This window comes from Draconibacterium sp. (assembly GCF_041583095.1).
In the GTDB taxonomy this organism is placed as follows: Bacteria; Bacteroidota; Bacteroidia; order Bacteroidales; family Prolixibacteraceae; genus Draconibacterium.
In genome coordinates, this window is record NZ_JBFHGM010000004.1 from 1 (window position 1) to 48,798 (window position 48,798).

General features: G+C 41.9%; 41 protein-coding genes. 17 read left to right on the forward strand and 24 right to left on the reverse strand.

Annotation, left to right across the window (positions count from 1 at the left end; genetic code table 11):
• Positions 1-929 (reverse strand): HD domain-containing protein (locus tag ABZB17_RS00535; RefSeq protein ID WP_372647353.1); only part of this gene is annotated, 929 nt, incomplete at its 3' end.
• A 222-nt stretch (positions 930-1,151) separates the two neighbouring features.
• Here ABZB17_RS00535 and ABZB17_RS00540 point away from each other — a divergent pair.
• From ABZB17_RS00540 to ABZB17_RS00550, 3 genes are read left to right on the forward strand one after another with little or no spacing between them, the layout of a single operon-like run.
• Positions 1,152-4,760 (forward strand): BamA/TamA family outer membrane protein, encoded by a 3,609-nt coding sequence (locus ABZB17_RS00540; protein WP_372647354.1) that lies wholly within the window; start codon positions 1,152-1,154, stop codon positions 4,758-4,760.
• Positions 4,757-5,383: a phosphoglycerate mutase family protein gene (locus tag ABZB17_RS00545; RefSeq protein ID WP_372647355.1), complete on the forward strand. Its 627-nt coding sequence runs from the start codon at positions 4,757-4,759 to the stop codon at positions 5,381-5,383. The genes ABZB17_RS00540 and ABZB17_RS00545 overlap by 4 nt, the downstream gene beginning before the upstream one ends.
• A gap of 60 nt (positions 5,384-5,443) precedes the next feature.
• Positions 5,444-6,454 carry a hypothetical protein gene (locus tag ABZB17_RS00550; RefSeq protein ID WP_372647356.1) on the forward strand — a complete coding sequence of 337 codons (1,011 nt, stop codon included), beginning with the start codon at positions 5,444-5,446 and terminating at the stop codon, positions 6,452-6,454.
• Between the two features lie 18 nt (positions 6,455-6,472).
• Here the strand turns inward: ABZB17_RS00550 and ABZB17_RS00555 are convergent, their stop codons facing one another.
• From ABZB17_RS00555 to rlmH, 4 genes are read right to left on the reverse strand one after another with little or no spacing between them, the layout of a single operon-like run.
• Positions 6,473-6,943 (reverse strand): DUF6565 domain-containing protein, encoded by a 471-nt coding sequence (locus ABZB17_RS00555; protein WP_372647357.1) that lies wholly within the window; start codon positions 6,941-6,943, stop codon positions 6,473-6,475.
• A gap of 23 nt (positions 6,944-6,966) precedes the next feature.
• Entirely contained in the window at positions 6,967-7,365 is a 399-nt protein-coding gene (locus tag ABZB17_RS00560) for a phosphoribosyltransferase (RefSeq protein WP_303920965.1), read from the reverse strand.
• Positions 7,366-7,378: 13 nt separating this feature from the next.
• Positions 7,379-11,062 carry an ATP-binding protein gene (locus tag ABZB17_RS00565; protein ID WP_372647358.1) on the reverse strand — a complete coding sequence of 1,228 codons (3,684 nt, stop codon included), beginning with the start codon at positions 11,060-11,062 and terminating at the stop codon, positions 7,379-7,381.
• 3 nt (positions 11,063-11,065) lie between these two features.
• Positions 11,066-11,539, reverse strand: coding sequence for a 23S rRNA (pseudouridine(1915)-N(3))-methyltransferase RlmH (rlmH, locus tag ABZB17_RS00570; RefSeq protein ID WP_372647359.1), 474 nt, complete (start codon positions 11,537-11,539; stop codon positions 11,066-11,068).
• A 247-nt stretch (positions 11,540-11,786) separates the two neighbouring features.
• On the opposite strand from rlmH, the gene ABZB17_RS00575 reads away from it, so the two are divergent.
• Together ABZB17_RS00575 and ABZB17_RS00580 are read left to right on the forward strand one after the other, a co-directional pair.
• A complete protein-coding gene (locus ABZB17_RS00575) occupies positions 11,787-12,200 on the forward strand; it encodes a DUF4783 domain-containing protein (protein WP_372647360.1) in 414 nt (137 codons plus the stop codon).
• An 8-nt stretch (positions 12,201-12,208) separates the two neighbouring features.
• Positions 12,209-13,132 (forward strand): YihY/virulence factor BrkB family protein, encoded by a 924-nt coding sequence (locus tag ABZB17_RS00580; protein ID WP_045031765.1) that lies wholly within the window; start codon positions 12,209-12,211, stop codon positions 13,130-13,132.
• Between the two features lie 116 nt (positions 13,133-13,248).
• Here ABZB17_RS00580 and ABZB17_RS00585 read toward each other — a convergent pair whose 3' ends face one another.
• The 6 genes from ABZB17_RS00585 to ABZB17_RS00610 all read right to left on the reverse strand — a co-directional run bounded on the left by ABZB17_RS00585 (position 13,249) and on the right by ABZB17_RS00610 (position 18,800).
• Positions 13,249-14,130, reverse strand: a complete 882-nt coding sequence (locus ABZB17_RS00585) for a rhomboid family intramembrane serine protease (protein ID WP_372647361.1) — start codon at positions 14,128-14,130, stop codon at positions 13,249-13,251.
• A gap of 17 nt (positions 14,131-14,147) precedes the next feature.
• Positions 14,148-14,888, reverse strand: coding sequence for a rhomboid family intramembrane serine protease (locus tag ABZB17_RS00590; RefSeq protein ID WP_372647362.1), 741 nt, complete (start codon positions 14,886-14,888; stop codon positions 14,148-14,150).
• A 133-nt stretch (positions 14,889-15,021) separates the two neighbouring features.
• Positions 15,022-16,917, reverse strand: coding sequence for a DNA mismatch repair endonuclease MutL (mutL, locus tag ABZB17_RS00595; RefSeq protein WP_372647363.1), 1,896 nt, complete (start codon positions 16,915-16,917; stop codon positions 15,022-15,024).
• Positions 16,918-16,956: 39 nt separating this feature from the next.
• Positions 16,957-17,265: a hypothetical protein gene (locus tag ABZB17_RS00600; RefSeq protein ID WP_052671023.1), complete on the reverse strand. Its 309-nt coding sequence runs from the start codon at positions 17,263-17,265 to the stop codon at positions 16,957-16,959.
• Between the two features lie 67 nt (positions 17,266-17,332).
• A complete protein-coding gene (locus ABZB17_RS00605; protein ID WP_372647364.1) occupies positions 17,333-18,481 on the reverse strand; it encodes an iron-containing alcohol dehydrogenase in 1,149 nt (382 codons plus the stop codon).
• A 10-nt stretch (positions 18,482-18,491) separates the two neighbouring features.
• A complete protein-coding gene (locus ABZB17_RS00610) occupies positions 18,492-18,800 on the reverse strand; it encodes a putative quinol monooxygenase (RefSeq protein ID WP_163325718.1) in 309 nt (102 codons plus the stop codon).
• A 143-nt stretch (positions 18,801-18,943) separates the two neighbouring features.
• Here ABZB17_RS00610 and ABZB17_RS00615 point away from each other — a divergent pair, with 143 nt between their 5' ends.
• The 3 genes from ABZB17_RS00615 to ABZB17_RS00625 are packed head-to-tail and all read left to right on the forward strand — an operon-like array spanning position 18,944 to position 21,276.
• Positions 18,944-19,525, forward strand: coding sequence for an RNA polymerase sigma factor (locus ABZB17_RS00615; protein ID WP_372647365.1), 582 nt, complete (start codon positions 18,944-18,946; stop codon positions 19,523-19,525).
• Entirely contained in the window at positions 19,476-20,009 is a 534-nt protein-coding gene (locus ABZB17_RS00620; protein ID WP_372647366.1) for a hypothetical protein, read from the forward strand. The genes ABZB17_RS00615 and ABZB17_RS00620 overlap by 50 nt, the downstream gene beginning before the upstream one ends.
• Positions 19,987-21,276, forward strand: a complete 1,290-nt coding sequence (locus ABZB17_RS00625; RefSeq protein WP_372647367.1) for a hypothetical protein — start codon at positions 19,987-19,989, stop codon at positions 21,274-21,276. The genes ABZB17_RS00620 and ABZB17_RS00625 overlap by 23 nt, the downstream gene beginning before the upstream one ends.
• Positions 21,277-21,347: 71 nt before the next feature.
• Here the strand turns inward: ABZB17_RS00625 and ABZB17_RS00630 are convergent, their stop codons facing one another.
• The 4 genes from ABZB17_RS00630 to era all read right to left on the reverse strand — a co-directional run bounded on the left by ABZB17_RS00630 (position 21,348) and on the right by era (position 26,604).
• A complete protein-coding gene (locus tag ABZB17_RS00630) occupies positions 21,348-22,871 on the reverse strand; it encodes a GNAT family N-acetyltransferase (RefSeq protein WP_372647368.1) in 1,524 nt (507 codons plus the stop codon).
• A gap of 119 nt (positions 22,872-22,990) precedes the next feature.
• The gene (gene corA / locus ABZB17_RS00635; protein ID WP_372647369.1) at positions 22,991-24,055 is read right to left on the reverse strand and encodes a magnesium/cobalt transporter CorA; all 1,065 of its coding nucleotides are present in this window, start codon (positions 24,053-24,055) and stop codon (positions 22,991-22,993) included.
• 222 nt (positions 24,056-24,277) lie between these two features.
• Entirely contained in the window at positions 24,278-25,588 is a 1,311-nt protein-coding gene (der, locus tag ABZB17_RS00640; RefSeq protein WP_372647370.1) for a ribosome biogenesis GTPase Der, read from the reverse strand.
• 131 nt (positions 25,589-25,719) lie between these two features.
• Positions 25,720-26,604, reverse strand: coding sequence for a GTPase Era (era, locus tag ABZB17_RS00645; protein WP_045031746.1), 885 nt, complete (start codon positions 26,602-26,604; stop codon positions 25,720-25,722).
• 230 nt (positions 26,605-26,834) lie between these two features.
• Here era and ABZB17_RS00650 point away from each other — a divergent pair, with 230 nt between their 5' ends.
• Positions 26,835-29,018 (forward strand): KamA family radical SAM protein, encoded by a 2,184-nt coding sequence (locus ABZB17_RS00650; protein WP_372647371.1) that lies wholly within the window; start codon positions 26,835-26,837, stop codon positions 29,016-29,018.
• On the opposite strand, the gene ABZB17_RS00655 is transcribed toward ABZB17_RS00650, so the two are convergent.
• Both ABZB17_RS00655 and dapF read right to left on the reverse strand, forming a co-directional pair.
• Complete coding sequence (locus ABZB17_RS00655; protein ID WP_372647372.1) at positions 29,019-29,789, reverse strand: polysaccharide deacetylase family protein; 771 nt, start codon at positions 29,787-29,789, stop codon at positions 29,019-29,021.
• Complete coding sequence (gene dapF / locus ABZB17_RS00660) at positions 29,786-30,649, reverse strand: diaminopimelate epimerase (RefSeq protein ID WP_372647373.1); 864 nt, start codon at positions 30,647-30,649, stop codon at positions 29,786-29,788. The genes ABZB17_RS00655 and dapF overlap by 4 nt, the downstream gene beginning before the upstream one ends.
• Positions 30,650-30,815: 166 nt before the next feature.
• Here dapF and ABZB17_RS00665 point away from each other — a divergent pair, with 166 nt between their 5' ends.
• Positions 30,816-32,045 carry an LL-diaminopimelate aminotransferase gene (locus ABZB17_RS00665; protein ID WP_372647374.1) on the forward strand — a complete coding sequence of 410 codons (1,230 nt, stop codon included), beginning with the start codon at positions 30,816-30,818 and terminating at the stop codon, positions 32,043-32,045.
• A gap of 76 nt (positions 32,046-32,121) precedes the next feature.
• On the opposite strand, the gene ABZB17_RS00670 is transcribed toward ABZB17_RS00665, so the two are convergent.
• Positions 32,122-33,324, reverse strand: coding sequence for a pyridoxal phosphate-dependent aminotransferase (locus tag ABZB17_RS00670; RefSeq protein WP_372647375.1), 1,203 nt, complete (start codon positions 33,322-33,324; stop codon positions 32,122-32,124).
• 235 nt (positions 33,325-33,559) lie between these two features.
• Here ABZB17_RS00670 and ald point away from each other — a divergent pair, with 235 nt between their 5' ends.
• From ald to ABZB17_RS00695, 5 genes are all read left to right on the forward strand, one after another.
• The gene (ald, locus tag ABZB17_RS00675) at positions 33,560-34,672 is read left to right on the forward strand and encodes an alanine dehydrogenase (RefSeq protein ID WP_372647376.1); all 1,113 of its coding nucleotides are present in this window, start codon (positions 33,560-33,562) and stop codon (positions 34,670-34,672) included.
• 300 nt (positions 34,673-34,972) lie between these two features.
• Positions 34,973-35,776, forward strand: a complete 804-nt coding sequence (locus tag ABZB17_RS00680; protein ID WP_372647377.1) for an ion transporter — start codon at positions 34,973-34,975, stop codon at positions 35,774-35,776.
• A gap of 148 nt (positions 35,777-35,924) precedes the next feature.
• Entirely contained in the window at positions 35,925-36,719 is a 795-nt protein-coding gene (locus ABZB17_RS00685; protein WP_372647378.1) for a thymidylate synthase, read from the forward strand.
• A gap of 12 nt (positions 36,720-36,731) precedes the next feature.
• The gene (locus ABZB17_RS00690; RefSeq protein ID WP_372647379.1) at positions 36,732-37,235 is read left to right on the forward strand and encodes a dihydrofolate reductase; all 504 of its coding nucleotides are present in this window, start codon (positions 36,732-36,734) and stop codon (positions 37,233-37,235) included.
• Between the two features lie 38 nt (positions 37,236-37,273).
• Positions 37,274-39,013 (forward strand): M14 family zinc carboxypeptidase, encoded by a 1,740-nt coding sequence (locus tag ABZB17_RS00695; RefSeq protein WP_372647380.1) that lies wholly within the window; start codon positions 37,274-37,276, stop codon positions 39,011-39,013.
• A 623-nt stretch (positions 39,014-39,636) separates the two neighbouring features.
• On the opposite strand, the gene ABZB17_RS00700 is transcribed toward ABZB17_RS00695, so the two are convergent.
• The 3 genes from ABZB17_RS00700 to ABZB17_RS00710 all read right to left on the reverse strand — a co-directional run bounded on the left by ABZB17_RS00700 (position 39,637) and on the right by ABZB17_RS00710 (position 43,853).
• Entirely contained in the window at positions 39,637-40,302 is a 666-nt protein-coding gene (locus ABZB17_RS00700) for an inorganic pyrophosphatase (protein ID WP_372647381.1), read from the reverse strand.
• A 355-nt stretch (positions 40,303-40,657) separates the two neighbouring features.
• Positions 40,658-42,127 (reverse strand): aldo/keto reductase, encoded by a 1,470-nt coding sequence (locus ABZB17_RS00705; protein WP_372647382.1) that lies wholly within the window; start codon positions 42,125-42,127, stop codon positions 40,658-40,660.
• A gap of 94 nt (positions 42,128-42,221) precedes the next feature.
• A complete protein-coding gene (locus tag ABZB17_RS00710) occupies positions 42,222-43,853 on the reverse strand; it encodes a glycoside hydrolase family 9 protein (protein WP_372647383.1) in 1,632 nt (543 codons plus the stop codon).
• A gap of 452 nt (positions 43,854-44,305) precedes the next feature.
• On the opposite strand from ABZB17_RS00710, the gene ABZB17_RS00715 reads away from it, so the two are divergent.
• Entirely contained in the window at positions 44,306-44,953 is a 648-nt protein-coding gene (locus tag ABZB17_RS00715; protein WP_372647384.1) for a hypothetical protein, read from the forward strand.
• 664 nt (positions 44,954-45,617) lie between these two features.
• Entirely contained in the window at positions 45,618-46,289 is a 672-nt protein-coding gene (locus tag ABZB17_RS00720; RefSeq protein WP_372647385.1) for a hypothetical protein, read from the forward strand.
• Between the two features lie 500 nt (positions 46,290-46,789).
• On the opposite strand, the gene ABZB17_RS00725 is transcribed toward ABZB17_RS00720, so the two are convergent.
• The 3 genes from ABZB17_RS00725 to ABZB17_RS00735 all read right to left on the reverse strand — a co-directional run.
• Entirely contained in the window at positions 46,790-47,971 is a 1,182-nt protein-coding gene (locus ABZB17_RS00725) for a YifB family Mg chelatase-like AAA ATPase (protein WP_372647386.1), read from the reverse strand.
• Positions 47,972-47,983: 12 nt separating this feature from the next.
• Positions 47,984-48,328 carry a magnesium chelatase domain-containing protein gene (locus ABZB17_RS00730; protein WP_372647387.1) on the reverse strand — a complete coding sequence of 115 codons (345 nt, stop codon included), beginning with the start codon at positions 48,326-48,328 and terminating at the stop codon, positions 47,984-47,986.
• A 65-nt stretch (positions 48,329-48,393) separates the two neighbouring features.
• Positions 48,394-48,798 (reverse strand): hypothetical protein (locus ABZB17_RS00735; RefSeq protein ID WP_372647388.1); only part of this gene is annotated, 405 nt, incomplete at its 5' end.

A 48,798-nucleotide genomic window follows, 5' to 3' on the forward strand; every position in this document is an offset into this window, starting at 1 on the left:
AGGTTCAGTTTCCGCTTTTTCAGGTCTTCATCGCTGTATTGTCCCGACCCGTACTTTGGTATTACCGAAAGAATGGCAAATACCAAGGATATTAAACAGCCCACAATGAGAATAATTCCCGGAATAAGGAAATTATGTTCGCTGGTACGTAAAGTCAGTGCGCTTGTACTCATCAGCACCGATACCAAAACCGCATTAATCGTAAGCATTATATTGGCTTTATTATCGGCAATCGAACTCAAATTAATTTGATTGCGAGCCGTAAGCCGGAACATGGTTTCGATACCGCGTGCCGTACTTTTTTGGGTGTGTTGTGGCAAATCGGGAGTTTTGTCGACTGCCAACTTTTGGATGCGTTTTTCCACTTTCCTGATATTTTTTAACCTAACCGGCTCGAAGGTATTTTTGGCGTAGTCGGTATGAAATTTTATACCCAGAATAAAATCCAGCGTTTGTTTCCAGTATTCCAGTTTCGAGCATTTTCGTTCAACAAAATTGCACATCTCTTTCCGCAGCAAATTCGAGATTTCCATGAAATTATCCATTCCTGCGTGTGCATGATCAGCGTCGCCAATTATTTCTTCGAGTAATGAATTTTTAGGTGCTCCCATTTTTGTTGCCCTAATGCACTTTTCCACTTCATCAATAAAAGCTTCATCCATGCCTTTTTCGGCAAGAAATTGTCGGGCAATTTTACAGCTTTCTTCCTCGTGGTCTTTTAATGAAACCGCATGACCAATATCGTGAAACCAGGCGGCAACCACCACAATATCCTTTTCTCTTTCGCTCAAGCCCTCAGCCCCGGCAATAGTTTCCGACACTTTAGCAACCAGACGGGTATGTTCAATAGAATGGTAGTTCAACAAAGCCGAAACTTTGTCTTCGTAATATCGGGTAGCAAATTCCTTAACCTCTTCAACAATTTTCATCAGCTATCAATTTTAGTAATTTCTGAATATCCGGAAACGGCCACTTCACAAAGTATAGCTCCTATCTAATTTTACTGAAGTTAAAAATAACTACTTTTGAATCAACGTAAACAATATACACGGAACTTTTATTTTTTAAACTTTTTCTTAGCCGGGATTTTTGTCGGATTTTGCAACTATCCTCTGAGCTGCTTACTGCAAAGCATTAACAACTTTGTTCTGATGAAAAAAGACCTGATTAAAATTAGCATCGTTTTTTTTGCATTTATTGCAGGCTGTTATTCTCCTGCATTTGCACAAAACAATATAAGTTACAGCGTACTTCTGGCAGGAAATACGTCTCCCGGCGAAGCTGCCAATCCTGATGATTTCATTGATGAATTAACTAACGTTCCACAGCCACATGCTTTTGTATACCTCGGAAATTACTCCGATTACAGTATCCAAGACGATGAAATGGAATTCAGCTTTTACCCGCAAATAAAAAATAAAAACACACCCTTACTTTTTGCGAACGGAATTAAGGAATGGTACAGCGGAAAAAAGCAGACTCAAAGGGTTAGCAAAGCCATACACAATCATTTTCCGGATAACGAAGTATACACCAACGACTGGGGCTGCCCCGGCCCAACCGAAGTGGAGCTAACTGATCAGCTAACCGTTATTCTTATCGATACCTACTGGTGGCTTACGGCACTCGACACGCGCTATGGGAAATGCGGGATTGAAGAGGATGAAGATGTTTTTATCTGGTTACAGGATGCGCTGCGCAGAAATAAAAATAAAACGGTTATTGTTGCCGGATTTCACCCGATAGAATCAGTTGGCCCACACGGAGGCAATTTTTCAACCGCCGCAAGCATTTTGGGATTTCCATATGCTATTTACAAAAATACGCTGGGTGGCAGAAACGACCTGGTTCACCCTGATTACAGAAACCTGCGCCAGCAAATGCAAGCTGTTTTTCACGAATTCCCGAATGTAATTTATGCATCGGCGCTCGAAAACAGTCTGCAGTATATTAAAACCGACAACATCCACCAGGTAATCAGCGGTTCGATTGTTAAACAATCGTACGTTAACAGTAACAAAGCAGATTTTGCAAGCAGCAGCGCCGGCATCTCACGCATCGATATTCAAGAAAACGGCGATGTTACACTTAACTTTTTTACGCTTGAAAATGGTACACAAACACCGGTTTTTAGCCGCTTATTGTACACTCTGACAACAGAAAAAGAGGAAGATCTCACGGCAAAACGACAGGAACTTTTTAAAGACTCCACACACACTACTTACGCCAGCCTGCAATATCAGGCTACAAAAATTTACGAGAAATGGATGGGTACCAACTACCGCCAGGTATGGGAAACCCCCGTTGAAGCCCGTGTTTTTGATATCAGCAAAGAAAAAGGCGGACTTACCGTGTTAAAACGTGGAGGTGGTCAGCAAACCAAATCGCTTCGTATGGAAACGGATGAAGGCCATCAATATGTACTGCGTTCGCTGGAAAAATTTGCAGAAGGTGCACTCCCTTACGAAATGAAAACAACTTTTGCCAAAGATATTGTTCAGGATCAAATCTCTGCATCAAATCCCTACTCGGCAATGCCGGCAGCGGTTTTAGCTGAACATGCAGGCGTTTTCCACACCAATCCCGAGGTGGTTTATGTGCCGCAGGATCCGCTACTTAAACAATACAAAGAAGACATGAAAAGCGGCTTGTTTTTGTTTGAAGAACGACCGGCAAACGACAGAAGCGACCTTAAAAGTTTTGGCTACTCGGAAGACATCGTTGGTACCGACAATGTGCTTGAAAAAATTATAGAAAGTGAAGATCACCAGGTGGATCAACAGGCCGTTTTGCGCGCCCGGCTGCTCGATATTTTTATTAACGACTGGGACCGCCACGACGACCAGTGGCGCTGGGCTTCGTTTGAAGAAGGCAGTAAAACCATCTATCAACCCATTCCGCGCGATCGTGATCAAACGTTTTTTGTAAACCAGGGAATTTTACCCGGATTTGCATCGCTACCCTTTATTTTGCCAAAGCTGCAGAACTTTCAGCCACGCACAAAAAATGTGATCGGACTGGGATTTAACGCCCGTTATTTCGACCGGACTTTTCTGAACCAGATGGAATGGGAAGACTGGCAAAAAGCCAACACCGAACTGATGAACAGAATGACGCCAGAAGCAATTAATGAAGCGATGGCTACTTTCCCAAAAGAAGTACAGCCAATGGTAGCCGATTCTACGGCAAAAATTCTGCTCGAACGAAAAAAATACATGGAAGAGATGGCCCGCGAGTTGTATCTCTACCTGGCCAAACGAATAAATATTCCCGGAACGGATCGTAAAGATCTTTTTGAGATCAAACGAAAAAACGACGACGAAACCGAAATAAGTGTTTACCACATAAAAAAAGACGACAGCAAAGGGAAACTCATTTATCAGCGTACCATTAAAACTGACGAAACACACGAGGTGGTTTGTTACGGGCTCGATGACGAGGATCATTTTGAAATCAGTGGAGAAGTAAATAAAGGTCCTGTCATAAGGATTGTTGGAGGGCAGGATAAAGATGTGGTGGTTAACGATTCGAAAGTAAGCGGCATTAAAACGAAAACGCTGGTTTACGACCTGCTAAAAAGTACCGAAATTGAAGGAAACGGCAGAACGAATGCCAAACTCACCAACAACAAAATTATACACGAATACGATAGAAAATATTTTAAACGTGATGTAGGAATGCCGCTGGCGAGTGGAGGTTACAATGCCGACGATGGTGTTTATATTGGCTATGGGCGGTCGTGGTATAAGCAGCGATTCAGGCGCGATACCAAAACTTCGTTACTGGGCGAGTATTCCATTGCAAATACATCTTTGAATTTGAATGCACAATACGAGTCATTGTCGACAAACAATGGTTTGGATGCTATTTTTGGAGTGGATGCAAGTACCGAAAATTACACCACTAATTTTTTCGGCTTCGGAAACAACTCTACATACACAAACAGCGGCTACGACGAGGATTATTATAAAGTAAAACAGCGCAGAATGGTTGCTCAGTTCGCTGTTCAGAAACGATTTGGCGAGTCGGTTTGGGCGCGTTACAACGAAGATGAAGAACATAAAGACCACCCGATAAACGAGCACAAATTAGGACTAACGGCACAGTGGCAACTAAACGACACCAAAGAAGAGGAATATAAATTTATTACCGACTTTGATGCAAATGGTCTTTCTCCTGAAAATCTGGCCCAGATACATTATGCTGTTTTGGGCGGTTATTATGGTTATCAAAACCTGAACAAAGATTTCAGACCAACACGTGGTTTTGTTGTAGATGCATCGGTCAATCACTATCTGAATTTAAGGGGAGAAGAGCCCGATTTCACCAAGATTAGCGGGTCGGCTGCTACCTTACTGAGTTTTACTAAATATCCGCGCACTGTTTTTGCGTTCCGGGTTGGTGGCGAAAAAATATTTGGTGATTACTTTTTTCACGACGCCGCAATTTTAGATGGTAAAACAAATCTTCGCGGATACCGAAAAACCCGGTTTTACGGCGATGCAAGCGCCTATTTTAACTCTGAGCTGCGTTTTAAAGTCATCGATTTTAAAAACTACCTGCTTACCGGCGAACTGGGTGTACTTTTATTCGACGATGTTGGCCGCGTTTGGTTTGATGGCGAAGAATCATCAAAATGGCACAACGGTTATGGCGGAGGAATCTGGTTGTCGCCATTTAAAATGGCCATTGTAACGGCCACCCTAAACAAAAGCCATGAAGAAACGTTGGTTCAATTTAACTTTAGCTTTTTATTTTGAAGACACTTACTCAATTCATAATCGTTCTGGTAATCCTTTTATGTGTGCAACAATCGTTGGCACAAGAAGTGATTTTGATTCGGCATGCTTCAGTAAAACTGGAACGATATGGCTGGATGGGTGCAAAAAAAGCTTCGAAAATGCGCGATGCTTACGACACGGCCCCGATCAGTCAGTTCGATCCGGATACCGTATTAAACAAAGTTCCGCAACGAGTTACCGACACTGTTTATGTTAGTGGCCTGCCACGTTCAGTCGCCACCGGGCTAAAATTGTTTGGCGATTCGGCAACAATTGTCTCCTTGCAGGAACTTAACGAATTTGAAATGCACATGGTTTGGCTGCCCTTATATTTGCCTTTTAAAGCATGGACTTCCATATCGAGAACAATGTGGTTAATGGGGCTTGAAAAACCGGGAACAGAATCGTTTCAGGAAGCCCGTGAACGTGTTGACGATGTTTGTTCATTTATTGAACGAAAGGCAGAACAAAACAAACAGGTAATACTAGTAACACATGGATTTATAAACCGAAACATCGCGAAAGAGTTGGAAAAGCGCGGTTGGCAGGTGGTACAGAACAATGGTAAAAAAAACCTGGGAGCCACCGTTTTAAGAAAATAATTGTATCAATTTTACGTTAATAGGCTTGTGAAATATTTTTTAGCATTCATACTCAGTTTTATGTCGGTGGCAGGATTTGCGCAGGATACACTTTCGCGCGAAGACTGGACACCCTATTTTGAAAGCAATTTGCCTACCCGTTTTCTGTACCTAAAAATGGAAGGCCCTTTTCAGTACAATATTTCATCTACATCAGAAATACCCGAAATTGGAAACGGATCGGCCGAAATTACCGGAAACAGAACGGTAACGGCACGGTTTAAATTTCCTATTCTGAATAAACAACGTGTAAAGCTAACCGGCGGATTTCGCTATGTAAACGAGCAGTTTTACTTTGAAGACATTAAACCTGGCGACTACCCTATGTATGTTGGTTTAAACGACCGCAACTTAAGGCGTTTAGGTCTTGATATGAAAGGACTGTTTCATTTGCGCGACAACCATTCGATAGTGATGCAAACCAGCTGGAGTTTGGCGGGCGATTTTCATATACACGACCATAAGTATTTTTCATTTGGCGACTTGCTAAAATCATCGCTCGCAATTGGTTATGCAACCCGGAAAGACAAAAATACCTACTATGCTTTTGGCGCCTATTTCGGTTATACTTTTGGCGACCCGGCAATTTACCCGGTTATTAACTACTGCAAACGATTTCCCAATGGAATTGGGCTAGACTTGATTCTACCGCAGGGCTTTAAAGCATGGAAACAGCTTAACAAAAGCTTTTATTTGGTTTGCGATGCCGAGATTTCGGGAACCAGTTACACCGTACGTGTAGATAATACGGTACTAAACGAACTGGAAAGTATTCAGTTGCGGCAATCTACCATCGACGCAACGGTAGGCATTATCGCACGAATAAACAAATGGGTAGGTATTGAGACAAAGTTTGGCTACTCGAACAATATCAATTTTAATGTTACCGAATCGAACTTTAAAATTGGAAGTACCTTGCTAAAACCCGACACTGATTACCTTATAAAATCAAAAGTATCAGGTGCACCTTACGCCAGCATTTCGCTGTTTTTATCGGTTCCAAAAAATTTAATAGACCGCTACGTAGAATAAAACAGCAACTTCCGATTGCTAAAATGACTCATCTAGTTGTTTAACTACATCCTCCAAAACTTTAACGGCCGAATCGCCAATTTCAGTGGCACCATCAATTATCTTGTCAAGATCTTCATCGAAATCCTCATCAATGTATTTCTCAATCTTATCGCCAATTTTATTCACATCGTCTTTAAACAGGTCGCGAAGCATATCGCCAATACTCTCTTTGTTTTTTAGCGCGTGGTATTTAATAATCAGCCCTTTAATTTTTATCTGATCTTCAACCGTAAAGTCATCGCGATATTCGAGGTACCATTCAGAGTTGTACTTTTCGAATTTCTCATCGGCCCACTCCCAGTCTTTCTTACCATATTTATTATGATTATTATCCACCCGCTCAACAAAACGTTCAAACTGGTCGAGGTAATCTTCTTTTGATGATGGGGTTGTACACGCAACCAACCACACCATACAACACAATATCAAATATTTTGAGTACTTCATTTCCAATTCTTATTTCAAATAAATTAGGGTTTCCAGGGCCACTTTACACAATCTTTAATTTCGGGGAACAGCACATAATTGGCTCTCCCTTTCATGGCACAGGTCTTTACATTTAAACCTTTAAGCTGCTCCAATGCCGCCTCCATGGTTTTTCCCGACACCGATACATCATCGACCAATAAAATGCGCTTCCCCTCCAAATCCCAGTTTGCTTTTTCAAGTAATTTGGGCTTGTTGTAACGCGGATTATTTTCTTCATCGCGGTAATTCAGTGTCATCACCAGCAACTCGGCATCAAGATGATAAGCTACCATTGTTGCAGCGGGAACGCCGCCTGTACCTATGCCAATTACCACATCTATATTGGGAAATTCTATTATTCTGAGTCGTTCAGTTATTTCTTTAAATGATAATGAAACCATGTTTTTCGTGTTTTTAGTTTTTGGTAGTTTCTGAGTACACAGGAATTTCAAGATAGAAGGTTGTGCCTTTCCCCATTTCGGTTTCGAACCAGATCTTGCCGGCGAAATTTTCAACAATATTCTTTACAATCGAAAGCCCCAATCCCATTCCACTGGTTTTGGTGGTAAAACTCGGACTAAACAACTTATCGCGCAACTCGGCATCAATACCGGAACCATTGTCTTGTAAAGAAATCACCGCCATGTGCTGACGTCGGTCGAGCCTCATTTTAATTTCGCCCTTCCTGCCCTCAGGAATAGCCTGGATAGCATTACGAATCAGGTTAATAATGGCCCGCGACAATTGTTCCCTGTCGGCATTTACTTCAATGTTTTCGTAGCCGTTCGAGTCAAATTTAATGTCTATCTCACTGTGCGTTTCATACAGGTCGATCGACTTTTTCAACTGCTCGGCCAAACAAAATACCTGGTTGCGGGCTGTTGGAATTTTCGCAAAGTTCGAGAACTCGGTAGCAATATTCGAGAGGTTATCGATTTGCTCGATAAGTGTTGAGGTCACCCGGTCAACAAACTCATTGTACTCTTCGTTTTTCCCTTTGGCACGCTGCAAATATTGGATGTTCAGCTTCATCGGGGTTAGCGGATTTTTAATCTCGTGCGCAATTTGTTTGGCCATTTCGCGCCATGCCGATTCCCTTTCTGAACGTGCCAGCAAATCGGCACTTACCGCCAGTTCATCAACTTTTTTATTATATTCACGAACCAGGCTTCCAATTTCATCTTTCCGGTTGTACTGAATGGGCTCGTTTCGTTTACCCAACTGCATTTTTTGCAGGTTCTCCTGAATAACAACCAGTGGCCGTGTTATCTGGTTGGCAATAAAAACGGCCGCAATAATACTGGCTAAAAACAGCAGTACATACAAGTTAATAAACGCCACAATAAAGGTGGAGATCTCCTGGCTGTAGTTATCCTGCCGGATAAAATAAGGCAAATTGATAACCCCCAGATAATCGCCAAAATTATTGATAATTGGCCGGTATGCCGAAAGGTATGATAGTCGGCCAATGTTCTCGGGCTGGAAGTAACTGATGGAATAATTCTGATACACCTCGTAATTGGCGCGGGCATTTATTCGCGACGATACCAGTCCTCGCTCAAAAATCTCGAAACGCGAAGAAGCGATAAGCCGTCCGTCGATGCCGTAGATATTAATATCCGTTCGGAAAATATTGGAAAGTTTGGCCAGCTCTTCGCGCAGCCATTCTTCCTGTTCCTGTGTAATCTCGTGTTTGTCGGTCAGGCGCATATCAATTTCTTCCGAAATCGACTTCATCTTCTCATTCAAATCGTCCTGATGTTTCTGCCGGTATTCTTTTACATTGTAGAAAAGCGTAACCCCGGCAACAACCATTAGCGAAACAAAAACGATAGAGATAATAGCCGCCTGTATTTTAAATTTCAGATCGAAAAACACTTTTCTTCCCCGAATCGACCGATTTACGATCATTAAAACAACAAGCAGCGTAAGAAAATAAAATACAAATAAATACGGAAATGAAATGAGGTAATCGATAGGTGTTAGCAGCTCTCGTGAAACAACCACATAGTTCTGCTGGTTGGTACGATAAACCAGGTGCTCATATTTTCCCTGACGAAGAAATGAAAATTCATCATCCGATTTCAGGTAAACATGTCCGTTGTAGTTGTAGTTGTAATCGCCATACTTATCGGCGAGTTCTCCGGCATAATATTTTGCATAATTGAATTTACGATACTTTTCCGGACGAGTCATCGATTTATCGATCAGCAACTCGGGGAAACCAATGCCTTCGAACAATAAATCAGAATCCAAATCTATGTAGATTGTTATTCCTCTTCCGCCATCTGCAAGTGGATAATTAAAACGACCGGTATAAGAAATCCTTCCGTTCATATTATCCATAAAATAAAAGTTCGTACCGGGGATTTGAATTCCTTCCGAATCTATTTTATCATTTAAGTATGGCCGGCACGACACCTCATAATCATCAGGAGGAATGATCAAATTACTTTCCTCGCGACATACCAGAATATTTAACAGGTACTTCCTGAAATAGGTGTTGAAATACGATTGCCGGATGTATTCAATGGCATCATCGTCTTTGTTCTGAAACAATAAACTTTGGATGGCCGGATCTTTTATAATCTGCTCTTGTATCTCGGTCATAAAAACTTCGGCAGCCGGATCGCGTTCTGCAACCAATGTTACAGCCAGTAGTTTCTGCTGTCCCTTATCCATTTTGCTAATGGTTCGGTTAATAACCACCAGGGAATAAACCGAAACCACCGCCACATAAATAATCAGATAACTTAAGGTAAAGGTTTGCAGATAGTGTCGGGTTATCAACGAAGAGAGGATTACACAAATAATAAATAACAACAACGCGTAAATAGAAACATTTTGTACGGCAATGTACTGTACTCCGGCAAAGAATAAACTGATTGCCAGCGTTAACAGAACCAGTTGGTAGAGTTTAAAATTCTTCAGTGTTTTTTCGTTTAGTCTAATGGTAAAAAACACAACTCCCAAAAGCAACAAACTTATCGAAAAAATTCCCAAAACACTTTGTGGCGAGATATCGATGATTTTGTTCAGCGCAAAGGAAACGGTTGAATTATAGATGAGTTCTTTTATCAAATTATCTACCAATAAATACAGGCTGGCATTAAAAATTAAAAGCAGGATTATGATTATTTTCCGGGGTAAAACTGAGTTCCTCTGTAAATCACGAATATTCAGGTCGACCGCGAAATTGTAAATCCAAAACAGGAAAAATAAGGCCAGGAGAAAATAATCGCCCAGCGATGGCAACCACTCGTTTATGGCAAAATAATCGGGGCTAAAAAATCTTAGATGGAAGAATACCTTCGGTACCTGAAAAATGAGGTGAATCCAATACACCACAAACAGCGCCACTCCCAGCGAAACCAGTTTCAGGAATAACGGTGCATCGTTGTCTACAAATTCTTTTCGGAAATAAAACAGCAGTAAAATAAGCCCGATAAAATAAATGGCTCCGGGGAAATACAGTTGATTGGTGGTACACAAATAATTTCCGTAGGGCAAAAGTGTAAAAAGGTAATCGCCATTTAGGTCGACAATATTGTAGCCGTGATTAAATTTTTCTGTTCGTATAATATAATCATTGGGCAGCCTGTAATTTTTAAAGAAATTATTTTGCAGGTACTTGTTTTCGTAGGTGTAGTTTCGTTTTATTAAATGAAAAACGGCTGCCGTATACTCACCAACATTCATTGTATCAACCAGGTAATAGCCGTTTGGCAATGTTATCAGTCCATTGGTATTTGGCAGTTCCTCCAGGCGGTCGTAGAAAGTAATTCCACGGTCGGACCAGAAGAACAGCTCATTATCTTTAAAAACCATTGCAGCAAATCCGGTCTCACGGATAAGTGTTTCATCCTGACTAAAAAATTCGCTGATACCCTCATCCAGTTCGTCTTCAATCAGCACTTGTTTAATTTCCAACAGCTTATTTTGAAGTTCTGCTTCGTTTGCCAGTAGCTGAGCCTGAAAATCGTCGATAAGTTTGGTTTCAGGATTTCGCTGTAACAAACCATTTTCGAAGATGGCAGCCACAACCAAAATACCGATGGCTAAAATGAGGAAAGTATATTTATTAAGTTTAACCAACATTAGTTATTCATGATGATACGGTTCGCCTTTTAAAATTGTCATTGCTCTGTATATTTGCTCTACGCACAACAATCGCACCATTTGATGCGAAAATGTTAACCGCGAAAGCGATATTTTTGAACTGGCTTGTTTATACACTTCTTCTGAGAAACCATATGGGCCGCCCACTACAAGTATCAGTTCTTTTGGTCCGCTAACCATTTTCTTCTCTAAAAACTGCGAAAACTCCACCGACGAGAACATTTTTCCTTTCTCATCAAATAAATGTAACTCTTTACCCGGAGCCAGTTTTGAAAGAATAATTTCGCCTTCTTTGTTTTTCTGCATCTCCGGGTTGGTATTTTTTCCCTTTTTAATATCGGGAATAACTTCAATCTCGAAACTGATGTAGTGTTTCAGGCGTTTTAAATATTCATTTATTCCATCGCGTATATAGGCCGCATCAGTTTTACCAACAACCAGTAATGTAATCTTCATTTTACTAAAATCGTTTATGCACAGAACTTATGCCTCGGCAGTCGGTTGTTCACAATCCTCAATCATTCGGATTGACAAAATGACACCAGCACATAATCCTCTGAAGGCGAATTAAATATAATTATGTTTCTACAACAATCGCCCAATTGATTTTTAATTTTATAAATTTACAGTAAAAATTAGCGTATAAAAGTGTTTTTGCATAGTTTTTGCTTATTATGCAACACATATGCTGAATTTAAATATGATGAAGAATTTTAAACATATATTTTCCGTTATCCTGATATTTTGCAGTTTGCTGGCAGGCGCTGCTCATTTCCCTCAGAATAAAAAGATTCCGAACGAAATTAATGTTGGTTTGGCAACCGGAGATGCAAAAGTACTTTCCTCTTATTTTAACCAAAACGTAGAACTGGTAGTACTTGATAACGACAATGTATACAGCAAAGCCCAGGCCCAACAAATTGTAACCAACTTTTTCAACAAATTTCCCCCGCTTGAAAAAAATGCTTTTAGCATTATTCACGACAGTGGAAAAGAGAATGCGCAATACGTAATAGGGAAATTAAAAACAGAAAAGGGCGATTTCAGGGTTTACTTTTTGCTGAAACAAAACGATGGCAAACAATACATTCACCAACTACGAATTGAACAACAATAATAGCCGATATGGCATCGGAAAAAATCACTTTTAAGCGAATTAAAAAGCTGAGCGAAAGAGCCGTTGATCACGCCAAAAGTATTTCGCTACCCCTTTTTGATGGCGTTCCTTTGTACGATGTTTTGTTGTTTTTCTGGAGAAGTATAGTCGACGGATCGATAACAACCCGTGCATCAGGCATCGCTTTTTCCTTTTTTATTGCCCTGTTTCCAGGTATAATTTTTCTTTTCACCTTAATTCCACTCAGTGGATTTCAGGATGAACTTTTTGTAATTATCCAGGAGATAGTGCCGGGAAGCGTTTGGCCCACAATAGAAGAAACCATTACCGAAATTGTTATGCGTCCCCGAGGTGATTTATTGTCGCTGAACTTTGTTATGGCACTAATTTTTGCCACCAATGGTTTTGTATCGATGATGAGCGCTTTTGATGCCACCGTGCACAATATCAACCGCAGGAAATGGTGGAGCCAGTACATAGCAGCCGCACTTATGCTGGTAGTTTTTACCCTGGCACTAACTGTTGCTATTGCATTGTTAACAGGTGGTCAGATGTTGATTAATTACCTCGACCGGATTGACATTATTCAAGAAAAGTTTCTGGTGTATCTGTTAATTGCGGGAAAATGGATCATAACCATTACGATCTTCTTTTTTGCCTTCTCATTTCTCTATTATATGGCGCCGGCGAAAAAAACAAAATGGCGGTTTATCTCTGCAGGAGGAACACTGGCAACCGTACTAAGCATTGTTGGTTTTGCAGGCATGTCGTATTACCTCAATAATTTTAGCCAGTACAACAAGCTTTATGGCTCTATCGGAACGTTGCTGGCCATTCTTTTCCTGATGTATGTAATGTCGTTGATTTTACTAATTGGATTTGAGCTAAATGCCAGTATTTACCAGGCACACACTTACCAGGAGGATGACTAAGAAAGGATGAAGGATTATTGATTAAGGATAAAGGATAATGTAGAGCTTTTCTGAAATAACAATCAATCTTTTCAATCTGAAAACTGAAAACTGCGACTAGAGACTGAGACTGGAAACTACTTCTTCCCCTGTTTAAAAAGCAATTCCTTTTCTTTTTTGCTTAAACTCTCGTAACCCGATTTGGCAATTTTATCCAAAATACGGTTAATCTCGTCTTGCTGTTGATGCTTCTGACGGTTGTACTCATAATCGTCGCGCGGAGGTTTTCGGTAACTAACCTTCATTTTACTTTTGTGCTTAAAAAGCCCCTCGAAAAACTCGCCTATTTTATTCACAAGGTTTACCAATCCTGCTCCCATATCTTTTCCTTTTCGTAATTGATAAATATAAAACCAGCCCCAAAAGGCACCGCCTAAATGCGCAATATTACCACCGGGATTTGTTGACGAAATACCGATTACGGATAACAAAACGTAAAAAGCAGCTACATATTTTAGCGGAAAACGACCAATAAAAAAAAGATGTATCTCGCGGTTGGGATCATAAAAAGCTACGGCTACCAAAATGGCAAATATTGAAGCGGAAGCCCCAAGCAACAATCCATAAACCGAATCAAACACAGGAATAAAGTTGTAAGCAATGATGTATAAAAATGCGCCCCAAAGACCTCCCATCAAATAAACGCCCAACATTTTGTCTCCCTCAAAATGATAAAGAAACAACTGCCCAAACCAATACAGGCCAAGCATATTAAACAGCAGATGAATAAATCCCTGGTGCAAAAACATGTAGGTTATTACCGTCCACGGGCGTTGCGCCAACACTTCGGTTACCGAAGGAACCGCCAGCCACTGATACAAAGGGGCACTATGCCCGCTTAAATAAAAGAAAACACCAACGATCTTAAGCAAAAGAAAAACACCAATGTTTATGTAGATCAACCGGGTTAAAACCGATCCTTCTTTAAATGTTCTTTTTATGTCGCCTGCAATATCCACAACTGTTTCAGCTTATTTTAGTAAAAACGGTTCGAGTTCTTGTTCCAGTATTTAATCATAAAATACCCAAACAACATTCCGCCCAGGTGAGCAAAGTGAGCTACACTTCCCTGAATTCCTGATACACCAAAGAATAACTCCAAAGCACCGTAACCAATTACAAAATACTTGGCTTTAATGGGTATTGGCGGAAATAGTAACATCAACTCGGTATTCGGGAACAACATACCAAAACCTAACAATATGCCGAAAACTGCCCCCGATGCACCAACTGTTGGTGTATTTAAAATAGCATTTAACTTACCGGCCAACGGATCAGTAAAGTTTTTTCCTTCGCTCCAAATCTGGTAACCGACCTCTTTTACGTAAGCAATCTGGTCGGGAGACATTTTACCGATCAGCGACTGGTATTCGAAATAAGTTACCACCATATGCAACACCGCTGCGCCAATTCCGGTAACCAGGTAAAAGGTAAGAAATCGCTTTGGCCCCCATACACCTTCGAGCACGCGCCCAAACATATACAAGGCAAACATATTGAAAAAAATATGCCCGATACCTTGCGAGCTGTGCATAAACATATAGGTAAAAAACTGGTGAAGCTTAAATTTTTCCGATAGCGGAAAGTGCAAACCCAAAATCGGATACAAATCGGTTCCGGTTTGTTTTAACACTATTGTTATCAGGAAAAACACAACGTTGGCAAGAATCAGGTTCTTTACCACCGGCGGCATATTTAACATCGGACGGTATCTCATAATTATAAAGTTGGAAGACCGAAACAAACTTTCTTTCCCAAATCAACGATCTTCAGTTGCTTATTGTTTTAATGATCAGGCAAGATACAATGACCACGCCAAAAATTAAAGTGCTCAAATTAACGACAATCTGTCATTTTGAGAAACTTTTTTCGATATCATCTGTCGAAATAATGGTCAACACCTTTTTCCCATCGGGCGAAAAATTGGGTGTTGCACAGGCAAATAAATTATCAATCAGGTGGTCCACCTCTTCCTGTTTCAGGTCGGTGCCATAATCCATTGCCGATGCTTTTGCCAGCGACGCCGCAATTTGTTCTTTCGCTTTTGCACGCGCATCAACCGGCGAGGTTTTGTATTCTTCAAGCAATTTTTCAAGGATCAACTCCGGCGATGAAATATCTAAAACACCCGGCGTACCATTTATTATAAATGTGTCTTTTCCAAACTCCCGAATATCAAATCCCAACGACAACAGGTCTTCCAGAATCGATTTCAGCAGAGCCGAATCGGCAGGATTGAGTTCGATGGTTTGCGGAAACAACAGTTGCTGGCTGGCCACCGAATCCGTTTTTAGCACCTCCATAAATTTTTCGAACAGGATGCGTTCGTGTGCACGCTTTTGGTCGATAACCATTAATCCTGATTTTACCGGCGTTAACACATAACGTTGCTTGAGCTGCAAAACTTTTTTACCGCTGAATTGCCCCGGAGCGTTGGCATAAAGGTCATCTGCCTGAATGGCACTTTCCCGGTATTCAGGTTCGGGTTTTAATTTCAGTTGTGCCCCCTGGTAAAGATCTTCCCAGTTATCCAGGTTTTTCTTTTCTCTTCCTGCCCCGAGCGAATTGTTTCGTCCCTGCCCGGTGGAATCATTCTCAAACGGAGAGTAACCACGCTCGGCAAACTTCTTTTCGTTGTCAAAAGGATTGTAATCGGGATTTATCTGAATCTCAGGGAAACGCACTCCCTCACCATCCTTCTTCGGGACAGGAATATCAATGCTTCCGCTTTGGTCGAAATCGATTGACGGCACTACATTGTGTTTGCCCAACGACTCGCGAATCGACGCATGAATAATTGGCCAGATATCACGTTCGTTTTCAAATTTTATCTCGGTTTTTGTTGGATGCACATTGATGTCGATCGCTTCCGGATCGAGCTCCAGAAACAAAAAATACGATGGATACGTATCGGGTGGCAACAACTTTTCATAGGCCTGCGTTATGGCCTTATGAAAATACGGATGACGCATAAAACGTCCGTTCACAAAAAAGAATTGCTCGCCCAATGTTTTGCGGGCGTATTTGGGCTGACCGATGTAACCGAACACTTTTACAATGCTGGTATCTTCATCCACATTAATCAGGCTTTGGTTCAGGGATCTTCCAAACACATCAACCAACCGTTTCCGATAGTTGGCCGGTGGCAGATCATAAACAGGTGAGCCGTTATGAATCAACGATAATTTAATGTCGGGATTGGGCAGTGCTACCCGTTGAATTTCCCAGATAATATGTTTTAATTCGGTTGAATTTGCTTTCAGAAATTTGCGACGTGCCGGCACATTAAAAAACAGGTTTTTAATCATAAAATTGGTGCCGTTATTGCATCCTGCAGGTTCCTGTGTTTTTACTTCGGAACCGATAATATGAATAAAAGTACCTACCTCATCGTCGGCTTTTTTGGTACGCAGTTCCACATCGGCAATAGCGGCAATCGATGCCAGCGCCTCACCACGGAAACCCATAGTGCGAATGGCAAACAGATCGTTGGCCGAACGTATCTTTGAAGTAGCATGACGCTCGAAAGCCATCCTTGCGTCGGTTGGCGACATTCCGCTTCCGTTATCTGAAATCTGAATAAGGGTCTTTCCTGCGTCTTTTATATTAATGGTAATTTCAGTTGCGCCCGCATCAAGAGCATTTTCCACAAGCTCTTTTACAACCGATGCAGGTCGCTGGATAACTTCTCCGGCAGCAATCTGATTGGCTACTGCATCGGGTAATAACTGAATAATATCGCTCAAGATTAAATCTTTAGAAATTTGTACTACGAGGTTCGTTTTCTAGGCAAAAAAGTCGGAAAAGAAGAAAAGATAAAGTACCAGGGCAAGCACGATAACAATCCACACCAGACGGCGGTTTTGTGCTCTCCGGGCCGATTCGGATGACCGGGCCCAGCCATCTCCCGTTCGAAACTGACCTTTAATATTCGGACGATACGGACGATTGCTGTCTTTTTTTTCATCAACAATCCCCAACTCTTCCTTAATCCGGCGTTCCCGCTCGTCTCTTTCGTCCTTGTCGGGATCCCAAAAACGTGGGGTTATACTAAACTTTTTTGTTCCCGGTGTATGAAAAAAATTGCCAATCATTGCGTTCTGTTTATTGTACAAAGATAACTTTTATTCTACAAAAATTGTTCTGATAACGGCTTGTCATTTATAACGACTGCTCCAAAATGCGAAACAACTGCTCATCTGTCAGTTCTACGGGATTACCTTTCATACTGCTTGCAACTTTTGCTTTTTCAACCAGTACCGGAAAATCATCTTTTGTCAATCCGAATTCCGATAACGATGGAATTTGCAACTCGGCTACCAATTCCGCTGCCCAAATAGCTGCATCGTTTGACATGGCCTTTTCGTTTCCGGTAAGGATTTTTGCCAGCTCATCAAATTTCGAGCTATCGAGTTTATTTTCCCGCAAAGCCTGAATATTCTCTTCAATTACCGCCGACATCAGGCAGGCACAAACGGCTCCGTGCGGAATAGGAAACATCCCTCCCATTGGCCCGGCAAAACCATGCACCGCACCCAGTTTTACATTGGCCAGTGCCATTCCTCCCAAAAGACTGGCCATGGCCATATCTTCGCGCGCCTCTTTATCGCTACCGTCTATATATGCTTTTTGTAAAGATCGTGAGATTCTTGTCATTCCCTCGCGGCAAAGCATATCAACGAAAGGATTGGCTTGGTTCGACACAAAGGTTTCGAGCAAATGCGTTAAGGCATCAACGCCCGTGCTGGCGGTTAATGCCGGCGGCATCGACCACGTTAATACCGGATCAACCACCGCAATATCAGGGTACATGTAATTGCTTCGCAAACTTACCTTTACATTGTTTTTGGGCGATTTTATCACCGAATTTTTGGTTACCTCGGCACCGGTCCCGGCCGTTGTTGGAATGGCAATACATGGCAAGGGTTTCTCAATCAGTGGTTTTCCGCGCCCAATTACTTCAAGGTAATCAAACAATTCGCCTTTGTTGGTTGCCATCGCCGCAATTGCTTTTGCACTGTCGATAACACTTCCTCCGCCAAAACCCACAACTACATCACTTGCATGTTGGCGCGCCAGCTGAACACCGGACTCAATTAAACCTGTAGTGGGTTCGCCGGGCACTTTAAAAATAATGGTATCTGTTCCCGGGCTGAATTTCGCCATCAAATCTTCGGCCCGCGACGAATTTTGCCCGGTTACCAAAACAACCTTCTTCCCAAAACCGGCAACAAGGCCGGGAACTTTCTCCAGCGAATGGTTTCCAAAAATAATTTGCCCCGCCGTTGCAAATGAAAAATTAACTGCCATATTTTTTGTCTTAATCCCAGCCTTCTTCGTCGGGATGTACATTATAAAATTTCAGTGCCGATCGTGGCTCAGCCATCATGTCGGCAACGGTATCGCGCCACTTTTGATAGTGCGCTGTCTCCTTGTGTTTTGCCGGATCGTCGGCCGTGCGATACACCTCCACTAATACAAAACGCGTAGGGTCGTCTTGTTGTTCTACAAAATCAAAACGGGCAATTCCCGGTTCGTTAATACTGTTTTTTGCATTCTCGATGGTGGCCGCTTTAAACGCCTCAATACAATCTTCTTTTACATGAACAAATACGTGAACGATAAACATTTTGTAAGATTTTTATTGGTTCTCCTACAAATGTGAAAAATATTTTTGTACCATTCCAACCTTTTCAGAATATCTTCGTCTTAAAGGCAGAGATCGGGATTTAAATCTGATGAAAACGGTCTGGCAGCAATAAGAAAAACAATTTGGAAATACACCACAACGATAACGAGCTTAGCTTGATCAGGCTTTGTAAAAAGGGCGATGCGAAAGCCCAGTACAGACTCTACAAACTTTATTGCAAGGGAATGTTCAATGTTGCCATTCGTTTGACAAATGATAAAAGTCTGGCGGAAGATGTGCTCCAGGATGCCTTTGTAAAAGCTTTCACGGAGATTGACAAGTTACAGAACGAAAAGGCATTTGGAGGCTGGCTAAAACGAATTGTAATTAACCGAAGTATTGATGTTACAAGAAAAGAAAAAACGTTTTATGCTGAAGTTGAAAGTCTGGGTAACGATGAGCTGGAAATAGCAGTTGAAATTGACAGCGAATTTAGCCCGGAAAGGATTCACCATTATATAAAACAACTGCCGGATGGCGCCCGCGAAATATTGGTACTTCGTGCTTTGGAAGGCTACAAACATGCTGAAATAGGAGAAAAACTGGGCATTTCGGAGTCGACAGCAAAAACACAGTTTTTCAGGGCGAAACAATTACTCGAAAAAATGATTCAAGATGAAACAAGAACTGGAAAAATATTTGAAAGAGCAACGGCTAATGCTTGATGTGGAAGAACCCAAACCCGACATTGTTTGGGAAGGGATACGCAACCAGCTTCACCAAAACAAAAAGCAAAACCTGCCCCAATGGTTTTGGAAAGTTGCGGCTATATTTCTGTTTGTTGTTTCGGCCACTTATTTTGTGGTGAACGAAACTTCTGATAAACAGATGGTGATTGTTCAACTGTCTGATATTTCAGAAGAATTAGGCAACAAGGAAGCCTCTCTTCAAAAGGTGGTAAATGCCAAATGGAAAATGGTGGAGCAAGAACTACCGGAAGACAATTCAGAGATTCAGTTCTTACTCAACGAGTTGAATAACCTCGACCAAATTTATGCCACCTACCAAAAAGATCTCAACAATACTATCGATAACGAGCCGGTGATACACGTTCTGCTCGATTATTACGAGAAAAAAATCAAAGTATTAAACCGAATTCTACTGGAAATAGAAAAACGAGAAAATCATGAAAAAACAATTACACTTTAAATTAATTACAGTTGCTATCCTTTTAATGAGCAGCCATTTTGTTTGGGCTCAAAGCTACGAGACTTCAAAAAAGTTAAATAAGTCGGCTGGAGTGCCGGCCGATGTAAGCATCAATTTATCGAACCACGCAGCCGACTTAAAAATTAATACGATCAACGATAAAACGGTAAGTATCAGCACCGAAATAAAAGTGAATGCCCACAGCCGGGAAGATGCTGAAAAGCTGATAGCCGCCATTGAAGCGTTCGAATTCGACCTAAAAGGAAACCGGATGAACATTGATACGCGTTTTTACAAAAGCATGAACTCAATTAACGGACGCAGCACCATCACCCTTTTGAATGGCGATAAGGTTAAGATTAAAGATTTTGAGATCAGGCATGAAATGAACATCCCGAAATCGGCCAGCCTGAATCTTGAAAATAAGTACAGTTCGGTTTTTATTGGTGAAATTGAAGGAGAAAATAAACTGAACCTTTACAACAGCGAACTTCGCGCTGAAGGATTTCAATCAACCGTTGAGCTGGAAGCAAAATACTCGAAATTGCACGTGGCGAAATTCAACGACGAAGCCACCTTTAACCTGTATGATACTGATATTGAATTTAAAACGGCTGGCGATATTACCATCGAGAGTAAATACTCGAAAATTGAAGGAAGCAAAGCCGGAAATTTGAAGATTAATTCGTACGACGACAAAGTGCTTATTGATGGTTTTAACAACCTGAAAATGGAGGCCAAATATACCGACCTGGTTTCAGAAGCTGAGCTTGACAAGCTCTCACTCGACTTATACGACTGCAACCTGAAAATACAATCGGCGAAATCTGTAGCGTTTACAGGTAAATATTCCGACCTGGAATTGGGTAAAGTAAAAACACTTAACATTCCGGAATCGTACGACAACAATATTTATCTCGACAAAACCATCTCGATCGACATTGCCCAAAGCAAATACAGCAAATACGAAATTGAGTCGACAACAAAACTCTCGATTATAAGCTATGACGATGACATTGATATCGACCAGCTAAATACCGATTTTGAAGGCATTTCGTTTGACGGGAAATACGGGAAACTGATCATCGGTGCCGGTGAGGTACCATTTAAAATTGATGCACAGATGAAATACGGAAAAGTTGATTATCCAAAATCGCTGTCGCCAAGCCGCCACATTGAAAAAAGCGGCGAACTTGAATTACTTGCAGGCGATAAAGGAAACACAATTATGATAAGAGGTTACGACAACACAGTTGCTATAGACTAGTATCACCAATGAAAAAAGATTCGATAAAGCCAGGACAAAACCTTCCTTATCGAATCTTTTTTTGGCTAAAACTAAACCTTCTTTTTCAGCTGGAACAAATCCAGTCTACGGTCTTTCAGGTTTCTAACGCTACCAAACTGATTTAGTTCGCGCAACAAACCGATATCCACATCGGCAATCAAAATCATTTCGGTATTTGGCGTGGCTTCGGCTTTTATTCCATTTACCGGGAAGGCAAAATCGCAGGGCGTAAATACCATCGATTGCGCATACTGAATATCCATATTATGCACTTTCGGCAAGTTGCCCACACTTCCGGCAATAGCCACGTAACATTCGTTTTCGATGGCGCGTGCCTGCGAGCAGTTTCGTACCCGCGAAAAACCGTTTTGGGTGTCGGTTAAAAATGGAACGAACAAAATATCCACTCCTTCATCTGCCAGTAAACGGCTCAATTCCGGAAATTCCGAATCGTAGCAAATCAACACCCCGATCTTTCCACAATCGGTATCCAGTGCTTTTAAGGTATGCCCTCCCTGCATGCCCCAAATTTTTACCTCATCGGGTGTTACGTGTAGTTTTTCGTAGCGCTCGGTACTTCCGTCGCGGCGACACAGGTAACCCGCATTATACAACTTGTCGTCCACCAATTCGGGCATACTGCCGGTAATTATATTGATGTTGTAACTAATCGCCAGCTCCGAAAACTTTGCGGTAATAGCATCGGTGTGTTTGGCCAGGTCGCGAATGGCTTCCGGCTCGGTTAAATGGTTGTTCTCTGCCATTAATGGCGCATTAAAAAACTCGGGAAACAGCGCAAAATCGCAACGGTAACCCGAAACGGCATCGATAAAAAACTCGGCCTGTAACATCAGGTCTTCCAGCGTTTTATAAGGCCGCATTTGCCATTGTACCAATCCTAAACGAACCACTGTTTTTGTGATCTCCGGCTTTTTACGTGGTTTCTCGTAATAAATATTATCCCACTCCAGCAACACGGCATATTCATTCGAGTCGGTGTCGCCTTCCAAATAACCTTTTATAATTTTTGCCGGGTGAAAATCGTTCGATATTTGAAAATTCAGCACCGGATCGTGAATCTCTTTTGTTCGCACTTTCTGAATGTACTCTTTTGGCGACAGCTCATCCTGGTAAAGGTGATAATTCGGAATCCGTCCGCCAAATGCAATTCCTTTTAAATTAAGCCGTTCGCACAGCTCTTTACGGTAATCGTACAAGCGGCGCCCCAGACGCAATCCGCGAAATTCAGGTTTAATAAAAATATCAATCCCATATAACATATCGCCATCCGGCGAGTGTGTATCAAACTTATAATTCCCGGTAATTTCTTTGTAGGTGTGGTTATCTTCAAACTTGTCGTAATCAACCACAATGGCAAGTGCACAACCGGCAATCTGCCCGTTTACTTTCAGTACTACCTGCCCCTCGGGGAAACGATCGATAAGCGATTTTATATGGTGTTCTTTCCAGTAGGCATCGGGCATGCTGGTGTACACCTGAATCATTGCCTCTTTGAGTTCCTGGTAATCATCGAATTTTAAATACTCCAGTTCTATATTATCAATGTCCTGCATATTTGTTTTGGTTTCTATCGGTTAAACTTTACTGTATTCTTCTTCAATTAAAATTTCCCGCAGATTACGCTGATTAAAAATTCAATTTGTGGCATCTGTGTAATCCGCGTGAAACACATTTATAACCAATTTTTTCGTCTAAAATAAATCAGTAACCCACCACCCAGCATTAAAATAATTATCCAGAAAACAAGATAACCATACTTAAATTTGAGTTCGGGAATATATTCAAAATTCATTCCGTAAATGCCTGCAATAAACGTTAGCGGAATAAATATAGAAGCGAAAATGGTGAGGGTTTTCATCACCTCGTTCATTCGGTTGCTCATGTTCGAGTTGTAGATATTCAGCTGATCAGAAGTCATGTTATTGTACATTTCTACTGCTTCTGTACATTGAACAAGCAAATCATTCAGGTCTTTCAGATAAGCAATATTCTTTTTCTGAAAAAAAGTATCTTCAGTTCTTAACAACGAAGTCATAAACTCGCGCATGGGACGAACTGCTTTCCGAATGTAATTTAGTTCGGTTTTAAATTGGTAAATCTCCTCTACTAATTTGGAGTCCATTTGCTTAAAAAGCCGTTCTTCAATATCTTCCACCTGCCGGCCAATATTTTCAATCAGAATCGAATAATTATCCACCAACGCGTCCGTTAACGCATAGGCCAGGTAGTCGTTTCCCCTTGCCCTGATTCTTCCCTTACTTTTACGAATACGTTCGCGAACGACTTCAAAAACATCAGCCTTTCTTTCCTGCAGGGTTAACACATAATTCTCCCCAAGAACAAGTGTTATCTGCTCGGCGTGTATCCGTTTCGAACCTTCCTCCGGATGAAGAATTTTCATGATAAAAGCATCGTAACTTTCACCATTTTCATACTTTGGCGACTGGTCGGTATTCAACATATCTTCGAGTAAAAGCGACGGAAGTTTAAATTCCACACCAAGCTGTTTGATCGTTTCCAGATCGTGTAAACCATAAATATTGATCCAGTTCACCTGTTCGGCCTGTAATTTTTCTTTTACTTCATCAAATGAGCCGACAGTTTCTTCCAGTAAATCAACCTCATTGTACCGTATCAATTGAACGATCGGTTTATCCATTTTCTGCCGGCCGATAAGCACCAAAGAGCCTGGAACCATGCCTTTTGCGTTTGAGCGATCTTTTAAAAAACGTGCCATACTATTTCTTTTATGCTTCGGGATTTAACACCATACAATAACCAATCCCAAAGAATTTTAGCCAATTTAATAAATTAATTGCTCTTTATCGCAAGCAGTTTCCCATCTGCACACTAAAATTTTTCGGCACTAAAACACAAAAAAAATTCCATCTGCAAATCATGCAAATGGAATTTTTCAACTTCGAACTTCGGCCTTCCGACTTCGAACTTCAAGCTCCTTCTATTTCTGTCTGAAATAAATTTGTACAGGAACGCCGGTAAAATTGAAGTTATCGCGCAACTGGTTTTCCAGATAACGTTTATATGGCTCTTTTATATACTGTGGCAAGTTGGCAAAAAAAGCAAAGGTAGGCGTTGGCGATGGCAACTGCGTGCAATACTTAATTTTTATGTACTTGCCTTTTATCGATGGTGGTCCGTAGTTTTCGATCGCTTCAAGCATCACTTCGTTCAGTTCCGAGGTTTTAATACGTTGTTTGCGATTTTCGTGCACCTCCATTGCCAATTCCAGGGCTTTATGTACCCGTTGTTTTGTAAGGGCCGAAATAAAAACAATCGGCACATCGGTAAAAGGGGCCATTCGGTTATGAATTTCCTCGGTTATCTTTTTGGTTGTCATGGTATCTTTATCAATCAAATCCCATTTATTCACCAAAATAACCACACCTTTTTTGTTTTTTAATATCAGGTTCAGGATGTTCATGTCTTGTGCTTCCACACCACGTGTTGCATCAATAAGCAACAAACAAACATCTGAATTTTCGATGGTACGCACCGAGCGTAAAACGGAGTAAAACTCCAGGTCTTCGCTAACTTTTCCCTTTTTGCGCAGTCCGGCGGTATCAACGATCATAAAATCGTGGCCAAACTTATTGTATCGGGTATGGATGGAATCGCGGGTTGTGCCGGCCACATCGGTTACAATGTTACGGTCTTCACCAATCAAAGCATTTATAAACGACGATTTACCCACATTCGGGCGGCCAACCACAGAAATATGTGGCAGCTCGTGTTCTTCTTCCAACGATTCTCTGTTCGGGAATTTGGCAACCAGGGCATCCAGCATATCGCCGGTTCCACTTCCGGTCATCGACGAAATACAATGAATATCGCCTAATCCCAAACCGTAGAATTCCTGTGCATCTAAAATCCGGTTGTTGTTGTCGACCTTGTTTACTACCAGGATAACCTCCTTTTTACTGCGTCGTAAAATATTGGCGATGGCATCATCCAGGTCGGTAATTCCCAGTTCCACATCAACTACAAACATAATTACATCGGCCTCATCAATGGCCAAATGCACTTGTTTGTTGATCTCTGCTTCAAAAATATCTTCCGAATTTACCACATAACCACCGGTGTCGATCACCGAATATTCAACGCCAATCCACTCGCCTTTTCCGTAATTACGGTCGCGGGTAACGCCGGCTGTTTCGTCAACAATGGCTTTACGCTGTTCAATCAAACGATTAAACAAAGTTGATTTACCCACATTCGGGCGTCCTACTATAGCTACTATTCTGCTGCTCATTTTTTCTAATCTTTTTAAGGGCTAAAGCCCATTGTTTTCCAGAGTATTCAATCTCTCCCCCCGACTTAAAAGTCGGGGCTAAGGATAGCTCTTTTAATACCTCCTACTCCGGTCTACCGTCTTCTGACTTTTTAAAATTTATCGTATCCAAATTGTTTCAACTGACCGTCTTTCTCGCGCCAGTCTTTGGCCACTTTCACATACAACTCCAGAAAAATTTTCTTGTCGAAAAACTCTTCTGCATCAGTTCGTGCTTCTGTTCCCACGCGTTTTATACTTTTTCCCTGATGGCCAATAATAATGCCTTTCTGGCTCTCGCGCGAAACATAAATTACCGTACGGATATTAATAATCTTCTCCTCTTCTTTAAACTCTTCTACCTCAACTTCAACCGAATAAGGAATTTCTTTTTGGTAGTGCAAAAGTATCTTCTCACGAATAATTTCCTGCATAAAAAAACGCTCGTTTCGGTCGGTTAATTGATCTTTCGAGAAAAAGGCCGGACCTTCGGGCAAGTGTTCCAAAATACGATCGAAGATAGGTTCGATATTAAATCTTTCGAGCGCCGAAATCGGAAAAACATCTGCTCCCGGGAAAGTGTTCGACCAGTGATCGTACAGTTTTAATACTTCTTCCTGATTCGACAGATCGATCTTGTTGAGCAACACGATAACCGGCATGTTCGACTTACGTACTTTTTCGATGTACTCCGGATTTTTGTCTACCTTTTCTTTAACATCGGTAACAAAAAGAATCACGTCGGCATCGATTAAAGCCGTATCAACAAACCTCATCATCGATTCCTGAAGCTTATAACTGGGCTTCAGAATACCGGGAGTATCGGAATAAACAATCTGGAAATCTTCGCCACTTACAATGCCTTTTATGCGGTGGCGTGTGGTTTGCATCTTTTGGGTGATGATAGACAGTTTTTCGCCTACCAGTGCATTCATAATTGTTGATTTACCCACATTCGGGTTGCCAACAATGTTCACAAATCCTGCTTTATGTGCCATTATTTCAAACTATTAGGTGTTCCTTCCCTTTCGGGATTTCTCTGTTATTTTTTAAAAACCGGCACAAAGATAATCGAATTCAACAAATTGCGCTCACAACGGTATAATATTTTGATTTTCAATGCAAAAGTTTCACACAGGCGCTCGTATTCCCAATCGCAATTCCTTTGATTTCAGGCCGATTTTTCGTAACTTAATTGATCCGACAGCTTTGCTAAAAAATTTTCGCCATGGATTCAATTGCTTTTTGGGACAAGGTTGGAATCTCCGTACGCGCACGAAAAATTCTTCAAAAATTATTGGCTGAAAATCCGGTTCTTGAAAAGATCATTAGAAACGCCAACAATGTCGTTGAAATTCATGAAGCTTTGCGTAATTGGGTTTTGCCAATTTTAAAACGTAATCCGATTGCTGAAAGTTATTACCTGGGCACCTCAGACGATGAAGAACTGGCCGAAAAATTGAACTGGCAGGATTTGGCGGCCATTCGTATTCTGGATTATATCGACAATGCAGGCAGGGAATTTCCCGACCAGAATATTGGCGGCCAACTGGCACAAACCAATCCGTTTAAAATGCTTTGGCTGGCTACTCATAAAGGAAGCAGTGGTGCAGAAGCTGCGTTTTTCGAGGACATGCTGCAATTGTTTCGCCAGTTAAATGATACGCAAATCCGAACGCATCCCACAAAAAGCCAGGTAGAAAACTGGATGCAGAAATACCCTTCGGGACTTGACCCGGTGGTGGAAGAACTTCGTCAAGAAAATAAAAAGCGGATCATCCGGATTTTGATTGAAAAAATCGATAGTGGTGATATTTCCAGCCAAAGGTATTCCTTTGAATCGGGCTTAAGTTTTGCCGAAAAAGAAAAGCTGATGAACGAGTGGTGGTTGGATAGTAATTTTCACTTACGCTTTGCCATCCGTTCTCCGGAATTGCTGAACGAAATGCTCGACCATACACTTACTGAGGAAACAATGAAAGTGCTGAAAAAGGCACGCAGAAAAGGTATTCCGTTTTTTGTAAATCCTTATTACCTCTCGCTCTTGAATTCGTACATCCCCGATTATGTGGTGGGTGCCGACATGGCCATCCGTTCTTATGTAATTTACAGTAAACAACTGGTTGAGGAGTTTGGGAAAATTGTGGCCTGGGAAAAGGAAGACAAGGTAAAACCCGGCGAACCCAATGCTGCGGGCTGGATAGTGCCTTCGCACAATATTCACCGGCGCTACCCCGAAGTCGCTATTTTTATTCCCGACACCGTTGGCCGGGCTTGTGGTGGTTTGTGCGCCAGTTGCCAGCGAATGTACGATTTTCAGAGTGGGCGGTACAATTTTAATCTCGACAAACTGAAGCCAGAAAAATCGTGGAAAGAGCGCCTGCCCGAATTACTTGACTATTTTAGAAACGACGCCCAACTTCGTGATATTCTGATAACCGGTGGTGATGCATTAATGAGCAGCAATAATAGCCTGAAACAAATTCTAGAAGCCATATATAACATGGCTTTTGCAAAAATAGAGGACAATAAATCGCGTGCTGAGGGAGAAAAATATGCCGAAATTGTACGAATCCGGATCGGAACGCGTTTGCCGGCATATTTGCCACAACGAATCACTCCCAATCTTTGCAAAGTCCTTTTTGATTTTAAGAAGAAGGCCCTGAAGGCAGGCATACAACAATTTGTTATTCAAGCGCACTTTCAGTCGCCAATGGAAATAACTGCCGAATCAAAACACGCTGTTCAGTTGCTGCTTGAATCGGGCTGGGCAGTTACCAACCAGGAAGTTTTTACTACGGCAGCTTCACGGCGGGGACATAGTGTAAAACTCCGCCATGTACTGAATGAAATCGGTGTGCTCTCCTATTACACCTTTATCGTAAAAGGGTTTAAAGAGAATAAAAGCAACTTTACACCCAACTCGCGCCTGATGCAGGAACGAATGGAAGAAAAAATATTCGGAACAATTCCGGCAAAAGACATGGACTTTGCCCAGCATCTATTGGTTCACCCGGCTAAAATTGTGGAGAATATAAAAACGTTGCACCGGGAAACTGAACTGCCGTTTTTATCTACCGACCGAAGTATCCTGAATTTACCGGGAGTGGGAAAAAGTATGACATTCAGAACCATTGGTATAACCCGTTATGGCCGACGGATTCTGGAATTCGACCACGACCCGACACGTGCTCACAGCCCCATAATCCATAAAATGGGAAAGGTAATTGTCATCGAATCGAAATCGTTGGACGAATACCTGGAACAGCTAGAAGAAATGGGTGAAAACCGGGAAGATTACAACGGTGTTTATGGTTACACCATTGGCCACACCGAACCACGGATGGCCATGTACGAATACCCGAAATATGACTACCAGGTAACTGAAAAAATTACAAATCTGGAAATCTGATCACTGATTTTCCTTCACGTACTTCATTACATTTATAAACGAGTCGCTGTAAAGATCATCGCTATTTTCGCTTACATACTGCAGCAGTTTTTTATGCACATCGGCTGCGGTATTTAAATAACCACCGCCCACACTGTGAAACATGAATACCACAATTGTTCCTTTTGCTTTGGCTTCCTCAACCTGAGCGATCAAATCCTCAATCGCCGGATCAACAGACATATAACTTGGTGTTTTCCAGGTTTTATAATCGTCCATAGTTTCCGGGATGGGGCCGTCACAACGGGCAGCCACAAAAATATTTTTTATCGAATCGGTAAAATCCACACCATTGGCCACAAAATGGCTGCAGGTATATCCGTACGATCGTTCAGTATTTCCATCGACTGCCTTTAATAAAGTGTTGGCTGTTTTTAACTCAGCAACAATCTGTTCGGGAGTATAAGTTCTCAGGTCGTATTCGGGTTTTACCCAATCCTGCCCGGTTCCGTCGCATGGGTGAAATAATGTGTGGTTTCCCAGCTCGTGCCCTCGTTTTGTAATGGCACGCCACTCTTCGGTTCGGTTATATAGACTTGGCGAATTGCCGGTACAAAAAAATGTTCCTTTTAATCCAAACTCGTCCAGTTGCGGAACAACAACATCTAAATCGCAATCCAAACCATCGTCGTAAGTAAAAACGACAGCCGCTTTGGCGCCATTTGGCCACTTAAACTGGGCGTTTGCACTGAATGCAAAAACAGCCAGCATAAAAATCAGTAGTGTTTTCATAGTTCAAGATCGTTTAATAATTCTGCACCCAATGTTCCTGATCCAATCTCGCGAACTTCACCGGTCATGCGGATTTCCCAATCTTCATCAATTTCAATGGCCAGATTTCCACCCGGCATTTTTATGGTAAGGTTACGATCGGTCAATCCACGTTTAACAACCGTACACGCCACTGCACACGACGAACTTCCTGATGCCAGTGTCCAGCCGGCACCGCGCTCCCAAATCATCACTTCCACTTCGTTTGGCGAAACAACTTTTGCAAACTGTACATTTATGCGGTTCGGAAACATCGGGTTGGTCTCAATTTGCGGCCCGAAAGTTTTTATTTCCTTCTCATCCAGTTCGTCTTTCAAAACCACACAATGCGGATTGCCTACCGACACACAATTAATTTCGTATCCGCGGTATTCCAGTTCAAGTGGCTCACCGATACATTCCTCTTTTTCGCAATTAACAGGAATTCGTTTCGATTCAAAAATCGCCTTTCCCATATCCACTCTTATAGTGAAAGCTTTGTTGTTCTTCTCTTCAATTACCTCTGCCCGCACCAATCCTCCCGGCGTTTCAATGCTAAATGATTTTGATTGAGCAAAACCATAATCGTACAAATACTTGGCAAAAATACGCAGGCCATTTCCGCTTTTCTCTGCTTCCGAACCATCGGGATTCAGAATACGCAAACCAAAATCGGCTTTCTCACTTGGCACTTTCAAAAGAATGCCATCGGAGCCAATTCCAAAGTGAACATCGCAAATGCGAATTATGGCTTTTTCGGTTAATTCAAAAGTTATCTCATCCTGGTTTAAAACGATATAATCGTTACCCAGACCGTGTGACTTTACAAAGAAGTTTTGCATCTCAAAATAATTTTTCCCAAAATTAACAGAGTTTCCCCAATCCTCAGCCGCCAACATGCATTAAATTAATCTAAATAACCACAAAGGAATTCGCAGTAAAAATACTTGCCGATAGATTTTTTTATCTTTACGCTCCAATTTGGAACATAGTATAAAATAGACAGATATGGCAAAAATTAACGAGAATTACCTGAAACTTCAGGCGGGGTATCTTTTCCCGGAAATTGGGCGCAGAGTGAGCGAATTCATCGAAGCCAATCCCGATAAAAAAGTAATTAAAATGGGTATCGGCGATGTTACCCAACCATTGGTCACCAGTGTTGTAAAAGCTTTTCACGAAGGCGTTGACGAAATGGCGAAAGGTGAAACTTTTAAAGGTTACGGACCGGAACAAGGTTATGCGTTCCTGCGCGAAGCCATTGCAAAACACTCGTACCAGGAGAAAGGCATTGATATTTCTGCTGATGAAATTTTCGTTTCTGACGGCTCGAAATGCGACACCGGAAATATTCAGGAGATTTTTGGCAACGACAATAAAATTGCGATTTGCGACCCGGTTTACCCGGTTTATGCCGACACAACGGTAATGAGTGGAAAAACAGGCGCTTGCCAGGCAAACGGCCATTACGAAGGAATAATTTACATGCCTTGTACAAAAGAAAACGGCTTTATTCCTGAGCTTCCGACTGAAACTCCTGATCTGATTTTTCTTTGCTACCCGAACAACCCAACAGGAACAGTAGCTTCAAAAGAAGAATTGAAAAAGTGGGTTGATTATGCCATCGAAAAAAATGCAATAATTCTTTACGATGCGGCTTACGAAGCTTTTATCACCGAAGATGGAATTCCACGTTCGATCTACGAAATTGAAGGCGCGAAAAAAGTTGCCATCGAATTCCGCAGTTTCTCAAAAACAGCAGGTTTTACAGGAACACGTTGTGCCATAACCGTTATACCAAACGAGTTGGTAGCATACGATTCGGAAGGGCAAGCACACCAGGTAAAAAAATTGTGGAACCGTCGTCAATCAACCAAATTTAACGGTGTTTCTTACCCGGTTCAGAAAGCGGCTGCTGCCATTTACACCGAAGAAGGCAAAAAAGAGGTAGAAGAAGTAATTGCTTACTACCTGGAAAACGCCAAAATAATGCGTGAAAGTCTGGCCGAAATTGGCTACGAAGTTTACGGTGGTGTTAATGCGCCTTATGTGTGGGTGAAAACCAAAAACAATATGACATCGTGGGACTTTTTCGATAAAGTTTTAAACGAAGCGAACCTGGTTGGAACTCCGGGATCCGGTTTTGGTCCTGCAGGTGAAGGTTACTTCCGCTTTTCAGCTTTTGCCGATCGCGAAAATGTACTTGAAGCAATGGAGCGTGTTAAGAACTTAGCGTAACAAACTACAGATAAAGAAAAAACCGGACTGTTTGCAGTCCGGTTTTTTTATGTTTTAACAATTCTATTTTTAAACGTTAGCGTTCCTTTCTTCCGGGATAAACTTTTAGCGCCTCGGTTAAAATTTTCAAACAAACGGCCAAATCTTTTTTATTCAGCACGTAAGCAATTCGCACTTCATCCTGCCCTTTATCAGAGCCGGTGTAAAAGCCCGAAGCCGGTGCAAGAAAAACGGTCTGTCCTTCGAATTGAAAATCGGACAATAGCCACGCACAAAACTTATCGGCATTGTCAACCGGAAGACGTGCAACGGTATAAAATGCCCCCATTGGGATTGGAGAATACACGCCATCGATGCGGTTCAGCCCATCGATCAAAAACTTTCGTCGCTGAACATACTCGTTGTAATTATTCAGCATGTATTCCGGATCGGCATCCAATGAAGCTTCGGCAGCAATTTGCCCGATAAGCGGCGGGCTCAAACGTGCCTGGCAAAACTTCATCACATTCTTTTTCACATCTTTGTTTTTGGTGATCAGGGCACCAATCCGCAAACCACATTCGCTGTAGCGTTTCGAAACAGAATCAACCAAAACAACATTTTGCTCAATTCCATCCAGGTGGAAAGCGGAGATATAAGGAGCGCCGGTGTAACAAAACTCGCGGTAAACCTCATCGGAAAACAAATACAGATCGTATTTCTTCACCAGGTCGCGAATGGCATTCATTTCCTGTTGCGTATACAAGTAGCCGGTCGGGTTATTCGGATTGCAGATCATAATCCCCTTGGTTTTTGAGGTGATCAGCTTCTCGAATTCTTCGATTGGAGGTAATACAAATCCTTCTTCAATGTCGCCCGGAATCGATTTAATCTTAGCTCCGGCAACAATTGCAAACGCTTCGTAGTTGGCATAAGCCGGTTCGGGCACAATAATTTCGTCGCCCGGGTCGAGACAACTCATAAAAGCAAAGGTTACCGCCTCGCTACCTCCCGAGGTAACAATGATATCATCAGCCGTAACATCAATATCAAATTTGTGGTAATATTTCGCCAGTTTCTGACGAAACGATAAAATTCCTTCACTCGGAGTGTATTCCAAAATTTCCCGGTCGATCGACCGGATGGCCGCCAGCGCTTCAGGAGGTGTTGGTAAATCGGGCTGACCGATGTTTAAATGGAACACTTTAACCCCTCTCTCTTTAGCTTCATGAGCTAACGGAGCTAATTTCCTGATTGGTGAATCAGGCATTATCCTTCCTCTGTCTGATACTGTCGGCATGTTATATAATATTTTTTAAAAGCAAGCAAAGATAAGATTATCAAACTGAAAACAATAATCTAAAATTTCAGACAAATTAATATCTTATTGCAAACTTAACTTGCAATTTCTAAGTATATGATGTCATACATGTTACTTTTACAATAAATTGTTCCAAATCCTGAGCATTTATCATGTTTTAGTCACAAATAGTGGTCTATTTTTGAACTCAGAAAAAACTCAAATATTTACTGTAATGATAATTGGAGTACCAAAGGAAATTAAAAATAACGAAAACCGTATTGCACTTACACCTGCCGGTGCTGCGGAGTTGGTTAAACATGGTCATGAAGTATACATTCAGGCCGGCGGTGGTATGGGTAGCGGTTTCCAGGATGAAGCCTATATTGGAGCTGGAGCCAAAATGCTTCCAACCATTGAAGATGTTTACGGCATTGCCGAAATGATCATCAAAGTAAAAGAGCCGATTGAGGAGGAATACAAGCTGATTAAAGAAGGACAAATTCTTTACACTTATTTCCACTTTGCATCGTGCGAGCCTTTAACACATGCCATGATCGCAAACAAATCGATTTGTTTGGCTTACGAAACGGTTGAATTGCCTGACCGTTCGCTTCCGCTGCTTGTACCAATGAGCGAGGTTGCCGGTCGTATGTCAATTCAGGAAGGTGCCAAATACCTTGAAAAAACTTACGGTGGTTACGGTGTGCTTCTTGGTGGAGTTGCCGGAGTTCTTCCTGCTAAAGTTTTGATTATTGGTGGTGGTATTGTTGGTACCGAAGCAGCAAAAATGGCTGCCGGATTGGGTGCCGATGTTACGATTATGGATGTATCGTTGAAACGCCTGCGTTACCTCGACGATATTATGCCGGCTAACGTAAAAACCATGATGAGTAACGAGTTTAACATTCGCGAGATGGTCAAATCGCACGATGTTATTATCGGTGCTGTTCTTATTCCTGGTGCCAAAGCGCCACATTTGGTAACACGTGATATGCTGAGCACAATGAAACCGGGTACTGTTTTGGTTGACGTTGCCGTTGACCAGGGTGGATGTTTCGAAACTACAAAAGCAACAACTCACGCCGACCCAACTTATGTAATCGACCATGTATTGCATTACTGTGTGGCCAACATGCCGGGTGCTGTTCCACGTACTTCAACAATTGCGCTTACCAATGCCACACTTCCTTATGCTATTGAAATTGCAGGCAAAGGATGGAAACAAGCATGTATCGACAACGAGCCATTACGCAAAGGCTTGAATGTTGTTGACGGAAAAGTGGTTTACAAAGGCGTTGCCGAAGCTTTCGACCTACCTTACGAAAGCGTAGAAACCGTTCTCTAAAAACCAATACGAAATAATTTCAAAAAGCCTTTTCCATTTATTTGGGAAGGGCTTTTTTATGCGTGATATATTGCTACTGCTCATTCACTTGACTGCGGAATTTCTTTCACTTGACATCTCTTTACACCTCACTTGTGTCCGTTTAAAAGATCACTTGACATCTTTTTATACATCACCTGACGTTTCTATAATTTCATCAAGTCCATTTTTTTTCGAACGGCTTAATCTTTGCGAACACGCCTTTTGTTCAGATTCGCTTTTCGAAATAAATAGTATCTTTAAATCACAATTTTGCTGCCGATGAATAAAACCAAACAGAAGATTTACGAGATTATTTTTGAAGCTGATACGCCGGGGGGAAAACTTTTTGATGTGGCGCTGTTGTTTATTATTATTATAAGCGTTGCACTGGTATTACTTGAAAGTGTTCCTTCAATACGCGAAAATCATTTACAATTACTGCATATTCTGGAATGGTGTATTACCGTTATTTTCTCCATAGAATACATTCTGCGCGTTGCCATTGTAAAAAAACCGATGCGTTACATTTTTAGTTTTTACGGCGTCATCGACCTTTTATCGGTTTTGCCCACTTACATTGGGCTGGTAGTTGCCGGATCGCACAGTTTAGTGGTGATTCGTATTCTCCGCTTACTCCGCGTTTTCCGTATTTTAAAACTTACACGATACACCGAGGCAGGCCGCTCACTGGCCAAAGCCATTTGGAATAGTCGCGAAAAAATAAGTGTTTTTATCTTTTTTGTAACCATGTTGGTCATTATTATCGGAACGGTTATGTACCTCGTTGAAGGCCCGCAACACGGTTTCACCAGCATCCCAAAAGGAATATACTGGGCAATCGTTACCCTTACCACCGTTGGTTATGGCGACATTAGCCCGGGAACGCCACTGGGCCAATTTCTGGCGGGTATTGTAATGATTATGGGTTACGCTATCATTGCCGTTCCAACGGGTATTGTTACTGCTGAGATTATCAATCCAACCAGCGATAAAAACACACAGGTTTGCCCGCAATGCCTGCATCCTTCACACGACGACGATGCTGTTTTTTGTAAGAAATGTGGTTCGCGGCTTAATCCTTAAAGACACAAACAGTGATAGCATCACTTAAAGTGATACTATCACTAAAAATGTGCCCGTTAACAATCTCAGTGTAATTGTGAATATTTAAACTGCGGAAATCGGAAGCAGTTCTTTTTGAACGATTATTTTTGTGGGAAATATTTGAAAAATGAGGCAGTATTTAGAACTATTGGAAACCATTTTAGAAAAGGGAGCGGTTAAAGAAGACCGCACGGGAACAGGAACGATCAGCCGTTTTGGACACCAAATGCGCTTTGATCTGAGCGAAGGTTTTCCGATGGTAACAACAAAAAAACTGCACCTGAAATCGATTATTTACGAATTGCTTTGGTTTTTGAAAGGTGACACCAATGTAAAATATTTGCAGGATAACGGAGTACGTATCTGGAACGAGTGGGCCGACGACGATGGCAACCTCGGGCACATTTACGGCTACCAGTGGCGCAGCTGGCCAACACCCGATGGCGGCCACATCGACCAGATATCGCAGGTAATTGATGCCATTAAAAACAATCCCGACTCGCGACGCCATTTGGTGAGTGCCTGGAATGTTGGCGAACTCGACAAAATGAACCTGCCACCGTGCCACATCCTTTTCCAGTTTTATGTTGCCGACGGAAAATTATCGTGCCAGCTGTACCAGCGTAGTGCCGATGTATTTTTGGGCGTTCCATTTAATATTGCATCGTACGCATTACTAACCATGATGATGGCACAGGTTTGCGATCTTGAGCCAGGCGATTTTGTGCATACTTTTGGCGACGTACATATTTATTCCAATCATATTGAGCAGGTAAAATTGCAGCTATCGCGCGAACCCCTTCCGCTGCCACAAATGAAGATCAACCCGGATGTAAAAAGCATTTTTGATTTTAAATTCGAAGACTTCGAGTTGGTTGGTTACCAGTCGCACCCACACATTAAAGGAGCTGTTGCCGTTTAAAACAATCTTAAAATGACAAATACAATTCAAAAAAATATCTCGATAATCGTTGCTATTGCCGAGAACTTTGCCATTGGCAAAAACAACGATCTGCTGTTTCATTTACCAACCGATTTGAAACGCTTTAAAGAAATTACCAGCGGACACACCATTATTATGGGGCGTAACACACTGTTGTCGTTACCAAAATGGCCACTGCCAAACCGCCGGCACATTGTAATTACCGATAAACACGACGATGTATTTCCCGGTTGCGAAACGGTTTTTTCCATTGATGAAGCCATTGAAAAAGTGAAAGATGAAAAAGAGGCTTTTATCATTGGTGGCGGAATGATTTACAAACAGTTCTTCCCGGTTGCCGGCAAACTTTACCTTACGCTGGTACATAAAACTTTTGATGCCGACACCTATTTTCCCGAGGTTAATTATGCCGAGTGGAACGAACTAAAACGCGAAGATCTGCACGACGAAAAGAACGATTTTGACTATTCTTACCTTGATTTAGAACGAAAATAATTTTTGCGTTTGTAGCCTGGCTACTCAAATTTTACATCATGAGAAAAAAAACTGCTTTGGTTGTAGTGCTGTGCGCTGTCAGCCTGTTGTTGTTTGCCCAAAAACCACTGTTAAACCTAAAGTACGAGCAAAATTACACGCCTACTTACGACGAAGTAATCGAGATGCTCGAACTACTTGATGCGAAGTACGAAAATGCAACATTGGTTGAAAGCGGCTTTACCGACATTGGAAAACCATTGCACACCTTTATTATTAACAGTGAACCGGAATTTAATCCTGAAAAAGTAAAAGCTCAGGGAAAATCAGTTTTGCTCATTAACAATGGCATTCACCCGGGCGAGCCGGAGGGAATTGATGCGAGCCTGCAATTTGCCGACGATATTCTGCGCAACAAAAACGGAATGAAAAAGTGGCTCGATAACACAGTAATTGTCATCATTCCGGTGTACAACATTGGCGGACACCTGAACCGTGGCAAATACAACCGCGCCAACCAGGCTACACCTTACGAAACCGGCTTTCGCGGAAATGCAAAGAACCTTGATCTGAACCGCGACTTTGCCAAATGCGATTCGGAAAATGCCCGGTCGATAAACAAAATCTTTAATGAATGGGATCCCGATGTTTTTCTGGATACTCATACCACAAACGGCTCCGATCATGAATACAGCATCACATTAATTACGCCTTTTCCCGATTATTTTCCACCGGCACAGGAAAAATTTCTGCGTAGCCAAATGATCCCCAATATTTATGAAAAAATGGAAGAGGGCGAGTATAAACTGATTCCATATGTGAACTGGCTTAACTATGAGCCGCTGTCAGGGATTCTGCTTTGGCAGGATTCACCGAGGTATTCATCGGGTTATGCGAGTCTGTTTAACAGCTACGGAATGATGACCGAAAACCACGTGTACAAAGACTTTGCCGACCGCGTAAAGTCGTGTTACCAGTTTATTGTTGCATTAAATGAGTTCACTTCAGAAAATTCGGATGAAATTATCGCCAGCCGAAAACAAGGAACCGAAGAACTGTTAAAGATGCTTACCTACCCGATTACCTATCAGGTAGACACCACGCAATACAGCACATTAACTTTCGACGGTTATGAAACCAGCAACGAAATAATTGACAAAGTTACCGGCCTGCCACGTTTTGGCTACGACCGCTCGAAACCACTTTCGAAAAAAATTCGCTATTACGACACATACAACGCAGTAGAAGAAATTACAATACCTAAATACTATGTTCTTCCGCAAGGCTGGACCGAAGTAATTGAAAGATTAAAACTGAACGGCATTGAAATGGTACCGCTAAAAAATGATACGCTAATGGAAGTAACGGTTGATTATATCGACGAGTATTCAAGTCCGAAGCAACCGTTTAACGGTCATTATATTCATAACGAAGTAACTACCAGAAGTGAGGTTCAACAAATAAATTATTACGCCGGCGACCTGCTGATTCCGGTTCGCCAGCGCAAAATGAAATACATTCTGGAGATGTTGGAGCCCAAAGCAATGGACTCATTTTTCCGCTGGAACTTTTTTGATTCTATTCTTGACCAACGCGAATATTTTTCGTCGTATGGATTTGAAGAAAATGCGCTGAAATATCTAAATGAGCATCCGGAGTTCAAAAAGCAGCTGAAGGAAAAACGTAAAGCCGATCCGGAATTTGCAAAGGATCACCGGGCACAGTTAAGCTACATTTACAACAACACCGAATGGGCTGAAAAAACCTATAAACGTTACCCGGTAGCGAAAATCTATTAAAAGAAAAAAAGGATCACCCGAAAAATCCGGTGGATCAATTTAGATATTGAATATTATTCCATGCCTGCCGGCGGCCTTCATTTTTGTCTTACCACAAAAATGAAGCAAAAAAGGCAAGGCTGCTTTTGGTTGTTACCCTGCGTTTTCATAAAACCTAAGTTCGGACGGGTGATCTCCTCGCCAACTCGGAGCTTCCCGCTCTCACTAAGGTTTTATTTTAACTACGGGCAACCACCAAAAGAGGCCGTCCACTTATGCAAAGCCGCCGCACCGAAGCTTGGCCTCGGCCGATGAACCGGAAAACAAGTGGTGACGACGTTAAAAAATTACTGCTGTTTGAGGAGGAACGACGGGTTCAGTAATTTTAGTCGGCATCGCGTAGCTTTTCCGAGGGAAGTGGGCGCAGCCTTGGGTTTTCTGTCTACTCTTTGGGCTAAACCAAAGAGTAGAATCCGGCTGATAAGCCAAAAGAGTGTTGCTTATGTTTGGTAGCTTCTATTCAATATTGAAACTTATGGATGGGATATTTTATAACTTCTTCACCAACTCTTACGGGTGATTCAAAAAAAGGCTTGATCTTTAAGAAATCAAGCCTTTTTTATACATCTCTGTGTGAAACGACACTATGAAAGCAGTTTGCCCAGATTCGCAAACTTGTTGTTGTAATCTTCAACCGAAAGTTTAATCACCTCAAGCGCCTCATCGTGCCCATAGGTTGTCGCAATTTCGGTGTTTGAATCAACACCTGGCATATCCTTGTAAGTAAGGAAATAATGCTCCAAACGCTGAATTACAATTTCCGGCACCTGCGACACATCGGTAAAATGACCATACACGGTGTCGTTATCCAAAACCGCAATAATTTTATCGTCTGCCTGATCGCCGTCAATCATCCGGAAACCTCCAATTGGACGAGCCGTTACCAGCAAATCTCCATGCGCCAGATCCTTTTCAGTAAGCACACAAATATCAATCGGGTCGCCATCGCCTTTTATGCCTTTTCGGTTAACTTTTTCCGAACAATATTCGCCAACTTTGGTACCGCAATAAGTTTGCGGAATAAAACCATACAAAGCAGGAACAACATTCGAAAATTTTTGTGGCCGGTCAACACGCAGGTAACCGCTATCCTTGTCAATTTCGTATTTTACCGTATCGGTTGAAACCACTTCTATAAAAGCGGTTAATTCTTCGGGGGCATTATCGCCAATTGAAACACCGTGCCAGGGGTGCGATTTATAACGCAATCCCATCAATCTTCCGATGGGATCGGAAAGTCTGTCTACCATCTTAGTTAAATTATGTTTTACTATCTCAAACCAATAGTACGACTTTTGGTTCATACTAATCGGCACAAAGGTGATTAAATTTTTGATAAACCTGAATTCGGCTTTAAAATAACTCACAGCTTCAGCTATTTTTAGTCAGAAACTTTCACCAGTTTTCGAAGAACTATCGGGATAATGCAAGAAAATTGGGGGAAGTTTATGGCAAAAAGAGCGAAGCCTGAAAGGAAAGTCCTTCTCACGCCATCTTTGCATTTAAAATTCGTTGAAATAACCCGTTATTCCTGCAGAATTTTAAATGCAAATCTGACGCAATTATGACTTTCTGTGAAAATATTTTAATATCGAAATCAGGTTTTTACGTCACAACTGTCTCAGCTCTATTTCCAGCTATATCAACAGTGGCCAGCGTAACATTACCCGGCTCGTCGAGAGTAATACTAAAAGGCTTGCTTATAAAAAGCTGAGGTTTGTGTTCCACCTTGCCCAGCAACTCCCCATCACGGATAATTTCGTAATGCGATATGGGCTCCTCATCGGCCAAAGCCGTGTTCCAGGTTAATTTGCCATCAACCAATTTTGCATCGCGCGGAGCAGAAAGGTTTTCTTTCTCAATGGCCTGAAAGTAGTTACTTCCCGGCTTCACATTTTTGGCCTGCTCCTCAATCCGTTTTCGCTCATCGGCACTCATTCCGTCAGGAGCTATTTGTGCAGCATAAAAGTTCTGTACCAGCTGGCATTTCATTGGGTCGTCATCAATTTGCCCGATTCCGATAATCAAGGTATGAACACCCGGTGTTGTCAGCGAATATTCAATAAGTGGCTTGCTCGGCAATTCATCGGTACCCACTTTACGGAAAACATCGGCAGGCGTTTGCGACCAGCGTGGTTCTTTATGGTACATAGCAGCATCAGCAAATACTTTCATACCGATTATTCCCATTCCTTTGGCTTCGGCAATCGGAATAACATTATTCTGCATGTTCATTTTGGTTTTGTCGTTGGCGTTAATGGCTATCAGCATACCATCTAAAATGCCGTATTCATCGCGCTGAATCATATCCATCATAGCCGGCGGATTTGCATGCCCTGAGAAACCAATATGTTTGATCAGCTTTTCATTTTTCGGATTCATCCCGGTCAGGTTGGTTCCGTCGCGTAAATCGCGAAGGGCCACCAAAGCTCCAAAATTGCCATCGGGATCAAGCGGCGTTTCCAGTCCTTCGTAAAGCACATCAACCTCATCGGTGTTATGCAAGGTATGGCATAGCACCATATCCAGGTAGGCGCCATCCGGGTAATACCCTTCTCCATCGCCAAACAACTGGGTTAACGAACGTTTTACATCGTCGACCGCGCATTGTACATTTTCGCCATTCGACCAGTTGCTGACATTTTCCCGTTCGGGCCATCCCGGTTTACCCCAACGCATAGCCGTTTTACTGGTTAACCAAATTGATTTCCGCAGCGCTTCGTTATACCCATCTTCGCCCGGAATCAGGTTCATGTGTTTAAAAGCTTTGTGGAAATTCAGCTGGCTGTCGGCGTACAGGTTGGAGGTATCGAAATAGTTAATGCCCAAATCAAATGCTTTGAGGATGATTTTTTCAGGCTCAACATCATCAGGAGTCCATTGAATCGACGCCTGCCCTCCCAGGCCGAGTGTAGTTACATTAAAGCCAAGTTTACCAAACGGGCGCTTCATTGGTTTGGGTAATTTTTCGGAATTACAGGCACCAAGCGACATGGCTGAAACTGCAGCTGTTGTTGTTGCCGATACTTTGATAAAATCTCTTCGGGTAACGGGATACTTTTTTGATTTAGTCATGACAGGTAGATTTTGATTTCTATAAAATTAATTGAAATCAATTGAACTACCTAGTTTTCAAGGCTAAAACATTGCAACTAAAAGACAAATTCCATTAATAACTTACAAATCCGGCAAGGGCATAAACCAGTGCGGCCTGCCAGTTTATGGCGATTTCGTTGTGGCTGTACGATTCTTCTTTATCCACCCAATCGGTTGCTGAATGCCCACCGCCAACCAGATACCCCGGCCAGGGTGCATCAATCGAATCGGCTCCCGAACGACGGTCGTGCGGAAACATTGGCGGATTGATTCCCAAACCGGTAACGTACGATCGGTTATAGTAATTCTTTCCGAAGATGTGATCGACAATACCAATGGCCGCTTGTTTGTATTTTGGGTTGGGCTGAATAAGATTAGCCACCTGCAGATTCACCGTTTGGCGGGCAACAGTTCCGTTACAGCCCCAGTAGTATCGGCCGCCAAGGGCACGCGAATACACGTCCGCTTCTCCCTTTTCCACCAAAGCATCGGCATTGGCAATGATGTTCTTTTTTATTGCAGCTTCTGCTTCCGGATTTTTGCCTTTGCGCGAAGAAAGTGCGTACGAATACATCGCCAGGTTCGACACATTTTGCCAGTCCCAGTTCTCTTCTATTTTGTACTCGAATTCAGCGGCCCGTTTTTCAAAATCGCGCAAACAGCTTTCGTCGCCGGTAGTAGCCCATAGCTCGGCAGCTGCCCACAAGCGATCGTCATTATCTCTTGTCTGGTAACCTCCGGTGCGGAAATCACCCTGCACAAAACGTTTGGCCTCCGGGTTTTCCTGCAAAAAACGATAACTCACCCACGCAGCATCCAAACATTTTTTGGCATAAGTGGCATCGTAGGGTTTAAAGTAGCGGGCAGCCATAGCCATTATTACCACCAAATCGGCTGTAGCCGCCGAACTCCATTCGGTAAAATACCGTTTGGCGTCATCGTCGCTGGCCATAATAAAACCTGAGAATGAAGTACGCGTAAGTTTATGCGATACCCTGCCCGAGCCATCGGGGTACTGCATTTTTAATATCCAGTCGGTTTCCCATTTCAGCTCCTGCAGAAAATCGGGGAATCCGGGTGCTGTTTCGGGAATATCCAAATCCATTTTTTCCAGCTGAGGTTGAAAATGTTCCCAGGCATAAAACAATACACCCAGTGAAACACCGGCATTTACCACATATTTTCCATGATCGCCGGCATCGTGCCAACCTCCGGTACCATCGCGTTTCGAGCCTTTCTTTCCGATATAATCTTCGTAGGCATCATCCAAATGACAGGCATCCTGATGATAATGATTGCCTGCAAATTCGCCGTCAACCGCCATTCCGCAGCGCCATAAATAAAAGGCACGCATACTTGTTACTGCAGCAAAATTAAAGGCATCGTTTGCGATTTTAAATTCATCTGAGCGCCCAACTCCGGCAACTTCCAGGTAGTAATCGCCCGGTTTTTGAAAGTCGGAGAAATCAACTTTCCATACCTCCTGACCTACATCTTTCTGATAGTTTGGCCCTGTTGTTTTGCCTTCAAAAACAACATCGCCGGTTGCAAGCGAAACAAGTTTAAACGAAGTACACGATTGCGGAACAACAGCCGATTTTGGGCCATTGGTTAGAAAACCCAGCGAATTTAAATGGATGTTTTGTGCGAACAACGATGGAACAATGCTCAGTAGAATAAGCACCAAAAGAACAGGCTTTTTCATTTTGTGGTTTTATTGATTTAGGCTATGAAGATACAAAATTTAGCTTATTGTTTTGATGACAATTAAGTCGAATGTAAATAGTTCTCTTACGAGCAACAACCGCTTTACTTCAGGAAATGACTTCTTCAAGTCGGGAAATGAGTGCCCGAAGTTGAGAAACAGGTGCTGCAACTCAAGAAATAACCACTTGATGTCGGGAATTAACCGCTGCAACTCAAGAAATAAGCACTTCAACTGAAGAAATGTCAGATTCAAGTTGAGAAATGAGTGCTCCGACTGAAGAAATGTCAGATTCAGGTCGGGAATTGAGTGCTTCAACTCAGGAAATAATCGCTTTGGATTAAGAAATGAGTTTCTGAAATCAAGAATTATGTTTCAAATATAGTTAGCATAAGTTTGCTTTTTTAGCTATAAAATATTAACTAGCAGTATTATTCCTAAATTCTCAAACGATGAATAAAAATCAGATTAACAAAAAAGAGATGTACGATACTGTATCGTCGTACCTCGACAGTAAGTCGGCCCTTTGGGTATCAATACCTAAAGTTGGCGAGTTTAAAAATGAGTTCACAGCCGTAGTTGCTCAAATCGAGACGGTGCAATACGCACAACAGGAAGCACAGGTATTTTTGGGAAAAACGAAAACACAAATTAAAAGTGTAGTGGCTCAAAAGGCCGATATCCTGAACGATACCCTTGAAGCGTTTGCATTGGTAACAGGAGATGAAAAGCTACGGCTTCAGATGAGCACCAGCTACTCTGCTTTGTACAAGATGCGTAATGCTGATTTTGCCCCGGCCGTGCAAGTCATAATAGCGGCAGCCGAGGCAAATATTGAAGAACTAACTACGGAATATGGTGTTGCCCGCGATCAGGTGGAGGATTTAAAAACTGGTTTAAACGAGTTTTTGGCAATCAACGGACAGCCACGCGCCTACAAGGTAGCATCGGTAGAGGCCACCAAAAGCCTGGAGCTGCTTTTTGACGAGGCCGACGAAATTTTGGATAACAAACTGGACAAAATAATCAGCCTGTTTAAGCGACGCGATCCGGCGTTTTACAACGGATACATTGCTGCACGCGTTATTGTGGACAGTTAATTGTTATATTGTTTTAAAAGGTTTATAACTAATGGGCCCGGTTTTCCGGGCCTTTTGTTGAAATAGTTGTTATAATTTAGGGTTGCTTTTTGGCATGGAATGGATTGTAATTCGTGCCAGCGGGGGAGTTCTAAATTATCGGTAATAGTATTTTGAAAATTCATCCTACTAGGACGCAGTAAGCTAGCAAATTAGCCAAAAGTTATCAATAAATGTTAATAGACCATTAGTGCTTCCCACAGCACTAATAACTGATATTCAGACATGTAACAATTTGAAGTTAATATCTTTTTGAGGCATTTAACTAGAAATATAAATAATCTATTGCAAAAAATGTTTTTTTGAGCTAAACTTGTGAGACAAAGAGAGTAGTAATGAGAAAAATAGCAAGCCTTTGCATCTTATTATTACTCTTTTTTTTGTACTGAATTGAAGGCTTAAATGAAATATATTAAAAGTAAAAAAATGCTGATAGCGAGATATGATATATAAATATTAAAAAAACCAGTCTAGTTGACTGGTCTTAGTACATTTCTTTCAGCGAGGAAAGTTCATGTTTTTTACTTGGCGGTTTAAAATTAAACCTTTCTTCGATAAAATCAAATGTTACTGAACAGATTCGACTAGCTGGTTAATTTCTATTAACATTCAAAAACAATTAAAAATGAATGAGTTTTTAATTAGCTTAAATCAGTTTGCTGATTTTACAAAAGCAACTGAAAGGGGAAAGGCTAGGATTGTTGAACAACAATTGAACCCCAATCCGTTTAAAATCATTTGGTATCAATTAACCAAAGCGAGAATTAAAAAGAGTATTCAACATCAGGGTGACTTAACACCAATCTATGAAGCTCTAGAAACTCTAAAGAATCGAACACCGACAAATCCACGTCAAGTTAGTGACAAGAGGATTTCTGTAGAAGCTCTTAACAAGTTTGTTAAAATGAAATCACCTAAGGTTTTTCGAAAAAATCCTTATTCAATTGTAACACCTCCTGTTAAAACAACAAGAGTTGGAGATGTAATAATTCGAGTTGCACCTGACGTAGTTGTAAAATTTGAGGTTGATGGAAAAGTGTTTTTAGGTGCAATCAAAATCCATGTATCTAAAAACAAACCTTTCGACTATTCTCAATCACTAATGATTTCCACAATACTTTATAAGTATTTGAATGAAATAAAAAAAGAGGATGAATTTGTTGATCCGAACCTGTGCTTTTCTTTGGATATTTTTGGTGATAGAATAGTATCTGCTCCGGCAAATATCGATGTAGCGCTTTCCGAAGCTGAAAGGAATTGTGAAGAAATCAAAGCAATTTGGGGCGACATTGTATAATGTTTATTAGGGCAGCATTCTTGCTGCCCTATCCATTTAAAGAAGTCAATACCTTATACAAACCAGATTCTGAAAAGGAATAATTTTCTCCCCGCTGGCGCGATTTTGCAAATCATGCCACTACCTGTAAAGTGATAAGGTAAAACAGCGTATTTTTATTCACAGTGATAGCCTCACCCAAAGTGAGACCATCACCAAACTGAATTCATAATCCAAGAAATCATTCTGCGTATATCAGCGAAATCTGCGAGCCATCTCTTTTCAGCGAAAATCAAAAAAATCAGTGTTATCAGCGTTCCAAAATATCCCAAGTGATAGCCTCACGCAAAGTGAGACCATCACCAAACTGAATTCATAATCCAAGAAATCATTCTGCGTAAATCAGCGAAATCTGCGAGCCATCTCTCTTCAGCGAAAATCAAAAAAATCAGTGTTATCAGCGTTCCAAAATATTAGCAAGTGATAGCCTCGCTGAGAGTGAGACCATCACCAGAGTGCGGTTACCCACCCCAGTTCTCCCGGTCCAGACTGCGGTAATGAATAGCTTCCGAAAGGTGATCGGCCTGCACATTTTCTGCTCCTTCGAGATCGGCAATGGTACGCGAAACCTTTAAAATACGGTCGTAAGCACGGGCCGAGAGGCCAAGTCGGTCCATGGCATTTTTAATCAGGTTATTGCTTTCATTGTCGAGCACCACATATTCGCGTATCAATTTCGAAGTCATTTGTGCATTGGCATAAACTCCCTGATGTTCCGCAAAACGTTTCTCCTGAATTTTCCGGGCAGCCAACACCCGCTCGCGAACGGCTTCACTATTCTCCGACGACTCCATTTCCGACAATTTTTTGAATGGAACAGGCACCACTTCCAGGTGAATATCAATACGATCGAGTAATGGCCCTGAAATTTTATTGAGGTATTTTTGTACTACGCCCGGCGCACAAACACATTCTTTTGTGGGGTGATTGTAATAACCACACGGACAAGGATTCATAGAGGCAACCAGCATAAAACTCGCCGGGTATTCTACCGAAAACTTGGCGCGCGAAATGGTAATATTCCGGTCTTCCAACGGTTGACGCATCACTTCAAGCACCGTTCGTTTAAACTCCGGCAATTCATCGAGGAATAAAACACCATTGTGTGCCAGGCTAATTTCACCCGGCTGGGGATAGTTTCCACCACCCACCAATGCCACATCAGAAATTGTATGGTGCGGACTCCGAAACGGACGCCGTGTCATTAACGAAGTTTCTTTATCGATCTTCCCAACCACCGAATGAATTTTTGTAGTTTCCAGCGCTTCTTTTAACGAAAACGGAGGAAGTACTGTGGGAATTCGTTTCGCGAGCATCGTTTTTCCGGAACCGGGAGGCCCTACCAAAATAATATTATGAGAACCAGCCGCTGCAATTTCCAAAGCACGTTTTACATTTTCCTGTCCTTTTACATCCGAGAAATCCAACGGATTATTATTGACCTGTGCATAAAACTCGGCACGGGTATCGATTACGGTTTGTTCAAGGCTTCCCTCATCATTTAAAAAGTCGATTACTTCTTTAATATTTTCGGCACCGAAAACTTTCAAGCGATCGACAACCGCTGCTTCGCGTGCATTTTGTTTGGGCAGAATAAAACCTTCAAAATCCTCGGCGCGGGCATTAATGGCAATGGGTAACACGCCTTTTATGGGCTACAAAGTTCCGTCGAGCGAAAGTTCGCCCATTAACACATACTTTGATAATTTATCGTGATTTATCTGCCCCGATGCGGCCAAAACAGCAGCTGCCAGCGGCAAATCATAAGCCGATCCCTCCTTTCGGATATCGGCCGGAGCCATGTTAATTATGATTTTCTTTTTGGGCCATTTGTAGCCGTTTAAACGCAAGGCAGATTCAATACGTTGCTGACTTTCTTTTACGGCACTGTCGGGCAAACCCACAAGCAGAAATTTAATTCCGGTGGTTACATCTACTTCAATGGTAATTGTAGTGGCATCAATGCCGAAGACTGCGCTTCCGAAGGTTTTAACTAACATAAACGGGGACTTAGTTTAATATTAGTTAAATGTAGTAAAAAGGGCTGAATTTTAAAAGGTTAGTTTTAGTACAGTTTTTTACGTTTCACCAGATACGAAAACAAAACTTCCTTAAAATCTTTGTTGATATCGGCTTCTGCCAAATCGATCTGGTATTGTCCGCACCTAACTTTCAGGTCGTCGAAATACTCGCGAACGGTAGTTGTGTAGTGTTCTTTTACTTCCGAAGGATTAAACTTAACCACCTGGCCACTCTCCAAATCAACAAACTTGTGCGGACGGTTACTAAACTCAAACTCGCGCTCTAAAGAATGGTCGGTTACATGAAAAAGAATCACCTCGTGTTTGTTGTAACGCAAATGCTGGAGCGCCGAAAACAGCTCCTCGTTTTTTGAGCTGTCGAGCATGTCGCTAAAAATAATTACCAGCGAACGTTTATGAATATTCTCGGCAATTTGATGCAATACCTG

What these genes read in the sequence shown, in the direction of transcription:
- ABZB17_RS00540 (WP_372647354.1), top strand. Translation starts at nt 1,152, where the DNA reads ATGAAAAAAGACCTGATTAAAATTAGCATCGTTTTTTTTGCATTTATT.
- ABZB17_RS00550 (WP_372647356.1), top strand. Translation starts at nt 5,444, where the DNA reads ATGTCGGTGGCAGGATTTGCGCAGGATACACTTTCGCGCGAAGACTGG.
- ABZB17_RS00555 (WP_372647357.1), bottom strand. Translation starts at nt 6,943, where the DNA reads ATGAAGTACTCAAAATATTTGATATTGTGTTGTATGGTGTGGTTGGTT.
- ABZB17_RS00560 (WP_303920965.1), bottom strand. Translation starts at nt 7,365, where the DNA reads ATGGTTTCATTATCATTTAAAGAAATAACTGAACGACTCAGAATAATA.
- ABZB17_RS00565 (WP_372647358.1), bottom strand. Translation starts at nt 11,062, where the DNA reads ATGTTGGTTAAACTTAATAAATATACTTTCCTCATTTTAGCCATCGGT.
- rlmH (WP_372647359.1), bottom strand. Translation starts at nt 11,539, where the DNA reads ATGAAGATTACATTACTGGTTGTTGGTAAAACTGATGCGGCCTATATA.
- ABZB17_RS00575 (WP_372647360.1), top strand. Translation starts at nt 11,787, where the DNA reads ATGAAGAATTTTAAACATATATTTTCCGTTATCCTGATATTTTGCAGT.
- ABZB17_RS00580 (WP_045031765.1), top strand. Translation starts at nt 12,209, where the DNA reads ATGGCATCGGAAAAAATCACTTTTAAGCGAATTAAAAAGCTGAGCGAA.
- ABZB17_RS00590 (WP_372647362.1), bottom strand. Translation starts at nt 14,888, where the DNA reads ATGAGATACCGTCCGATGTTAAATATGCCGCCGGTGGTAAAGAACCTG.
- ABZB17_RS00600 (WP_052671023.1), bottom strand. Translation starts at nt 17,265, where the DNA reads ATGATTGGCAATTTTTTTCATACACCGGGAACAAAAAAGTTTAGTATA.
- ABZB17_RS00605 (WP_372647364.1), bottom strand. Translation starts at nt 18,481, where the DNA reads ATGGCAGTTAATTTTTCATTTGCAACGGCGGGGCAAATTATTTTTGGA.
- ABZB17_RS00610 (WP_163325718.1), bottom strand. Translation starts at nt 18,800, where the DNA reads ATGTTTATCGTTCACGTATTTGTTCATGTAAAAGAAGATTGTATTGAG.
- ABZB17_RS00620 (WP_372647366.1), top strand. Translation starts at nt 19,476, where the DNA reads ATGAAACAAGAACTGGAAAAATATTTGAAAGAGCAACGGCTAATGCTT.
- ABZB17_RS00625 (WP_372647367.1), top strand. Translation starts at nt 19,987, where the DNA reads ATGAAAAAACAATTACACTTTAAATTAATTACAGTTGCTATCCTTTTA.
- ABZB17_RS00630 (WP_372647368.1), bottom strand. Translation starts at nt 22,871, where the DNA reads ATGCAGGACATTGATAATATAGAACTGGAGTATTTAAAATTCGATGAT.
- corA (WP_372647369.1), bottom strand. Translation starts at nt 24,055, where the DNA reads ATGGCACGTTTTTTAAAAGATCGCTCAAACGCAAAAGGCATGGTTCCA.
- der (WP_372647370.1), bottom strand. Translation starts at nt 25,588, where the DNA reads ATGAGCAGCAGAATAGTAGCTATAGTAGGACGCCCGAATGTGGGTAAA.
- era (WP_045031746.1), bottom strand. Translation starts at nt 26,604, where the DNA reads ATGGCACATAAAGCAGGATTTGTGAACATTGTTGGCAACCCGAATGTG.
- ABZB17_RS00650 (WP_372647371.1), top strand. Translation starts at nt 26,835, where the DNA reads ATGGATTCAATTGCTTTTTGGGACAAGGTTGGAATCTCCGTACGCGCA.
- ABZB17_RS00655 (WP_372647372.1), bottom strand. Translation starts at nt 29,789, where the DNA reads ATGAAAACACTACTGATTTTTATGCTGGCTGTTTTTGCATTCAGTGCA.
- dapF (WP_372647373.1), bottom strand. Translation starts at nt 30,649, where the DNA reads ATGCAAAACTTCTTTGTAAAGTCACACGGTCTGGGTAACGATTATATC.
- ABZB17_RS00665 (WP_372647374.1), top strand. Translation starts at nt 30,816, where the DNA reads ATGGCAAAAATTAACGAGAATTACCTGAAACTTCAGGCGGGGTATCTT.
- ABZB17_RS00670 (WP_372647375.1), bottom strand. Translation starts at nt 33,324, where the DNA reads ATGCCGACAGTATCAGACAGAGGAAGGATAATGCCTGATTCACCAATC.
- ald (WP_372647376.1), top strand. Translation starts at nt 33,560, where the DNA reads ATGATAATTGGAGTACCAAAGGAAATTAAAAATAACGAAAACCGTATT.
- ABZB17_RS00680 (WP_372647377.1), top strand. Translation starts at nt 34,973, where the DNA reads ATGAATAAAACCAAACAGAAGATTTACGAGATTATTTTTGAAGCTGAT.
- ABZB17_RS00685 (WP_372647378.1), top strand. Translation starts at nt 35,925, where the DNA reads ATGAGGCAGTATTTAGAACTATTGGAAACCATTTTAGAAAAGGGAGCG.
- ABZB17_RS00690 (WP_372647379.1), top strand. Translation starts at nt 36,732, where the DNA reads ATGACAAATACAATTCAAAAAAATATCTCGATAATCGTTGCTATTGCC.
- ABZB17_RS00695 (WP_372647380.1), top strand. Translation starts at nt 37,274, where the DNA reads ATGAGAAAAAAAACTGCTTTGGTTGTAGTGCTGTGCGCTGTCAGCCTG.
- ABZB17_RS00700 (WP_372647381.1), bottom strand. Translation starts at nt 40,302, where the DNA reads ATGGTAGACAGACTTTCCGATCCCATCGGAAGATTGATGGGATTGCGT.
- ABZB17_RS00705 (WP_372647382.1), bottom strand. Translation starts at nt 42,127, where the DNA reads ATGACTAAATCAAAAAAGTATCCCGTTACCCGAAGAGATTTTATCAAA.
- ABZB17_RS00710 (WP_372647383.1), bottom strand. Translation starts at nt 43,853, where the DNA reads ATGAAAAAGCCTGTTCTTTTGGTGCTTATTCTACTGAGCATTGTTCCA.
- ABZB17_RS00715 (WP_372647384.1), top strand. Translation starts at nt 44,306, where the DNA reads ATGAATAAAAATCAGATTAACAAAAAAGAGATGTACGATACTGTATCG.
- ABZB17_RS00720 (WP_372647385.1), top strand. Translation starts at nt 45,618, where the DNA reads ATGAATGAGTTTTTAATTAGCTTAAATCAGTTTGCTGATTTTACAAAA.
- ABZB17_RS00730 (WP_372647387.1), bottom strand. Translation starts at nt 48,328, where the DNA reads ATGTTAGTTAAAACCTTCGGAAGCGCAGTCTTCGGCATTGATGCCACT.